The sequence below is a fragment of the Longimicrobiaceae bacterium genome, assembly GCA_036375715.1.
Taxonomy (GTDB): domain Bacteria; phylum Gemmatimonadota; class Gemmatimonadetes; order Longimicrobiales; family Longimicrobiaceae; genus DASVBS01.
Genome location: DASVBS010000046.1, coordinates 1 through 56,017 on the forward strand (window position 1 = coordinate 1; position 56,017 = coordinate 56,017).

At 66.9% G+C, this 56,017-nt stretch carries 47 protein-coding genes and 1 tRNA gene; 30 read left to right on the forward strand and 18 right to left on the reverse strand.

Features of this window, described 5'->3' with window-relative positions; genetic code table 11:
- From VF167_08845 to VF167_08885, 9 genes are all read left to right on the forward strand, one after another.
- A partial coding sequence (locus VF167_08845) for a signal recognition particle protein (protein HEX6925526.1) occupies positions 1–865 on the forward strand: 865 nt, incomplete at its 5' end.
- 225 nt (positions 866–1,090) lie between these two features.
- Positions 1,091–1,714, forward strand: coding sequence for a 30S ribosomal protein S16 (rpsP, locus tag VF167_08850; GenBank protein ID HEX6925527.1), 624 nt, complete (start codon positions 1,091–1,093; stop codon positions 1,712–1,714).
- 9 nt (positions 1,715–1,723) lie between these two features.
- Positions 1,724–2,281 carry a ribosome maturation factor RimM gene (rimM, locus tag VF167_08855; GenBank protein ID HEX6925528.1) on the forward strand — a complete coding sequence of 186 codons (558 nt, stop codon included), beginning with the start codon at positions 1,724–1,726 and terminating at the stop codon, positions 2,279–2,281.
- Between the two features lie 66 nt (positions 2,282–2,347).
- A complete protein-coding gene (gene trmD / locus VF167_08860; protein HEX6925529.1) occupies positions 2,348–3,046 on the forward strand; it encodes a tRNA (guanosine(37)-N1)-methyltransferase TrmD in 699 nt (232 codons plus the stop codon).
- 187 nt (positions 3,047–3,233) lie between these two features.
- Entirely contained in the window at positions 3,234–3,581 is a 348-nt protein-coding gene (rplS, locus tag VF167_08865; GenBank protein HEX6925530.1) for a 50S ribosomal protein L19, read from the forward strand.
- 6 nt (positions 3,582–3,587) lie between these two features.
- Entirely contained in the window at positions 3,588–4,271 is a 684-nt protein-coding gene (locus VF167_08870; GenBank protein ID HEX6925531.1) for a ribonuclease HII, read from the forward strand.
- Between the two features lies 1 nt (position 4,272).
- Positions 4,273–4,689 carry a hypothetical protein gene (locus VF167_08875; protein ID HEX6925532.1) on the forward strand — a complete coding sequence of 139 codons (417 nt, stop codon included), beginning with the start codon at positions 4,273–4,275 and terminating at the stop codon, positions 4,687–4,689.
- Positions 4,686–6,947: a Tex family protein gene (locus VF167_08880; GenBank protein ID HEX6925533.1), complete on the forward strand. Its 2,262-nt coding sequence runs from the start codon at positions 4,686–4,688 to the stop codon at positions 6,945–6,947. Before VF167_08875 ends, VF167_08880 begins: the two co-directional genes overlap by 4 nt.
- A gap of 131 nt (positions 6,948–7,078) precedes the next feature.
- Positions 7,079–7,151, forward strand: a tRNA-Lys gene (locus tag VF167_08885).
- Positions 7,152–7,363: 212 nt separating this feature from the next.
- On the opposite strand, the gene VF167_08890 is transcribed toward VF167_08885, so the two are convergent.
- A complete protein-coding gene (locus VF167_08890; protein ID HEX6925534.1) occupies positions 7,364–8,206 on the reverse strand; it encodes a CPBP family intramembrane glutamic endopeptidase in 843 nt (280 codons plus the stop codon).
- Positions 8,207–8,585: 379 nt separating this feature from the next.
- Here VF167_08890 and VF167_08895 point away from each other — a divergent pair, with 379 nt between their 5' ends.
- The 6 genes from VF167_08895 to VF167_08920 all read left to right on the forward strand — a co-directional run bounded on the left by VF167_08895 (position 8,586) and on the right by VF167_08920 (position 11,872).
- Positions 8,586–9,980: a cyclopropane-fatty-acyl-phospholipid synthase family protein gene (locus tag VF167_08895; protein HEX6925535.1), complete on the forward strand. Its 1,395-nt coding sequence runs from the start codon at positions 8,586–8,588 to the stop codon at positions 9,978–9,980.
- A gap of 13 nt (positions 9,981–9,993) precedes the next feature.
- A complete protein-coding gene (locus VF167_08900; GenBank protein HEX6925536.1) occupies positions 9,994–10,167 on the forward strand; it encodes a hypothetical protein in 174 nt (57 codons plus the stop codon).
- Positions 10,164–10,544: a hypothetical protein gene (locus VF167_08905; protein ID HEX6925537.1), complete on the forward strand. Its 381-nt coding sequence runs from the start codon at positions 10,164–10,166 to the stop codon at positions 10,542–10,544. Before VF167_08900 ends, VF167_08905 begins: the two co-directional genes overlap by 4 nt.
- A complete protein-coding gene (locus VF167_08910; GenBank protein ID HEX6925538.1) occupies positions 10,531–11,025 on the forward strand; it encodes a PH domain-containing protein in 495 nt (164 codons plus the stop codon). Before VF167_08905 ends, VF167_08910 begins: the two co-directional genes overlap by 14 nt.
- A gap of 69 nt (positions 11,026–11,094) precedes the next feature.
- The gene (locus VF167_08915) at positions 11,095–11,334 is read left to right on the forward strand and encodes a hypothetical protein (GenBank protein HEX6925539.1); all 240 of its coding nucleotides are present in this window, start codon (positions 11,095–11,097) and stop codon (positions 11,332–11,334) included.
- Between the two features lie 148 nt (positions 11,335–11,482).
- On the forward strand, positions 11,483–11,872 hold the full coding sequence (locus VF167_08920) for a hypothetical protein (protein HEX6925540.1): 390 nt from the start codon (positions 11,483–11,485) through the stop codon (positions 11,870–11,872).
- An 18-nt stretch (positions 11,873–11,890) separates the two neighbouring features.
- Here the strand turns inward: VF167_08920 and VF167_08925 are convergent, their stop codons facing one another.
- The 3 genes from VF167_08925 to VF167_08935 form a co-directional block, all read right to left on the reverse strand.
- The gene (locus tag VF167_08925) at positions 11,891–12,676 is read right to left on the reverse strand and encodes a gluconate 2-dehydrogenase subunit 3 family protein (GenBank protein HEX6925541.1); all 786 of its coding nucleotides are present in this window, start codon (positions 12,674–12,676) and stop codon (positions 11,891–11,893) included.
- Between the two features lie 75 nt (positions 12,677–12,751).
- Positions 12,752–14,431 carry a GMC family oxidoreductase gene (locus VF167_08930; GenBank protein HEX6925542.1) on the reverse strand — a complete coding sequence of 560 codons (1,680 nt, stop codon included), beginning with the start codon at positions 14,429–14,431 and terminating at the stop codon, positions 12,752–12,754.
- A 215-nt stretch (positions 14,432–14,646) separates the two neighbouring features.
- A complete protein-coding gene (locus VF167_08935; protein HEX6925543.1) occupies positions 14,647–14,838 on the reverse strand; it encodes a helix-turn-helix transcriptional regulator in 192 nt (63 codons plus the stop codon).
- Positions 14,839–15,167: 329 nt separating this feature from the next.
- On the opposite strand from VF167_08935, the gene VF167_08940 reads away from it, so the two are divergent.
- Positions 15,168–15,701, forward strand: a complete 534-nt coding sequence (locus tag VF167_08940) for a hypothetical protein (GenBank protein ID HEX6925544.1) — start codon at positions 15,168–15,170, stop codon at positions 15,699–15,701.
- 340 nt (positions 15,702–16,041) lie between these two features.
- Here the strand turns inward: VF167_08940 and VF167_08945 are convergent, their stop codons facing one another.
- From VF167_08945 to VF167_08960, 4 genes are all read right to left on the reverse strand, one after another.
- Positions 16,042–16,743 (reverse strand): hypothetical protein, encoded by a 702-nt coding sequence (locus VF167_08945; protein HEX6925545.1) that lies wholly within the window; start codon positions 16,741–16,743, stop codon positions 16,042–16,044.
- Positions 16,744–17,029: 286 nt separating this feature from the next.
- On the reverse strand, positions 17,030–17,527 hold the full coding sequence (locus tag VF167_08950) for a VOC family protein (protein ID HEX6925546.1): 498 nt from the start codon (positions 17,525–17,527) through the stop codon (positions 17,030–17,032).
- A 133-nt stretch (positions 17,528–17,660) separates the two neighbouring features.
- Positions 17,661–18,374 carry a hypothetical protein gene (locus VF167_08955; protein ID HEX6925547.1) on the reverse strand — a complete coding sequence of 238 codons (714 nt, stop codon included), beginning with the start codon at positions 18,372–18,374 and terminating at the stop codon, positions 17,661–17,663.
- Between the two features lie 21 nt (positions 18,375–18,395).
- Positions 18,396–18,629 carry a hypothetical protein gene (locus VF167_08960; GenBank protein HEX6925548.1) on the reverse strand — a complete coding sequence of 78 codons (234 nt, stop codon included), beginning with the start codon at positions 18,627–18,629 and terminating at the stop codon, positions 18,396–18,398.
- Positions 18,630–18,936: 307 nt separating this feature from the next.
- Here VF167_08960 and VF167_08965 point away from each other — a divergent pair, with 307 nt between their 5' ends.
- Positions 18,937–19,335 carry a hypothetical protein gene (locus VF167_08965; GenBank protein ID HEX6925549.1) on the forward strand — a complete coding sequence of 133 codons (399 nt, stop codon included), beginning with the start codon at positions 18,937–18,939 and terminating at the stop codon, positions 19,333–19,335.
- A gap of 24 nt (positions 19,336–19,359) precedes the next feature.
- On the opposite strand, the gene VF167_08970 is transcribed toward VF167_08965, so the two are convergent.
- Positions 19,360–20,397, reverse strand: a complete 1,038-nt coding sequence (locus VF167_08970) for an arabinan endo-1,5-alpha-L-arabinosidase (GenBank protein ID HEX6925550.1) — start codon at positions 20,395–20,397, stop codon at positions 19,360–19,362.
- Entirely contained in the window at positions 20,394–21,599 is a 1,206-nt protein-coding gene (locus tag VF167_08975; GenBank protein HEX6925551.1) for a mandelate racemase/muconate lactonizing enzyme family protein, read from the reverse strand. The genes VF167_08970 and VF167_08975 overlap by 4 nt, the downstream gene beginning before the upstream one ends.
- A 219-nt stretch (positions 21,600–21,818) precedes the next feature.
- Between VF167_08975 and VF167_08980 the strand changes: the two genes are divergently transcribed.
- Entirely contained in the window at positions 21,819–25,145 is a 3,327-nt protein-coding gene (locus VF167_08980) for a HEAT repeat domain-containing protein (protein ID HEX6925552.1), read from the forward strand.
- A 97-nt stretch (positions 25,146–25,242) separates the two neighbouring features.
- Here the strand turns inward: VF167_08980 and VF167_08985 are convergent, their stop codons facing one another.
- Complete coding sequence (locus VF167_08985) at positions 25,243–25,647, reverse strand: hypothetical protein (protein ID HEX6925553.1); 405 nt, start codon at positions 25,645–25,647, stop codon at positions 25,243–25,245.
- A 357-nt stretch (positions 25,648–26,004) separates the two neighbouring features.
- On the opposite strand from VF167_08985, the gene VF167_08990 reads away from it, so the two are divergent.
- The 7 genes from VF167_08990 to VF167_09020 all read left to right on the forward strand — a co-directional run bounded on the left by VF167_08990 (position 26,005) and on the right by VF167_09020 (position 36,495).
- Positions 26,005–26,751, forward strand: coding sequence for an SGNH/GDSL hydrolase family protein (locus tag VF167_08990; GenBank protein ID HEX6925554.1), 747 nt, complete (start codon positions 26,005–26,007; stop codon positions 26,749–26,751).
- A gap of 169 nt (positions 26,752–26,920) precedes the next feature.
- Positions 26,921–29,746 (forward strand): PQQ-dependent sugar dehydrogenase, encoded by a 2,826-nt coding sequence (locus VF167_08995; GenBank protein HEX6925555.1) that lies wholly within the window; start codon positions 26,921–26,923, stop codon positions 29,744–29,746.
- Positions 29,743–30,567 (forward strand): DUF1080 domain-containing protein, encoded by an 825-nt coding sequence (locus VF167_09000; protein ID HEX6925556.1) that lies wholly within the window; start codon positions 29,743–29,745, stop codon positions 30,565–30,567. Before VF167_08995 ends, VF167_09000 begins: the two co-directional genes overlap by 4 nt.
- Positions 30,564–31,400 carry a formylglycine-generating enzyme family protein gene (locus VF167_09005; protein ID HEX6925557.1) on the forward strand — a complete coding sequence of 279 codons (837 nt, stop codon included), beginning with the start codon at positions 30,564–30,566 and terminating at the stop codon, positions 31,398–31,400. The genes VF167_09000 and VF167_09005 overlap by 4 nt, the downstream gene beginning before the upstream one ends.
- Positions 31,401–31,540: 140 nt before the next feature.
- Positions 31,541–34,687, forward strand: coding sequence for a PQQ-dependent sugar dehydrogenase (locus tag VF167_09010; protein HEX6925558.1), 3,147 nt, complete (start codon positions 31,541–31,543; stop codon positions 34,685–34,687).
- Between the two features lie 129 nt (positions 34,688–34,816).
- Positions 34,817–35,653 (forward strand): pentapeptide repeat-containing protein, encoded by an 837-nt coding sequence (locus VF167_09015; protein HEX6925559.1) that lies wholly within the window; start codon positions 34,817–34,819, stop codon positions 35,651–35,653.
- Positions 35,654–35,814: 161 nt separating this feature from the next.
- Positions 35,815–36,495 (forward strand): YceI family protein, encoded by a 681-nt coding sequence (locus VF167_09020; GenBank protein HEX6925560.1) that lies wholly within the window; start codon positions 35,815–35,817, stop codon positions 36,493–36,495.
- A gap of 144 nt (positions 36,496–36,639) precedes the next feature.
- Here the strand turns inward: VF167_09020 and VF167_09025 are convergent, their stop codons facing one another.
- Positions 36,640–37,764 carry a hypothetical protein gene (locus VF167_09025; GenBank protein HEX6925561.1) on the reverse strand — a complete coding sequence of 375 codons (1,125 nt, stop codon included), beginning with the start codon at positions 37,762–37,764 and terminating at the stop codon, positions 36,640–36,642.
- An 11-nt stretch (positions 37,765–37,775) separates the two neighbouring features.
- On the reverse strand, positions 37,776–38,534 hold the full coding sequence (locus VF167_09030; GenBank protein ID HEX6925562.1) for a hypothetical protein: 759 nt from the start codon (positions 38,532–38,534) through the stop codon (positions 37,776–37,778).
- Positions 38,535–38,822: 288 nt separating this feature from the next.
- On the opposite strand from VF167_09030, the gene VF167_09035 reads away from it, so the two are divergent.
- The 4 genes from VF167_09035 (at position 38,823) to VF167_09050 (ending at position 42,572) form a co-directional block, all read left to right on the forward strand.
- Positions 38,823–39,293: a hypothetical protein gene (locus tag VF167_09035; protein ID HEX6925563.1), complete on the forward strand. Its 471-nt coding sequence runs from the start codon at positions 38,823–38,825 to the stop codon at positions 39,291–39,293.
- A 52-nt stretch (positions 39,294–39,345) separates the two neighbouring features.
- A complete protein-coding gene (locus tag VF167_09040; protein ID HEX6925564.1) occupies positions 39,346–39,882 on the forward strand; it encodes a hypothetical protein in 537 nt (178 codons plus the stop codon).
- Positions 39,883–39,903: 21 nt separating this feature from the next.
- Positions 39,904–40,926: a 2-dehydro-3-deoxygalactonokinase gene (locus VF167_09045; GenBank protein ID HEX6925565.1), complete on the forward strand. Its 1,023-nt coding sequence runs from the start codon at positions 39,904–39,906 to the stop codon at positions 40,924–40,926.
- Positions 40,927–41,123: 197 nt separating this feature from the next.
- On the forward strand, positions 41,124–42,572 hold the full coding sequence (locus tag VF167_09050; protein ID HEX6925566.1) for a Gfo/Idh/MocA family oxidoreductase: 1,449 nt from the start codon (positions 41,124–41,126) through the stop codon (positions 42,570–42,572).
- 309 nt (positions 42,573–42,881) lie between these two features.
- On the opposite strand, the gene VF167_09055 is transcribed toward VF167_09050, so the two are convergent.
- From VF167_09055 to VF167_09065, 3 genes are all read right to left on the reverse strand, one after another.
- Positions 42,882–43,172, reverse strand: a complete 291-nt coding sequence (locus VF167_09055) for a hypothetical protein (GenBank protein ID HEX6925567.1) — start codon at positions 43,170–43,172, stop codon at positions 42,882–42,884.
- A gap of 330 nt (positions 43,173–43,502) precedes the next feature.
- Positions 43,503–45,278, reverse strand: a complete 1,776-nt coding sequence (locus VF167_09060) for a RagB/SusD family nutrient uptake outer membrane protein (GenBank protein ID HEX6925568.1) — start codon at positions 45,276–45,278, stop codon at positions 43,503–43,505.
- 12 nt (positions 45,279–45,290) lie between these two features.
- A complete protein-coding gene (locus VF167_09065) occupies positions 45,291–48,380 on the reverse strand; it encodes a TonB-dependent receptor (protein HEX6925569.1) in 3,090 nt (1,029 codons plus the stop codon).
- A 493-nt stretch (positions 48,381–48,873) separates the two neighbouring features.
- On the opposite strand from VF167_09065, the gene VF167_09070 reads away from it, so the two are divergent.
- The gene (locus VF167_09070; GenBank protein ID HEX6925570.1) at positions 48,874–50,412 is read left to right on the forward strand and encodes a glycoside hydrolase; all 1,539 of its coding nucleotides are present in this window, start codon (positions 48,874–48,876) and stop codon (positions 50,410–50,412) included.
- A gap of 154 nt (positions 50,413–50,566) precedes the next feature.
- Here the strand turns inward: VF167_09070 and VF167_09075 are convergent, their stop codons facing one another.
- Positions 50,567–52,159 carry a RagB/SusD family nutrient uptake outer membrane protein gene (locus VF167_09075; protein ID HEX6925571.1) on the reverse strand — a complete coding sequence of 531 codons (1,593 nt, stop codon included), beginning with the start codon at positions 52,157–52,159 and terminating at the stop codon, positions 50,567–50,569.
- 67 nt (positions 52,160–52,226) lie between these two features.
- A complete protein-coding gene (locus VF167_09080) occupies positions 52,227–55,286 on the reverse strand; it encodes a TonB-dependent receptor (protein ID HEX6925572.1) in 3,060 nt (1,019 codons plus the stop codon).
- Positions 55,287–56,017: the final 731 nt, after the last annotated feature.

Consider the following 56,017-nt stretch of genomic DNA (forward strand, 5'->3'; position numbering starts at 1 on the left):
GGTGGGGATCGCCCGGCGGGCGCTGGAGACGGCGCAGCGGGAGCGCGACCGCGTGGTGATCGTCGACACTGCCGGACGCCTGCAGATCGACGAGGAGATGATGGACGAGCTGAAGCGCCTGAAGCAGGCACTCCAGCCGCACGAGATCCTCTACGTCGCCGACGGCATGACCGGTCAGGAGGCGGTGAAGATCGCCGAGGGTTTCGACCAGGCGCTCGACATCACGGGTGTCGTCCTGACCAAGATGGACGGCGACGCGCGTGGTGGCGCCGCGCTCTCCATCTACGGCGTCACCGGCAAGCCGATCAAGTTCATCGGTGTCGGCGAGAAGCTGGACGGATTGGAGGAGTTCCACCCCGAGCGGATGGCCGGGCGGATCCTCCAGATGGGCGACGTCCTCTCCCTGGTGGAGAAGGCGCAGAGCTCCTTCGACCAGGAACAGGCGGCGAAGCTCGAGAAGAAGATGCTCGGGGCCGGGCGGTTCGACCTCGACGACTTCCTGACCGCGATGCGGCAGCTCCAGAACCTGGGGCCATTGGAGAACCTCCTGAAGCTGCTCCCCGGGGTCAACAACAAGATGTTGAAGAACATCAAGGTCGACCCGCAGCGGATGAAGCACATCGAGGCGATCATCCTCTCGATGACGCCGCAGGAGCGGAAGAAGCCCGAACTGCTCAACGGCTCCCGCCGCGCCCGCATCGCGCGCGGTTCCGGCCGTCCGGTGCAGGAGATCAATCGTCTCCTCGAGCAGTTCAAGGAGATGCAGAAGTTCATGAAGCAGATGAAGAATCTGCAGGGCATGATGCCGCGCGGCCTGCCGCGGCTCGGCGGTGGAGCGGGGAGCGGGTTTCCGTTTGTGAGGTAGGGGATATCCGCTATCCGATATCCGTTGTCCGTTGGGCGCTTTCTAACGGGCGGGACATCTGGAGGTTGGTAGCCCGGTCCGGACGGATAACGGATAACCGACAACGGATAACCGGTTGCTCGGCCGCCTTCCGGCCGGGCAACCTTCGATCGTCCGCTTTCATCGTGCTGCGCACTTCGGCGCGGGCGAGGCCGGACGTCACCGTGGGATCGACCAGGAGAATCGATGGCACTGAGAATTCGTCTCCGCCGCATGGGGCGGAAGAAGGCGCCGAGCTACCGCATCGTGGTGGCCGAGAGCTCGATGCCGCGCGATGGGCGCTTCGTCGCCAGCATCGGGCATTACAACCCCCGGACGGAGCCGATCACGCTCAAGGTCGATCGCGAGCGGGCGCTCTACTGGCTGGATAAGGGCGCCAAGCCGACGGATACGGCCCGGTCGCTGCTGAAGCGCGCCGGTGTCTTCGGGCCGGCCCCCGCGGTGACGGAAGAGGCAGCTGAGACGGCGAAGCAGCCTACCCCCAAGACCTCGGGCCGGGCACGCGCCGCGGCGGAGAGCGCCGCTGCCGCGGCGGCCGCGGCCGCCAGCGAGGTGCGCGAGGCGGTGGCCGAGGCGGCGGAGGCCGTGCGCGACACGGTCGCGGGCGCCCCGGCGGAGCAGGAGGCAGCCCCGGCGAGCGAGCCGCAGGGAGAGGGTGCGGGGGAGGCTAGCGAGGCGCCCGCGGCCGAGGCCGCAGCTGCCGAGGAGCCTGCTGCAGAGGCGGCGCAAGCCGCGGAGCCGGTGGCCGAGAAGCCCGTGGCGGAGGAACCGGCCGCGGAAGAGGAGAAGCCGGCGACGCCGGCCGAGTAACGCGCGGCGATGGCCGGGCCCGCGGCCAGCGGCGCGGTGGGCGGCGGCGAATACCTTGTCGTCGCCACCATCCGCAAGCCGCACGGGGTGCGGGGTGAGCTCGCCCTCATGCTGGAGACCGATCGACCGGGCGCGGTGTTCCGGAAGGGGCGCAGACTGATCCTCGGCGACGCCCGCGGCAGGCCGCTGGGCACGGTGCTGACGGTGGAGCGGGCGCGATCGGTCCCGGACGGTCTGCTGCTGAAGGTCGCGGAGTTCTCGGCGCGCACGCCGGAGGTGGAAGCGCTGCGTGGCCAATCGCTCCTGATCCGCGCCGACGAGGCGGCCCCGACCGCGGCCGATGAGCTGCACTACCGCGACCTGCTCGGCGTGCGGATTGTCATCGAGGATCGGGAGATCGGGGTGGTGAGAGACATCACCGAGACCGCCGCGGGCGAGTTGCTGGTCGTGCAGCGGGAGGTCGGAGGAGAGCTGTTGATCCCCTTCGTCCGCGAGTGGATTCGTCAGGTCGACCTGACCGCGCGACGGCTGGCGCTGGAGCCTCCCGAGGGGCTGTTGGAGCTCTGAGGCCGACGACGACAGAGCGGCGTTCGGCGATTTCCGGTCTCGAACTGCCAATCTCGCGTCCGAACGATGCGCTTCAACATCGTCACCCTGTTTCCCGACTTCTTTCGGGAGCCGCTGGGGTTGAGTATCCCGGGGCGGGTAGCAGCGGCGGGATTGGCGGAGTACCGGGTCGTCGACCTGCGCGACTTCACCCACGACCGGCACCGAACGGTCGATGACTATCCGTATGGTGGCGGCGCGGGGATGGTGCTCAAGGCCGAGCCCTTCTTCGAGGCGGTGGAGTCGCTGGCGCCGGAAGGGGCGGATCGACCGCCCGGCCCGATTCTGGTGACCTCGGCCCGCGGAGAGGTCTTCACCCACGACCTGGCGGTGCGGCTGGCCCTCGAGTCGGAGGTGACGATCCTCTGCGGCCACTACAAGGACATCGACCAGCGAGTGGTCGACGGCCTTGGGGCCATGGAGGTCTCGCTGGGAGACTTCATCCTCTCCGGCGGCGAGGTGGCGGCGCTGGCGATCGTGGACGCGGTGGTCCGCTTGCTGCCGGGGGCCATCTCGGACCACGAGTCGGCCTCCAGCGACTCGCATTACGAGGGGCTCCTGAGCCCGCCCTCGTACACCCGCCCCGCGGAGGTGCGGGGCCTTCGGGTTCCCGAGGTCCTCCTGACGGGGGACCACGCGCGCATCGCTGCCTGGCGGCAGCAGGAAGCGGAACGGCTGACGCGAGAGCGGAGGCCGGATCTTTGGGAGAAGCTTGAGAAAGAGTGAGAAGCTAGAAGCTAGAAGTTAGAAGCTAGAAGTTGGCTGGTTGCGATTCTCGAGCGTACGAACCGTCGGGGCTGTGGTCATATACGGATTGGCGGACCGCCGCCCCCCAGGTAAAGCGGATTGAACACCCTAGCTCCTAGCTTCTAGCTTCTAACTTCTAGCTGGCAACTTTCAACGAAACACGACCATGCATCCGTTCATCGAGACTCAGCGGGAATTCCTGAAGGAGGACATTCCCAACTTCCGCCCCGGCGACACGGTCCGCGTCAACGTGCGCGTGCGTGAAGGCGAGAAGGAGCGTATTCAGGCCTTCGAGGGCGTGGTCATCGGGCGTAAGCACGGTGGCGTCAACGAGACTTTCACCGTGCGGAAGATCTCGAGCGGGGTGGGCGTGGAGCGCATCTTCCCGCTGCACTCGCCGTCCATCGAGTCGATCAAGCTCGTCCGCCAGGGACGGGTGCGTCGGGCCAAGCTGTACTACCTGCGGAACCTCCGCGGGAAAGCCGCGCGGATCAAGGAGCGCCGCACCCGCTAGGGAGCGGTGGGTCGGCCGCGGGCGAAAGCCCAGGCTCCGTCGCGTGCGCGACGGGAAATCCGGCTCCAGAGCCCTCTCGACTACGAACGGGAGTTCTGGAGCCGTGGCGTTCAGTGGGTGGCCGGCATCGACGAGGTCGGTCGCGGCCCGCTGGCGGGCCCGGTCGTGGCGGCGGCGGTTGTCCTGAAGCCGGGTAGCGATGGTTGCGGCGCGGACGACTCGAAGCGTCTCACCGCGCAGCAGCGGAACGAGATCGCTGCCGAGATTCTTCGCAGCGCCGCCGCCGTAGGGATCGGTGCGGCGTCGGCCGCTGAGATCGACCGGGTCAACATCCGACGCGCCACCGCGCTCGCGATGCGCCGAGCGCTGCGCCGCCTCTGTCCGGCTCCCGAGCACATCCTGGTCGACGGGCTGATCGTCCCCGAGCTCGGGCTGGAATGGCAGACCGCGATCGTCGACGGCGATCAGCACGTGCACTCGATCGCCTGCGCGAGCATCATCGCCAAGGTCTGCCGGGATCGGCTGATGGAGCGCCTGGCGAGGCGCTATCCCGTCTATGGGTGGGACCGCAACAAGGGATACGCCACCGAGGAGCACCGGGAGGCGCTGAACCGACACGGTCCGTCGCCTCATCATCGGCGTTCCTTCCAGACGGTCGACCAGCTCAGCCTGCTCGCTGAGCCCCTCTGACATGTTCGAATCCGTACGTAGCCTTCGCCCCGCTTGGATCGGTTTCGGCTGGTTCATCGCCGTGGCGCTTACGTCTCTGGTCGTTTTCGTGCTGACGGTGGTCGACTTCATTCAACCGGAAGCCCCCACCGAGGGGATGGGAGTGGCGGTAGCGTTGATGGTGGGCTTCCTCGTGGCAGGATTCTTCGTGGGGACGCGGGTGAACGCTGCCCCCATCCTGCACTCGCTGGCAATGGGGTTGCTGTCGGTGGTGGTCTGGCTCGGCCTGAATCTCTTCGTGGGAGAGGACGCCGGAGACGCGATGGACACCTTCAGCGGCGGCGTGGCGGGGTCGCTCCTGGCGTTGCAGATCGCGTCTACCATTGTGGGGGCTCGGGCTGGCGTTCGCTTCGCTCGGCGGGCGGGAGCGGCCGGATGAGCGCTACGCACGTGCACGCCGAGCGGATCGCTTCCGAGCTGGGGCTGCGATCTGCGCAGGTTCGAGCCGCCCTCGAGTTGCTGGCGGAGGGGAACACCATCCCCTTCGTCGCCCGCTATCGGAAGGAGGCCACCGGTGAGCTGGACGAGGTGCAGCTCCGGGACATCCGGGATCGCAACGAGTACCTCGTCGAGCTGGATGCGCGACGGGCGACGATCCTCTCCTCCATCGAGGAGCAGGGAAAGCTCGACGACGAGCTGCGCCGCCGCATCGAACAGGCGGAATCCAAGGCGGAGCTGGAAGACCTGTATCGCCCCTTCAAGCCGAAGCGTCGCACGCGCGCGACCATGGCGCAGGAGCGTGGGCTGGGTCCTCTGGCCGAGCTCATCTGGGAGGGGACCGCGTCCGACGCGGAGGTGCGCCGGCGGGCCGCGGAGTTCGTGGATGCGGAAAAAGGGGTTACCTCAGCCGAGGACGCGCTGGCCGGGGCACGCGACATCCTCGCGGAGCGGGTCGCCGACGACGCGAATGCCCGCTCCTTCGTCCGGGAGCTCACCCGTCAGAAGGGTCTGCTCGAAAGTAAGGCAGCGCGCGGCAAGGAGGGCGAGACCTCGAAGTTCCAGGACTACTACGACTTCTCCGAGCCGTTGCGAACGATCCCCAGCCATCGCGTGCTGGCGATCCGGCGCGGAGAGGCAGAGGAGTTCCTGGTGGCGCGCATTGTCGCTCCCGAGGAGGAGATCGTCGCCGGGCTGATCCGTCGCTTCGCCGAGCCCCGCGCCGCTCGCGAAGAGATGGAGCTGGTCGTCACCGACGCGTATCGGCGCCTGATCGCTCCCTCGGTCGAGGTGGAGCTACGCACCGAGCTGAAGGTGGCTGCCGACGACGAGGCGATCCGCATCTTCGGGCAGAACCTGGAGGGGCTCCTGCTGGCGCCGCCCGCAGGGATGCGGGTCACGCTGGGTATCGACCCCGGCTACCGGACCGGGTGCAAGCTCGCGGTCGTTGGCCGCACGGGCGCCCTGGTCGCCACCGGCGTCATCTACCTTCACCAGGAGGAGCGCGCGAAGCGCGAGATCGTCCAGCTGGTGGAGAAGTACGGTGTGGAGCTGGTGGGCATCGGCAACGGCACTGCGAGCCGGGAGACCGATCGGCTCACGCGCGAGGCGTTGAAGGAGGTGCCTGCTGAGCGCCGTCCCGCGGCGGTGTTGGTGAACGAGGCCGGCGCCTCGGTGTACTCGGCGTCTGACCTGGCTCGCGAGGAGCTCCCGGACCTCGATCTGACATTGCGCTCGGCGGTGTCCATCGCGCGGCGCCTGCAGGACCCGCTGGCCGAACTGGTGAAGATCGACCCCAAGTCGATCGGCGTGGGCCAGTACCAGCACGACGTCTCGCAGTCCAAGCTGAAGCGCCGACTGGACGAGACGGTGGAGAGCTGCGTGAACCGCGTGGGGGTCGAGGTCAACACCGCCTCTCCTTCGCTGCTCTCCTACGTGGCGGGGCTGGGGCGCACGACCGCCCAGCGGATCGTCGAATACCGGGACAGCCGCGGCCCGTTCCGCTCCCGGCGTGAGCTGCTGGAGGTGCCGGGCGTGGGGGCGCGGACCTTTGAGCAGGCGGCCGGCTTCCTGCGCATCCGGGATGGGGAGGATCCGCTCGACGCCTCCGCCGTGCACCCCGAGCGCTATCCGGTGGTGGCGCGAATGGCGGCCGATCTGGGCGTGCCGGTGAAGGAGCTGGTGGGGAACGAAGCGGTGGTGGAGCGGATCCAGCCCGAGCGCTACGTGGACGATTCCGTGGGCCTTCCCACCCTGCGCGACATCCTGGCCGAGCTACGCAAGCCCGGGAGGGACCCCCGCGAGGCCTTCGAGGCGCCCTCCTTCCGCGAGGACGTCGAGACCATCGAGGACCTGAAGGAGGGAATGGTCCTGCCTGGGACCGTCACCAACGTAGTGGCCTTCGGGGCCTTCGTGGACATCGGGGTCCACCAGGACGGGCTGGTGCACGTGTCGCAGCTGTCGGATCGGTTCGTTCAGGATCCGAATGACGTGGTGAAGGTCGGGGATCGCGTGACGGTGCGGGTGATCGGGGTGGATGTTCCGCGTAACCGCATCGCGCTGTCGATGAAGAGCGAGGCGGGGGGCGCGGCGAAGGAGGCAGCTGCGCCGCGGGCGCGGAAGGGGGTGAAGGTGGAGCCGCCGGTGCTCAGGGATGGGGTGGCGCCGAATGGGATGAGGATTCGGCGCGGAGGGAGGTGAGGGGGCGGGACGGACAAGGAGACAAGAAGTGACGGGGTGACAAGGTGAACGGGGGGGGCGGCCTTCGAGGGCTTGGGGACGTTGGCGGGAAGGAGTGCGGGGTCGGAAGTATTTTGGTGATATAGGGATAGGAGCCGGTAGCTCAGTTGGTAGAGCAGCGGACTTTTAATCCGTAGGTCGTGGGTTCGAGTCCCACCCGGCTCATTTTCTGTTTCGCGGCCCCATGGCCGATTATCGCTTGGGGCTGCGTGTCGTAGCCGCTAACGTCGGTCAGCGTGCGGCACCGAGACCGGGTGCGGAATGTGGACAGCTCAGCGGTTGTCACCTTGTCACCCCTTTTTCCCCTCGTCCCTCTGCGTCCTCCTCGACACCCTCCGCGTCCCTCCGCCTTCAAGCCGTCCCGCAGAGGTCGCACGTCAATACGACATCAGGAACAGCACCCACGAGGCCAGCGTGAACGCCACGTGCACCATGGCGTGCGCCACCATCGCGGACTCGAGGCTGTACCGCCAGAAGAGCCACCCGAATACCACTCCGCCGATGGAGTTCAGCGCGACGGTGCGGGCGACGATCAGCGGGGTCAGCGCGACCTCGGCGGCCACGGCGCCGAGGTGACCCGCGCCGAAGAGCACCGCCGCCACCACGATTCCGGACCAGGCGATCCACGGACGCGGGCGGTCCTGCCCGCGCTGCGCAACGCGCCAGAGGATCCACACGACCAGGGACATCAGCCCCCAACGGCTGATCAGCTCCTCGGTGATCCCGCCATAAAGGATTCCCGTCAGGGTCATCGACAAGGAGCGCGGTCGCGAGACGTCGAGCACGCTCGGGTCGTCTACCCCGCCGCCCATCATCGGGAGGGAAAGGGCGTCGAGGACCACCAGCGCGATCCCCGTCAGCGCGCCGGCGGCCATCGCGCGGGCGAGCTCCGTCGGGATTGGCCGCCCCCGGCGGCGCACGCCGCGAACCAGCTCCGCCAGGTGTGAGCGTAGGCCCACCCGCGGCGCCAGCGCGGTCCCGACCCCGACGCCCGCCAGCAGCAGCACGAGCGGGTTGATCAACAACACCGCCTGCAGCGCCGGGGTGGGCAGGTCCGGGCCCCCGGGCATGGCGCGGATCGACTCGGCCGTCGTGCGCATCATGGGGAGGAGCGACAGGATTCCCACGAGCCCGGGCGCGAACAGCGCGAGCGAGGCCCTCCAGTAGCTGCCAGCGCTCAGCTCGGCGGACTCAGTGGTGTGCGCAGGGGTCGTTGTCATCTGGTTCCGAGTTGTTACCGCTCCACTCGTCGTTCGAGTCCTGCCCGACCGACGTTCCAATGCTCGCGGGCCGGCGGCGACCCACGCGAGTAGCCGCGACGGGCCTCGACGGGTGAGCAACGATGCTCAGCCGCGGGAATGTAATAGGGCGGTCGTACGGCCCACCTGCATGGATGTTCCGGGCGGCACGCACAAACACGAACTCCAGGGTCATCGGCGGGGCGTTCTCACCGAGACCGCACATCCTCTCGCCGGACGCTCCTGGCAGCTGCTGCCGAAGGCCTGGTGACTCGCCATCGCGACTGCGACTGACATTGCCGATCGCCCGGCGCGTTCCCACCTTGCCTCATCGACCATCCACCCGTCGAGGAGGCGATCGATGTCCACGACTGTTCCGCGCGTGCCGACTGCCGCACCGTCGCCCGAAGTGGCCCGCGCGGTCGAGTTCATGCGCCGTCTCTTCCCGGAGCCGCGCGCGTTCGACATCCGGCTCTGGGAGGGAACCGTCATCCCCGGCAGCAGCGAGACGGAGCTCACAGTGGTCATCAACCGTCCCGGCTCGTTGCGGCGGATGCTGCGACCGCCTGTCGAGCTCTCGCTCGGCGAGGCGTACCTGCGAGGCGATTTCGATCTCGAGGGAGAGGTTTGGGCGGCGGGACCGGCGCTGGAAGCATCACGGGGTGCGGCCCGGTCGCTGCGCGAGATGGGTGCGCTCTTCCGTCTCTGGCGGGCGCTGCCCACGGACGACCTCCCTCGGGCCGGCGAGCGGGTCGGCGACGTGCGCGGGGGCGATCCATCGGCCTCCGGCGGCTATGGGTCGGCTCCCGCGCGCATCCGGGCGGCGGAACAGTCGCGCGAGTGGGATCGCGAGGGGATTCGCTACCATTACGACGCGGGGAACGATTTCTACGCCCTCTTCCTCGACCGGCGCATGGTGTACTCGTGCGCCTACTTCGCCACCGGGAGCGAGGACCTGGACACCGCGCAGGAACAGAAGCTGGATCTCATCTGCCGCAAGCTCCGACTGCGGGACGGGGAGCGATTCCTCGACGTGGGCTGCGGTTGGGGAGCACTGGTCCTGCACGCTGCGCAGCACTACGGCGTGCGCGCACTCGGTGTCACCCTCAGTGAACAGCAGTACCGGCTCGCCAGCCAGCGGATCGCCGACGCGGGACTCAGCGACCGGGTCGAGGTGCGCTGTATCGACTATCGAGATCTGGCAGATGGGCCCTTCGACAAGATGGCCAGCGTGGGGATGTTCGAACATGTCGGACGGGAGCGGCTACCCGAATACTTCGGTCACCTCTTCCGCCTCATCAAGCCCGGCGGCCTTTTCCTCAACCATGGGATCGGGGGGCATCCGGCACCTGACCGCGGATTGACCGGTAGGCTGGCGCGGCGACTGGAGCCGTACCTGGTCGGGGGATCGACCTTCCGCGAGCGATACATCTTCCCCAACGGCGGGCTGGTCGCGGTGAGCGAGGCGAACCTGATCGCGGAGAAGGTGGGGTGGGAGGTGCGGGACGTCGAGAATCTACGCGAGCACTACGCGATCACCCTCCGCCACTGGGCGAGCCGCCTCGAGGCGCGCGCGGACGAGGCGCGGCGCCTCGGCGGCGAGGGGATGTTCCGCCTCTGGCGACTGTACATGGGGATGGCCGCCTGGCAGTTTGCCTGCGGCGAATTCGGGGTCTTCCAGTCGCTGCTGCAGAAGCCCACGGGCGGCGAGAGCGGACTTCCGCTCAGCCGCGCCGACATCTACTCGCAATCGTGAAGGAGTGCGGCGCTTGTTCTCTTTGCGGACGATCGGGATCCTCTGGGTGGTTGCCGGATTTGCTTCCCTGTTCCTCGCCTACGGACGGGAGCCTCACAACAATGCCCTGCTGGTGGTGGGGATGATCATCGTGGCGGTGGGCGCAGCCATGATCCGGCGCTCGGTGCGCAGCAAGAGGCGCCGATGACCGAGACTCTTCAGGAAATTGCGGTGTCTTATGGTGTGGGCGCGATCCGTCGGCACATCTTCCTCTGCTCCGATCAGAGCAAACCCAAGTGCTGCGCGCTCGAGACCGGGCTGGAGGCCTGGGACTACCTGAAGCGTAGGCTCGACGAGCTGGGCCTCACGCGGAGCGGGGGGATCTACCGCACCAAAGCCAACTGCCTGCGGATCTGCCAACAGGGGCCGATCGCCGTGGTATATCCCGAGGGAGCATGGTATCACTCGTGTACCCCCGAGGTGCTGGAGAGAATCATCCAGGAGCACCTTATCGGGGGGCGCGTGGTCGAAGACTATCTCATTGTTCAGCAGCCGCTCGAACGAGGAGGAGATGATGCCGGGTAATACATCGGCAGAGATCGTGGCAGGGAGCGGGGCAGCGGATTTCTCCACGCGGGTGGACAACTGGCTCCTGGCCGTGCTGGTGTTCGCCCTGATCATGTCGACCGGCGCGGTGCTGGTGACCGCGACCCGGGATCCCCGCAGTGCGGCGGTAGCCGGAGCGGTCGAAATCGGGGCGATAGCGCTGGTCGTGGCGCTCTCCGTGCCCACCCGCTACACGATCGGAGACCGGGAGTTGGTGATCCGCTCCGGGATGCTGCGCTACCGGATCCCGCTCGAAGCAATCCGCCGGGTATACCCCACGCGCAATCCGCTCTCTGCCCCGGCCTGGTCGCTGGATCGCTTGGGGATCGAGTTCGAGCGCAAGCGAGGGCGCTCCCTGGCGCTCATCTCCCCTGACCGACGCGACGAGTTTCTCGACCTCCTCGCCGAGAGGGCGGGCCTGGAACGGCGCGGAAAGGAACTGCGCCGCGAGTGGCCTTGAGGCGCTTTGGCAGGAAAGGTGTTATCTTCCGCGGCTGGTTCCTCCATTCCACTTGACCGGGAGGTAGCATTGGTGCCGATCGATCTGGCCGCTGAGATGGCCGCGGCGCGCAAGCGCCGCGACGAGAAGACCGCCCGTCTGCTTCGCGAATCGCGAGTGCGGGCGATTCAGTCGGCGATCCGGCCGGGCTCCTCGCGCGCCGAGGTGGAGGAGTGCGCGCGTAGCTTCTATCCGCGCCTGCGCCCCGAGCTGCTTCAGGAGGCGATCGACATCGTCTGCGCCTCTCAGCGCGATGGCTCGGCACGGTGAGGTGACCTCGCGCGGGGTATTGCGGAGCGTGATAGCCTGGACGGGTCGCGCAACGACGGAGCGACCGTTCCGAAGAGCGGGACCCGGCCGAACCCTCTCACCGCATTGGCCGCTGGCAGGCGACCCACGCTCCCGCACGCCCACACCTATGAGCAGTAGAATCGGGCGGCCTCCGGGCTACCGGCAGCCATGGCTGCTGGCGCTGATCGTCAGCGCCTGCGTAAGCCCGTCCTCCTCCGGGCTCCCGGATGGCGAACCCCTGGTCCGCGGCCCGATCGAATCGATCGATCACCGCGCCACCGCCTCGGGAATCCTGGTGCGCGCCGCTCCGGGTTCGCGGGAGATGTGCGGCATCGCGGCCACGGCTGACGAAGAGACGCGCTACCTGCGACAGGAAGCCGACGGTCGGCGGGTCTCGCTCGACCGCTCGGAGCTGGAGGTGGGGGATACCGTGGAGGTCTACGTCACCGGGCCGATCGCCGAGTCCTGTCCTGTGCAGGGCAGGGCCTCGGCGATCGTGCCGGTGTCCAGGGGGTGAAGCCGACGCGAGCGAGCGCTAGGCGTGCGGCGCCCAGGCCTTCTCGCCCTCGGTATAGGGAAGGCACGGGTCGAAGCGCCCGGGTGCTTCCACGTAGCGCATCGCCTGGGTGTAGCCGATCTCTGAGGTGAAGTAGCCCAGCAGTGCCAACTCCTTCATCATCCGGAAGAAGTGCGGAGGAGCGTCGGCACTGATGGCGGCTGCTCCGCCGGCATCCGCGGTTCCCGCTTCCTCCTGGCGCTGATCGGGGAGATAGGCTTCCCCTTCGGCGGAGTCCTGGGCCGCGGCCGGGGCGGGCTCCGATGGTGGCGTGCCCGCACGCCGGTCCATCTCCGCCTTCTGTTCACGGTCGAGCTCCTCCAGGAGCGCAGTGCGCTGCTCGGGAGTCGCCTGCATGAAGCCCACCCCGTGCATCTCCTGGCAGCGCCTCTCGATCTCGCGCATCCCCTCCCGGAAGGCTTGCTGCTCCGGCGGGTAGTAGGTGTCGGTCACCATCAGGGCCATGAACGGTCCCACACCTGCGGCCTTGGCGCCGGGGGTGCTCGTCTCCGGGAGGATCGTTTCGGCGATCTCGTCCAGGAAGGCGATCTCCTCCTCGGTGAACGGCTCCATCTCCGTTGCCACCGCGGCCCCACCCTCGCGATCCTCCCGGCAGCCGGTCAACAGGGCGTTCCCGCCCACCAGTGCCACCCCGCCGAGCAGTGCGGTGACCCGGCGAACCGCTTCGCGGCGATCGATCAGGCTCGGTGTGCCCGGCTCCCTCGGCCGCTCCACGAGCGGCGCCATTCCAGCATCAGACGACATGGTCGGTCCTCGGTTGAGCGTGTTCAGGCTCCGTTCAGCGCTACGGCCGACGGACGGAGGCGAAAGGCAGCGAGGTCACAGGTTCCGGCGCTTCAGCTCGTTCACCGCGTGGTCCACCGCGCGCGCGGTGAGTGCCATGTAGGTGAGCGATGGGTTCTGGCAGGCGGAGGAGACCATGCACGAGCCGTCGGTGACGAAGACGTTCGGGGCATCCCACACCTGGTTGTAGGAGTTCAGCACGGAGGTGCGGGGGTCGCGCCCCATACGAGCCGTACCCATCTCGTGGATCCCCATTCCCGGGTAGTACTCGTTGTCGAACGTCGTCACGTTCTTCACCCCCGCCGCCTCCAGCGACTCAGCCATGTCATTCATCATGTCGCGACGCATCAGGCGCTCGTTCTCACCGATGCCGCAGTCGATGGCGAGGACGGGAAGGCCCCAGGCGTCGGTCTTGCTCTCGTCGATGAAGACCCGGTTGTCGTGGTTGGGGAGCATTTCGCCGAAGGCTGTCGCCCCGATCGTCCACTGTCCGGGCTCCGCCATGGCGTCCTTGAACGCCCCTCCGATCCCGAGCTCGGCCACCGCGCGCTGCCAGCCCTGCCGGCTCGCGCTGCCCTGATAGCCGAAGCCGCGCAGGTACTCACGCTTGTCGCCGTTCAGGTTGCGATAGCGGGGGATGTAGAAGCCGGTCGGGCGCCGGCCATAGTAGTAGCGATCTTCCAAGCCCTCGATCGTTCCCTGGGCGCCGCAGCGGAAGTGATGGTCCATGAGGTTGTGCCCCAGCTCTCCCGAGCTGCTCCCCAGCCCTCCGGGCCAGATGTCCGTGGCCGAGCGCATCAACAGCCAGGTGGAGTTCAGCGTGGAGGCGCAGAGGAAGATCACCGGGGCGCTGTACTCCGTGTACTCGCGATTGACGGCGTCGAGCACGCGCACGCCGGTCGCGCGCTTGCGATCGGGGTCGTAGACGATTTCGGTGACGATGGCGAACGGCCGCAGGGTGAGCCGGCCCGTGGCCATGGCGGCCGGGAGAGTGGACGACTGGGTGCTGAAGTAGGCACCGAAGGGGCAGCCCAGCCAGCACGCGTCGCGGTACTGGCACTGCGTCCGACCGGGGAGCGGCCGGGTGAGGTTGGCGGTCCGGCCCGGGATGATGCGCCGATGGCCGTCGAAGTGCTGGCTCAGGCGCTCCGCCACCAGCTCTTCGCCGCAGTTCAGCGGCATGGGTGGTTGGAACTGCCCGTCTGGGAGCTGCGGCAGGCCTTCGATCGAGCCGGAGATCCCCGCGTGGCGCTCGACGTAGTCGTACCAGGGCGCCAGGTCCGCATAGCGGATGGGCCAGTCGATGGCGATGCCGTCGCGCAGGTTCGCCTCGAAGTCGATGTCGCTCCAGCGATAGCTCTGGCGTCCCCACATCAACGAACGACCGCCTACCTGGTATCCTCGGAACCAGTCGAAGCGACGGATCTCCGTGTACGGGCTGTCCTGGTCGGACGCCCACCAGTCGAGATTCTTCTCGTTGAGCGGATAGTCGCGGCGGAGGACCGGATATGCCTCCTCCATGGCCACCGTGCGGCCGCCGCGATGCGGGTACTCCCAGGGGCCCTTGGTCGCGTTGACGTAGTCCTTGACGTGCTCGACGTTCTTGCCGCGTTCCAGGAGCAGCGTGCGGAGGCCCTTCTCGGTGAGCTCTTTGGCGGCCCAGCCGCCGGAGATACCCGATCCGACCACGATCGCATCGTAGCTCTGCGACTGCATCGATTCCTCCCAGTTGACAGGCGGGACAGCGGTGGGGATCGCGGGGTGTCGCTGGATAGAATCGGCCCGCAAGCTCTGCACCGCCAGGGGGGCCCTACAATGACCCACGGAGGATCACAGAGGTTCTCACGGAGGGCACGGAGGAGTAAATCGCTTGGAGTTGCGGCAGAGCGATCTTTCGTCCTCTGTGTCCCTCCGCGTATCCCCCGTGCCCGCTAATCGACGTCCGGAAGCAGGGTGGCGTGGAGCGCGGTGTAGAGCGCGCCCTCCTCCACCTCCAGCGTCCCGTCCGTCGTCTCGCGGATCCAGCGGGCCACCCCGTATCCGTGCTGCGGCCCGAAGATCAGCGCCATCAGCACCAGCACGTCGAGCGTGCCCTGCAGCAGATCCAGGCTGTCGTCACTCATGTGGAGACTCCCCCTCAAGTGTTGAGGGGAAGGATGAAGGGGCCAGGGTGGGAGTCAAGGATATTCTGGAACTGTGACCACCCGTGATCACGGGTGCCGAACGCGAAACCCGCCCCATCCGAATCCGTAATTGTCCGAGAACTATTCTCTGAGGCGTGGAACCGTGGTCCCCGCTCTCGGTAGGGCCTCTCCACCTCCTGTGCTGCAGACGATCACACATGCAGACCAAACGCGATCTCCCCCTTGAAAACCTTCAAAGCGGCAAGGTCTTAGGTCCGCGTCGACCGGAAGATACCTGGTTCCCGGGCCGATGGATCGGAGGATCGTCGTTGATCGTCGGCCCCCTACTGCTTCTCACCGGCATACTGCTTCGCCTCCGGTTCCATTTCTTCTTTCCCCAGCAGCTCGCGGCGGTGCAGGAGCACCCGACGCTCATGTTCGCGTCGTACTCGATGTTCCTAGCCGGCATCATCCTCCTCTGGCCGGCCGTCGCAACGCTTGCCTGGTTGATCGGGAGAAGCAGGCCTGGGTGGGCAATGTGGGGCGGGACTTTGGCGATGCTGGGTCTCTTCGCTCGCACCTTTCACGCGGGAGTGGACCATCTGGCATTCCAGTTGGTGCATGTGCAGGGATTGGAGGTCGCGACCCAGGCAGTCCGCGATTCCTACGGGGCTAACCACATCGTCAAGACGCTCAATCCTGCGATCATGTTGGGCTGGATCGTCCTGGCGATTGGGGCCTACCGCGCTGGCACGCTCGGGCTGGTTCGGTCTGTCGCCCTGGGGCTGATGGCGTGCCTCATGATGGGCGTCCTGAAGGGAAGTTCGATCGTCTCAGTGATCGCAGCGGGGGGCTCGGCGTAGCGCTCGTACCGCTTGGATTCCAGGTGCTCCGGGAAGGACCGCTCCCGAAACCTGGGACGCTTCTGGGTTGGACATTCCTCGTGGTCGCGGGCGTTGTCGTCATGTACTTCCTCGGCCAAGCGGGATGAAGCGCTCTGCCAGCGCTTGGTGAACCTCGGTTCTCGAGGTCGAGCTGGACGGGCGTACGGAAGGGAGCCAAAGAGTTCACGGAGGATTTCACAGAGGTCACGGAGGAGTTGTGTTTCCCCTGGCCTTTTTCCAGGCGCGAAATGCGGAATCCCGCGCCGACCAGGAGTCAGCGCGGGATTCCCCGCTGTTGTCGTGGATGACAAACTCCCGATCACCCCGCCCGCGGTCGCCCCCTTTCGCGGCGCTTCTCCACCACGCGCAGAGCGGTGCTCCGCGTCTCCCCGCCGCTCCAGGCGCGGCGAGCGAGGGCCGTGGGGGAGAGCCCGGCCGGGCGGCTCGGCGAGCTCCGCTGGTCGAGCACCATGAAGTAGACCAGCTCTTTCCAGCTGGGCGAGAGCCCCACCTGCTCGGCGTACAGCGCAACGGCGTCTGCGATGCTCCGATGGTGCTCGAGCAGGTCGGCGAACTCGTGCGCGTTCTCCACGTGCGCCCAGAAGATCGCGGTCTCGGTGCGCCCGGTGTGGAACTCGACCCACTTGCGCAGCTCCAGGTTCACCCGCCCGCGCAGCCGCCGCCGGATGTGGCGCAGGGTCGAGTCCGGATCCTCCCAGCGCACCTCCCGCTTGGAGTCCGCATCCTCGGTGACCTCGATCGGGCGCGGCAACAGGCGCCGGCCGAGGGCCACGAAGACCTCCTGGGAAAGGTTCGCGGCCTCCATCGAAGTGAGCTTGTGCAGCCGCGCGTAGATATCCAGCGCCCGGCGCGGCTCCATCTCCCCCTCGACGTGCTCCAGCAGCTCCATCGCCTGCTGAAAGTGAACCTCCATCAAGCGCTTGCGCGCGACGGCCGTGGTCAGGTCCAGCTGTCGGCGCAGCGGGACGGGAAGATTTGACGAATGGATGCTTCGGGCCATGCCTCTGGGGAGTGAATCGGGTGGGGAACCTCACCTCGGTTCCGGTCCGGTGCTCGCGCGCCGGCGGGGCGTGTCCACTGAGTATCGGAACCTCCCATCGGATACTTTCGCGGCGGCACCCGACCGAAACCGTCTCCCTGACAAGCGACGGCGCGGGCGGAAGCGAGCCTGGCGACTTTTCGCCCGCCGACCCGCCTCACCCGCGCCACCAGGCCACGCCGCGCCACCCGCCCGCTACGTGCTGATTACGCGCGTGATCGCGCTCCGCTGCTCGCCCGCTGCAGGCTCAACCCGCGTAGGCGCGCCGCAGCTCCCCGATGTCGATCTTCTTCATCTTCAACATTGCTTCCATCGCCCGTTCCGCCCCCGGAGACATGGGGTCTTTCAGCATCTCTCCCATCCCGGTGGGCACCACCTGCCAGGAGACTCCGAAGCGGTCCTTCAGCCAGCCGCACTGCTGGGCAGCGGGATCGCCGCCCGCGGTCAGCCGGTCCCAGTAGTAGTCGATCTCCTCCTGTGTCTCGCACAGGATCTGAAGCGAGATCGCCTCGTTGAAGGTGAAGCTGGGTCCGCCGTTGAGAGCCGTGAACTGCAGGCCATCCAGCTCGAAGTCGACGGTCATGACGCTGCCTGGCTCGCGCCCGTGGATCTCCTGCCCGGCCTTGCCGTAGCGGACGATCTCGCGGATGCGCGAGTTCGGGAAGATGTCGACGTAGTAGTTCGCGGCCTCCTCGGCCTGGTCGGAGAACCAGAGGCATGGTGCGATGCGGCTGGAAACGCTCATGGATGCCTTCCGCGTGAGGGTGGGTTGACGCAGCCGGCCGGCGCGCGCGGCTGTCGTTCATCCACGCGTCGAAGAAGGTGGAAGCATTTCGACATCCATCTGCAGGGAGGCGATGCGGATGGCTGTGCTCCGATCAGGGGCGGGTTTTCAGCGAGGTTTCAGGAAGGGGTGAGCGAGCGTGCAGCATTGCCTCGCTGCTGCGCTGGTCCAGAAGCTTCTCCAGGAACTCGACCTGTTGCTGGAGGCGCTCCACGTCCGCCTGCAACTGGTCGACGGCAGCCTCGAGCTGCTCGATCCTGCCGGGGGCGGGCGGTGCCGGTGGAGACAGCCGCGCCACCTTCGACACGATGCCGGAGAAGCCCGGCAGCGTGGCCACCGTGGTGAGCCCCGGGATCCAGGCGAGTGATTCGACCTCCGGCGGCAGGGGAGCGAGCGCATTCTGCGGCGCGAGCGGCGTCAGCGCGGCGCTGAACCGCACGGCATCCTTCTTCGGAATCCGAATCCGGACCCGTCGCCCGGCGCTCTCCACCAGGATCTGGTAGCTGCGAACGCGCGGTCCGTGCTCCAGACGCGAGATCTGATCGCGGCGCACCTCCACCTGCCGGCGCGCGTAGCGCTCCTGTAGGATACAGAGAAGGCGCTCATCCGTGGCGACCACCAGCCAGCGTCGTGCCGGGCGCAGGCGCGGACGGCGGGAGAGAAGCAGCTTGCCGAGCACGAGCCCGCGAATGCGCTCCTCCGCTTCGAGCACGTGGGGCAGCGTCCGGAACTCGCGCAGCTCCCACCAGTGTTCACCTTCGCCGATCTCTCTGAGCTGCGCGTCGATGGCGCCGCGGTCCACTGGCATCTCTGTCTCTGAAATGGGGCGTCAGACGTGATCTACCGCCGCCTCGACTCCCTCATGCCGGGCGCAGTGCGCGCAGCAGTAGAAGGTTCCGTTCGCCTCGATCCCGTGCCCGGTGATCTTGACGCCGCAGTGGTTGCAGACCGGGGCCAGCTTGTGAATCGCGCACTCGAAGCTGTCGAATACGTGGCGATTCCCGGCGGTGATCACCTCGAAGGAGAGGTAGTAGTCGTTGCCGCAGACCTCACAACTGGCCATGACGACCTCCTGGTAGGGGAGATAACGACGCCGGATCAGGAGTCTGCATTGATCGCACCATAGGGGGCGGCGGTACGGGGTTCGCCGAACCGCAAGATGAATTTCAGTGCGATGCGCGGCAAGCCGCCTCTCCCCAGTAGTCGCTCGACACCATCGCCACGTCACCACTCGACCTGCGCTCGCGCGCCGGCAGAGTTCTGGCGTGAGTCTTGACGCGAGCCGATGGGCGAAATCGAGCTGGATCCGCCGCAGCACGCCGGCTCCGCGGCCATCCGGCCCTCACTCGAAATCAGCGAGGAGGTGCATCGTGCGCTTTTCGCTCCTACTCACCGTGGCCGTGCTGCTGGTGGCGGCGTGCTCTCCTTTCCGCCGGTCCAACCCGAACGACGTGACGGTGTGTGTAATCAACAACACCGTGATGGGAACGCTACGAGTGTGGAGCGACGTCTTCGGTCGCACGCACAACGTGCCGAGCGGTGATCGCCAGTGCAGCCGCGTGGGAAGTGGCGGAGGCGAGGTCCGGCTCTATGCCGAGACGATCGGCGGGGGTATCGAGGGACCAGCCCGTGGAGTCGCAGTCGTGCCCAATCGCCCCGGTGAATGCTGGCTGTGGGACTTCCGGGGGTTCAACGACAACGGCAACCTGGTTCCCTGCGAGTTCGAGCGGAACCGGGATCGCGGCGGAGATCAGAACCAGGAAGGATAGCGCCGGGGTGGAGACGGGCCGCCCTCACTCGGGTGGAGAGAGCGGCTCCTCGGCCACCGGCCAGCCATCCTCCTTCCAGGTGAGCGGCCGGATCTGCAGCTTCGAGCGGCCCTCGTCCTCCGCATCGTAAAAGTGGTGGACGAGGTAGTACTGCTCGCCTTCCTGCAGGATCGAGTTGTGCCCCGGCCCCCGCACCCGTCCCATCGACGAAAGCAGCACCTCTCCCCCGCCGCTCAGCATCGGCTCGCCGCGCTCGTCCTCGTAGGGTCCGGTGATCTGCTTGGAGCGCCCGACCCGGATGTTGTAACTGCTGCGGATGCCGCGGCAACACATGTCGTACGAGGCGAAAAGGTAGTAGTACTCCCCGCGGCGCACGATGAACGGCGCCTCCAGCGCCTGCCGGTTGTTCGGCCCCTGTGTCACCGCCGGCCCCCGACGTGACGCGACCGAATAGAGAGTCGTGTCCGTCTCTGAGAGCAGGCCGGTCGTCGGGTCGACCCGGCGCATCTTGATCCCGCCCCAGAACGATCCCCAGCTCAGCCACGGTTGACCGTCCGCGTCGAGCGCAAGGTTGGGATCGATCGCGTTGAAGGTGCTCACGCCGGGCTCGGAGGTCACCACCGGGCCGTGGTTCTCCCAGCGATAACGCGGGTCCAGCGGATCGAGCGTCACGTTGGTCGCCAGACCGATCGCCGAGCGCTGGCTACCGAAGCTGGAGACCGAGTAGTAGAGATGGTAGCGATCGTTGAAGTAGGAGATGTCGGGCGCCCAGAGGCTGCCGCGTGACTCGGGAACGACCTCGCGGATCCACGCTGGCGCCTCCTGGAACACCCGACCGGCGTCCTCCCACGTCACGAGGTCCTCGGACCGCTTGATGGGAATGCCCCGCCCGGTCGAGAAGATGTAGTAGGTGTCGCCCGCCTTGATGATGGCGGGATCGTGCACCCGAATGTCGCCCCGCTGGGCCGCGAGGGGCGCCGCTCCGGCGGAGGAGAGCAGGACCAGCGCTGCCAGAATCGACCACACACTCGCGCGTGAGGCCGAACACAGGCGCGGCCTCATACGCCCTCCCGCCCCCTCGACCGCGGCGCGGGCGTCCCCGCCTCTGGAGCGCCGCCCTGGCGCCGGTGCCACTCCTCGCGAAAGAGATCGAAGTGATAGCTCTGCATGGGGTGTTCGCGGATGAAATCCTCGTTCAGCTCCACTCCCAACCCGGGCCCGCCGGGAATCGGGAAGTAGCCGTCCACCACTTCGGGGTAGCCCGGCCCGGTGGCCGCCTGCTTCACCCACGGATCGACGAAGTCGTTGAAGTGCTCCTGGATGCGGAAGTTGGTAGTACAGGCGGCAAGGTGCAGGCAGGCGGCGGTGCTCAGAGGTCCGCCCACGTTATGAGGCGCGAAGGTGACGTAGTGGGCCTCCGCCATCGCCGCGATCTTCTTCCCCTCCAGTAGCCCGCACGACTGGGTGATGTCAGTCTGCAAAACGTCCACGCAGCCCCGCTCGAGCAGGTCCCTGACCTCGTAGCGGGTGTGGACGCGCTCCCCCGTGGCGATAGGGATGCGGATCTTCCTCGCCGCCCTGGCGAGCGCGTCGGCGTTGTCGGGAGGCACGGGCTCCTCGATCCAGCTCGGCTCGAAGGGGGCGAGCTGGCGGGCAATGGAGGCGGCCGCCGCCGGGCTGAAGCGTCCGTGCATCTCGATCAGGATCTCCACGTCCGGCCCCACCGCATCCCGCACCGCCTCCACCAGCGAGGTCGCCAGCCGCGCCTCCCGGCGCTCCAGCTCGTAGAAGCCGGCGCCGAAGGGGTCGAGCTTCAGCGCGCGATAGCCCCGCTCCACCACGCGCTGGGCTGCCGCGTGGAACTCCTCCGGGGTCCTCTCGACCGTATACCAGCCGTTCGCGTAGGCCTTGATGCGGTCGCGGACGGCGCCTCCGAGGAGGCGATATACCGGCTGGCCGAGCGCTTTACCCATGAGATCCCAGCAGGCCATCTCCACCAGGGCGATCCCCATTCCGGCGATGTCGGCGACGCGGGCGAAATCCCCGTGAAACATGCGGTGAACGAGCCGCTCCACGTCAAAAGGATCGCTGCCGATCACGTAGCGTCCGCTCGCGGCCGCCAGGTAGGCGAGCACCGCTTCGGTGCGGTTCACGCTGCGCGCTTCGGAGACTCCCGTGAGGCCTTCGTCGGTCTCCAGCTTCAGGAACACGAGGTTTCGCCAGGGGGTGCCGAGCACCAGGGGAACCACGTTCGTGATGATCATGAGGCGACGGTTGGAGGTTGCGATCCCCGGGAAGGGCGGCGTGGACGACAACAGACTACGTCCGGAAGGTGACGATCGCGTGCCCATGAAAAGGAACCGCCGGACAAGCTGAACTTGCAGCGGCCACGCCGCCAGCGCTATCGTGCGGGCGCGGCGCCTCTCCCACACGGGCGCCTCGTTCGTCATCCACTCCGCTTACCCACCAGAATGAGGACCACCGTGCAGCAAGTCAGCCGCAAGGCACGGTTCGGCGTACGCGCCGGCGCCGGGCTCTTTCTGAGCTTTCTCCTGGGCACTGCCTGTACCGGCTCCGATGCGGAGCGGCAGGGAATGGCCCCGGTCGAGGAGGTCCCACCCTTCGAAGCCTCCGTGGTCACCCTCGATTCCCCCCAGGCCGCGCAGGCGGCCGCCGCAGCGGAACAGGCGGTGAACGCACAGGTGGCCGACGGACTGGAGCTGAGCCTCTGGGCGTCCGAGCAGCTCATTGCCGATCCGATCGCCATCTCCATCGATAGTCTGGGACGAGCCTTCGTGACCCGGACGAGCCGCACGGATCAGGCGGAGATCGATATCCGCGGGCACCAGGACTGGATGGTGGAGTCGATCACCTTCACCGATGTCGAGGACAAGCGCCGGTTCTACATGCGCGAGCTCGCGCCCGAGCGCAGCGCGGAGAACGAGTGGCTCGAGGACTACAACGGCGACGGGTCGCGGGATTGGCGCGATCTCACCGTCCACAAGGAGAGCGTCTACCGCCTCGAGGACCGCAACGGAGACGGCGTCGCCGACTTCTCCCAGAAGGTCATCGAGGGCTTCAACGACGTGATCTCCGACGTCGCGCATGGCATCCTCGCCTACGACGACCAGCTCATCCTCACCCTCTCGCCCGACATCTGGCGCCTGCGCGACGAGGACGGCGACGGGGTGATGGATACCCGACAATCCATCGCCCACGGTTCGGGTATTCACATCGGCTTCGGTGGCCACGGCCTCTCGAGCCCGGTGATCGGCCCGGACGGCAGGCTCTACTGGAAGATGGGCGACCTCGGCCTCAGCTACACCACTCCGGAGGGGGAACGCCTCGTCAACACCAACAGCGGCGCCATCATCCGGGCGGAGCCCGACGGCAGCAACATGGAGCTGTTTGCGACCGGGCTGCGCAACCCGCAGGAGTTCGCCTTCGACAAGTACGGCAACCTCATCTCGGTGGACAATGACGGCGATCACCCGGGTGAGTCGGAGCGGGTGGTCTACATCACCCAGGGCTCCGACGCCGGCTGGCGGATCAACTGGCAGTTCGGTAAGTACGTCGATCCGGACAACAACACCTACAAGGTCTGGATGGACGAGGGGCTGTACCGCCCGCGTTTCGAGGGCCAGGCGGCCTACATCACCCCGCCCATCGCCTCGTATCATCCGGGTCCGTCGGGCTTCGCCTACAACCCGGGTACGGCGCTGAGCGACGAGTGGGATGACCACTTCTTCGTCACCATCTTCCCGGGCTCGCCCAGCAACGCCCGCGTCAACGGCTTCACGCTGGAGCCGAAGGGGGCCGGCTTTGAGCTCGGCGAGGACAAAGAGGTGGTGCGCGGCGTCCTCTCTGTCGGCATCAATTTCGGGCCCGACGGCGCCCTCTATCTGACGGACTGGACCAACGGGTGGGCGCCGAATGACAGCGGCCGCGTCTGGAAGCTGGATACCCCGGCCACCGCGAATTCGGAGATTCGCCGGCAGACGCAGCAGCTCATCGCCGAGCCGTTCACCGACCGGCCAACCAACGAGCTGGTGCAGCTCCTCGAGCACGAGGATATGCGGGTGCGCCTGAAGGCCCAGTTCCACCTGGTGGACCGCGGCGCGGCGGAGGAGCTGCTCGCAGTGGCGAACGAGTCGGACAACCAGCTCGCCCGCATCCACGCCCTGTGGGGCATCGGACAGCTCTCCCGTCGCGATTTGTCGCACGCGCAGAAGCTCGTGCCTTTCCTGCAGGACGACGACGGGGAGATACGGGCCCAGGCGGCCAAGCTGTTGGGAGACGTCCGCTATGCGGAGGCCGCAGACCAGCTCGTCGCCCTGCTCGCCGACCCGGCACCGCGCGCCCGGTTCTTTGCCGCGGAGGCGCTGGGGCGCATCGGTTACCGCCCGGCGGTGCAGCCCATCGTGCAGATGCTCGCCGAGAATGACGGCGAGGACGTCTACCTCCGCCAGGCCGGCGCGACCGCCCTGGCGCGCATCGGTGACGCGAATGCGCTCGCGGCACTGGCGGACCATCCGTCGCGCGCGGTGAGGGTGGCGGCGGTCATCGCCCTGCGGCGGATGAAGGATCCTGCGATCGCCCGCTTCATGCAGGACGAGGATGAGTACGTGGTCACGGAGGCGGCGCGGGCGATCAACGACGACGGCGGCATCGAGGGGGCGCTCCCGGCGCTGGCCGCCGCGCTAGAGGAAACCCGGTTCACCAGCGAGCCGCTCCTGCGGCGGGCGATCAACGCCAACCTGCGGTTGGGCAGCGCCGAGGCCGCCCAGCGCGTCGCCGACTACGCCCTGCGGACAGACGCGCCGGACTCCCTCCGCGCCGAGGCGGTGGCGGTGCTCGGTGTCTGGCCCGCCCCGTCGATCCTCGACCGGGTAGACGGCTATCACATCGGTGCGGTGCAGCGGGACACCTCCATCGCGCGCGATGCCCTCACCCGCCTGATCGAGCCGCTCTTCGATTCCGGCAACGCCGTGATCGAGGTGGCGCTCGCCGAAGCGATCGGCCGCCTGGGGGTGATCGAGGCGGCCCCGCAGCTGCTGACCAAGGCGCAGTCCGGAGAGACACTCGAAGTCCGGATCGCCGCCATCGAGGCGCTGCAGCGGCTGGGAGATCCGCGGCTCGGCGACGCCGTTCGCACGGCGCTGACGGACGAGGAGACGCGCGTCCGGATGGCCGCGCTGACCGCTCTGACCGAGGCGAACCTCCCTGAGGATACCAAGGTGGAGCTGCTCACCTCGGTGGTACGCGAGGGGGGCGTTGCGGAGAAGCAGGCGGCGCTCGCGGCGCTCGGCGAGCTCGAGGGGGAGAGCGCCCGAGAGGCGCTCACACAGCTCGTCAACGATCTGATCGCGGGCCGGGTGGACCCGGGGATCCAGCTCGACGTGGCCGAGGCAGCTCGGGCGACCGGGCACCAGCCCTTGATCGCGCAGTTGGACCAGTACGACGCCGAGCGAAAGGCGAGCGGCGATCCGCTCGTCGAATACGGGGACGCGTTGCACGGCGGGGATGCCCGCGCGGGCCAGCGGGTCGTCTTCCAGAATCCCGCTGCGCAGTGTACCCGTTGCCACAGCATCACCGGCAACGCGGCGGGGGCTAACGTCGGACCCCCGTTGCGCGGGGTGGCCTCCAGGCTGAGCCGGCAGCAGCTGCTCGAGGCGCTCGTTGCTCCGAGTGCGAGGATCGCTCCCGGGTTCGGCACGGAGGGCTCGCCTTCCGCGATGCCTCCGATGGGCCAGATCCTCACCCGGCGCGAGATCCGCGACGTGGTGGAGTTCCTGAGCCAGCTTCAATAGCGCGGGGCAGCGTTGCTGGCACCAGGAGTAAATCGCGAAGCCCCGGCGGGCACCCGCCGGGGCTTCGAATCGCCAGTGCCGCTGGCGTTTGGACGGGTCAATCCCGTCGACGCCAACTCTCTTCTTCGCGCTCCGCCAGCAAGTCCTCCAGCGCGGCGATATCTTCCTGCCACAGGTATTTGAGACGGGGATGTAAGCGGGTGTATTCCTGCAGCCCGCGGAGGAGGCAATGAAGGTCCACCCCTTCGAAATCCTCCCGGAAAGCTTCGAGCAGAGCCTCCTGGCGACCTTTGATCCAGAGGATCTCGCCGTCGTGCATGCGCATGCCGATGGCTTCACCGTCGGTGATGTACTCGACGGCGTTTCGCCACGGCATGACGTCGCGCACTTTGAGTCCGTTCGGAAGTCTGCGGGGGAGGTAGAAGCGATCGGGGAGGCGGATCCTGCGAATCCGGCGGTTCCTCCCGACCTCGAGGGGGTTGGATACCGTGGGCGTGCTCATCGGCTCCTCCGTACGGCTTCCCGGATCGCCACGGCGACTCGGCATCGCCGATCGGCGTATCGGGGAAGGGGTGGATGGGTGGACGGTAAGCATCATCTCCTGGACACGGTTCTCGCGGGACGGCCCAAGTCTGCGACCGTCCTGAGCTTCCACAGCCTATGGCAAGTTGGGCGCCACTGGAGGTGAAGTGCTCGCCGACGGCGTCGCGCCATCGTATCCTATCGGCTATTCCGAGTGATCTGCGCCCGGGTGTCTCCGTCCGAAGGGCGAAGCCCCCAGCTTCAGCGGAGGCGCCCGCGTGATCTGCTCCCCATCTCCTTCCGGGAACGTCCTATGGCTCCAATCCAGCGAATCACGATGGTTCTGACTCTCCTCGCGGCGCTCTGCTCGGCGACCCCTCTGAGAGGTCAGGAGCCCGCCCGCGATCAGGACGCGGAAGCCCGCGCACGGCAGGAAAGGCTGCTGAACGACTGGGCGAACCTCGCGCGTTATCGAGAGGAGAACGCGGCTCTGGGGGATCCGAAGCCGGGAGAGCAGCGGGTGGTCTTCATCGGGAACTCGATCACCGAGGGGTGGGCCCGCTACTTCGACGAGCAGTTCCCCGGCAAGCCCTACATCGGACGGGGGATCGGCGGTCAGACCACGCCGCAGATGCTGGTGCGCTTCCGCCAGGACGTGATCGACCTGAAGCCCGCGGTGGTGGTCATTCTCGCGGGGACGAACGACATCGCGGGGAACACGGGCCCATCCACCCCGGAGATGATCCAGGGGAACCTGGCTTCCATGGCGGAGCTTGCCCGTGCCCACGGGATCGAGGTGGTCCTCTCCTCCATCCTGCCCGCCTCCGACTATCCCTGGCGTCCCGGCCTGAACCCCGGCCCGAAGATCGTGGCCATCAACGAGTGGCTGAAGCAGTACGCGGAGGAGAACGACTTCGTCTACCTGGACTACCATTCCGCCATGGTCAACGACGAGCTCGGCCTTTCCCCGGAGCTAGCGCGGGACGGGGTGCACCCGACCGAGGCCGGCTACCAGATCATGGCGCGGCTCGCTGAGGAAGCCATCGCCAAGGCACTCGCCAAGCGCGCAGGTCGGTCGCAGTAACGGTTGCGGTTCGGGAGCTACGCGGGCGCATGGGGCGTCTGCGGCTGTCTCATCGGCAGACGAGGGGGGCCGGGTACCGGATCATCGTCGCGTCCGGCCGGTATGTGGATGGGTAGAAAGAGGATGGGCCGGCCGAGGCGCCGGCCGTGGTGAACCGCAACGTCAGAGAATGATCGTGATCCCTTGTTTCCGGCAATCGATGCGAGCGCTGCGCCCTTTTTGTGCCGCTCTGCTGTTGCCAGCGGTGCTCATCGGCTGCCGGGATCGTTCGCGTGTGGCCCAAGCCGGCGGCGAAGCGCCGGAAGAGAGCCGCTTCACCCGCACCTTCGTGGCGGAGGGGCTCGACGAGCCGATGGCGATGGATTTCGATGCGGACGGCCGGGTCTACGTCATCGAGCGCACCGGGGGGTTGCGGCGGATCGACCCCGAGACGGGGGAGAACGTCACCCTCGGCAAGATTCCCGTCTTCACGGACGGTGAGGGCGGGTTGCTGGGAATCCTGCTCGACCGCGACTTCGAGCGGACCCGGCGGCTCTTCCTCTACTACACGGCGGCCGGCGACGAGCGCATCGCCCGCCTTTCCCGGTTCAATCTTGGCCCCGACGGAATGCTCGATCCGAGCTCGGAGAAGGTGTTGCTGAGCTGGGAGCACGATGTCGCCTCGCACATGGGCGGGGGGATGGCCTGGGAGCCGGGAACCGGGAATCTCCTGCTGGCAGTCGGCGAGAACTCCATCCCCACCCAGTACACACCCATCCACTGGACGGAGCCGGGCGGGCGCCGCGAGGACTCACAGCGCACCGCCGCCAACACCAACGACCTCAGAGGCAAGATCCTCCGCATCCACCCGGAGGAGGACGGCAGCTACACGATCCCGGAGGGCAACCTATTTCCGCCGGGCACGCCCGGAACTCGTCCGGAGATCTATACCATGGGGAACCGCAATCCGTGGCGGATCTCCTTCGACTCGGAGCGCGGGTCGCTTCACTGGGGCGAGATCGGACCCGACGCTGGGCGCGATTCGGCAGGAATTGGCCCGCGGGGCTACGACGAGTTCAACGTGGCCACCGGACCGGGCAATTTCGGGTGGCCGTACTTCATCGGGTACAACCTCGCCTACAACAGCTACGATCGAGAGACGGGCACCTACGGCCCCCCTTTCGATCCCGAGCATCCGCAGAACCTCTCGCCCAACAATACCGGGCTGCGAGACCTTCCGCCGGCGCAACCGGCGGTTCTCGCTTACCCGTACGCGGTCTCGGAGGAGTTTCCGCAACTCAGCAGCGGCGGACGGGCGGCCGTGGGCGGACCGGTGTTCCGCAAGGCGGACTTCGCCGATGCTCCGCGCCCGTTCCCCGACTACTACGAGGGCGGCTGGTTCGTAGTGGACTTCGTCCGCAACTGGATCATGGTCCTGCGGCTGAACGACGAGCTGACGCGGGTGGTCTCGATGGAGCGCTTCCTGCCCCGGGAGCGCTACAACATGCCCATCGACATGCGCTTCTCGCCGCTGGGCGACCTGTACGTGCTGGAGTACGGGGCGGCTCCGAGCGGTCGACTTTCCCGCATCTCCTACAATGCCGGGAATCGTCCACCGGTCGTGACGCTGGCGGCGGATCGCACGGCGGGCGCCGTTCCGCTGCGGGTGGCGTTGTCCACGGCGGGCACCGTTGACCCCGATGGCGACGAGCTCTCGTTTGACTGGGAGCTGACCGCTCCGGGTACGGCTTCCGGCGCTTCGCCCTCCCTGCGCGGCGAGCGTCCGGAGCTGACCCTCACGGAGCCCGGCGAGTACCGCGTGCGCCTCGTTGGCACGGACCCGGGGGGAGCGAGCGACACCGCCTCGCTGGTGATCCTGGCGGGCAACGAGCCGCCCTCGGTGGACCTGACGATCACCGCCGGGAACCGCAGCTTCTACTTCGTCGGCGATACGATCGCTTACACCGTCGACGTCGCGGACCAGGAGGATGGGTCCCTCAGCCAGGGCGGGATCGCGGCGGCGGCGGTCGACGTGACGCTGGAGTTCCTGCCCTCGGGGATCAGTGGCGAGGATCTCGAAGGGATCGACAGCGTGCCGGCCACGGTATCGATGCGGAAGGCGCGGGCCGAGGGGATCATGGCGGGGAGTGACTGCGCTGCCTGTCACAGCGTGGACGCGCCTCTGGTCGGCCCCGCGTTCGGCCAGGTGGCCGAGCGTTACCGCGAGGATCCCCAGGCGATTCCGTATCTGACGCAGAAGATCATCGCCGGAGGGAGCGGGGTCTGGGGGGATGTGCCCATGCCCGCCCACCCGGGGCTGAGCACGGCGCAGGCTCGAACGCTTGCGGAGTACGTGCTCTCCCTGGGCGACGAAGCCTCGGGGCCGCTGCCAATTCCGCCGAGGGGGTCGGTCGTGCTCGATCCGGGTGAGCCCGCCCGTCCGGGCTCGGCCTACCTCCTGCGCGCGAGCTATACCGATCAGGGTGCGCCCGGTGCGGCGCCGATCCGGGAGGCGCAGACGATCCTGCTCCGCTATCCGCGCTTCGCGCCGGAAGAAGCGGATTCGATATCCGAGGGGACCTCCTTCACACCGTCGACCAACGACCCTGGCTTCATCATCAATGCCGACGGGGCGCACCTTGGTTTCCGCGGGGTCGATCTGGAGGGGATCGGAGCGATCGAGGTCGGGGCGCTGACCCGCTTCTACACCTGGTCGCACTTCATTGGCGGGAGCATGGAGGTGCGGCTCGACGCCGTCGACGGATCGCTCATCGGTGGCCCGGTGGAGCTCGTGCCGCCGCCGCCGCCGGCACCGAGAGGGGATCCGGGGCAGGCTGCGCCGTCCGCGGGGATGGTGCTCGGCGCTGACCTGGAGCCGCCGACCCGCATCCCCATCCGGGCCACGACGGGATTGCACGACGTCTACATCGTCTTCCGCAATCCTGACGCACGGGAAACCGACGCCCTCATGCTGCTCCGTTCGATTGAGTTCCTCAGGGGAGAGCCGGGCCAGTGAGTGTTCTGCGCCGGTTCACCCGTTGCTTCCGTAGCGCCGGCGCGGGCGAACGCGCCACGCGGGCTGTTGGACGAGCGGTCCGGGGCTGTAGATGCGCCGCCCGGACGGGTGCGAGGGCAACCGCGATCGTTACCATCTGCTGGAGCGCCGGCCTCGCCGCGTGCGCTCCGTCGGTCCGCCCGCCTGCGTCGGCCCCGCCGGGATTCGTTTCGCTTTTCGACGGGCGCACCCTGAACGGCTGGCACGTCAGCCGGACCTCTCACCAGGGCACCACCCCCGACGTGCGGGTCGAGGACGGAGCGATTGTCCTGCGGCAGAACCCCTACGGCCAGGGGGGCGTGCTGCTGACGGACCGCGAGTACGGCGATTTCGAGCTGTACCTGGAGGTCCTCCCGGATCGGGGCACCAACGGCGGCATCTTCTTCCGCTCCACGGAGAGCGGCTCGGCGTACCAGATCGAGGTGGAGGGCGCCGGCCTCGGCGGAACCGGCAACCTGCTGGGGGAGATGCTGAGGGTGACCACCGACGCCCGGGCGGAACGGCTGAGGGAGGTGTGGAAGGAGGGGAGCTGGAACTCCTTCCGCCTGCGCGTCCAGGGCGAAGTCCCCAGGATCACCCTCTGGGTGAACGAGACGTTGATGTGGGACGTGGTGGCGGAGCGAAACGACCACGTCGTCGGGGCGCGTGAGGGGCACATCGGGCTGCAGGTGCACTGGAGCAGCACCTACTCGCCGGTGCCTGGTGGAAGCTGCTGCGAGCGCTCGTGGCGCCCGGGCGCGGCGCACCGCTACCGCAACGTCTGGATCCGCGAGCTGCCATGATCGGTCGGTCGCTTCTCGCTGCGCTCTTTTTGATTCTCCTGGTCGTCGCGAACGGAGCCGGCCAGGAGCGAGTGGTGACCAACCAGCTCGGCATGGAGTTCGTGCGGATCGAGCCGGGGAGCATGGTCGTTGGGCGCTTTCAACCCACCTGCGCGGAGCCGGACCCGCAGGCGGATGCGGATCCGCGCACCGCGTGGACCGAGCAGGACTATCGCCGTTGTCGGGAGATCGTGAACCGTCAGGCATCGCCAGGATTCACGGTAACGATCCAGGAGCCTTTCTACATCGGCCGCTATGAAGTGACGCAGGACGAGTGGCGGCAGGTGATGGGGTCGAATCCCTCCTTCTTCCAGGGCGATCGGATAGAGGGAGGCTCCGGCAGGCACCCGGTGGAGAGCGTGACCTGGGAGGAGGCGCTCGCCTTCGCCAAGCGCCTCAGCGAGCTCGATCCCGAGGCCGACTACCGGCTTCCCACCGAATTCGAGTGGGAATACGCGGCCCGCGCCGGGATGGATCGCGAGCCAAGCTGGGAGGAGATCCGGGCGAGTGCCTGGATCGGCCTGGTCGACAAGGGGACTACGCAACCGGTGGGCGGGAAGGCACCGAATGCCTGGGGGCTGTACGACATGCTCGGCAACGTCTGGGAATGGGTGGCGGACTTCTACAACGGTAGAGTCTTCCCCGACCCGGAGCCGCCAACGGAAGGTGCCACCCACGTGCTGCGGGGCGGCAGCTTCCTCTCCGACGTGAAGAACGCCACCTGGTTCACGCACGCCGGAGGTCCTGGTAACGGCTTCGACGTCGGTCTCCGCCTCGTCCGCGAGGCCCACTGACGCACCCGATCGCCACTGGCCTGCTCTGGATACGGCGTGTCCGCTCTGGACAACGACCGCCGCTCGTCCCAACCTAACGTGGCCTTCCGAACGCCTCATCGGAAGCTACTCCCCCTTTTCCTGAAGCCCGTCAGAAGCCGATGAGACTTCCGTCCCTATCTGCCGGCCGCTTTCTGCTGGCCGCGATTCTCGTTCTCCTGCTCGGCTGCGATCGCTCTCGGGCCGAGCCCCGTGTTCTCGTCTTCGGCTCCCCTGATGCGGGGACGCGTGAGATGGTTGGCGTGCTCGCGGAGGAGGCGAGTCGCAACGACGTGGAGCTGCGGATGAGCAGCGATCCGGCGGTGGTCACGGAAGACAGCCTGGCCCTCTATCGCGGCTTCGTCCTCCTGAACACCTCGGCCGACGAGCTGACCCATCGTGCGCAGGCTGACCTGCGCCGCTTCATCGAGGCTGGCGGCGGGTTCCTGTTCATCGGAGCGAAGCCGGCTCGCACCTGGCCGTGGCTGGACTCGATTGCCGCGGGCCCCGAGGGTCCGGTGGAAGCCGCGGAAAACGTGTATCTGATCCGTTCTGGTACGCAGCCAGAGGACTGGCAGGACCAGGGCTTCCTCGAGCGCCTGAGGGAGGGCTTCGCGCTGGCCGCCGGCGGCGAACCGCGCTATGGACGAATCGAGTCCGAGCGTGTGCCTGACGCCAGCCGCTTCGAGCAGCAGATTCTGGTGGAGGGAACGCTGAACGAGCCGACGGAGCTCGCCGTCGCCTCCGACGGACGGGTGTTCTTCACCGAGCGGCAGGGCGCGCTGAAGCTGTACGATCCGGCAACCGGCAGTGACCGGGTGATCCACCAGTTCGACGTCTTCACCGAGGAGGAGAACGGGCTGATCGGGATCACCCTGGATCCGAACTTCGACAGCAACGGTTGGATCTACATCACCCGCACGGTGGGCGATACGCTCGACGCCCGTCATCGGGTGGCGCGCTTTACCTTCGACGGCCAAGCCATCGGCGACGAGCGCGTGCTCCTCGAGGTGCCCATCGACCGCGGTTGCTGTCACACCGGCGGGTCGATGACCTTCGACGGTCACGGCAACCTGCTCGTCTCCTTCGGCGACAACTCGAACCCCTTCGCCACCTCCTACGCCCCTCTCGACGACCGGCCCGGTCGGGAGCTGTGGGACGCGCGCCGGTCCAGCGCGAACACGCAGGACCTTCGCGGTAAGATCATCCGCATTCGCCCGCAACCGGACGGGACGTACACGATCCCTGAGGGGAACCTCTTCACGGATCCGGAACAGGGGCGCCCCGAGATCTACACCATGGGGCACCGAAACCCGTACCGGATCAGCTACGACCCGGTGCGTGATTACCTCTTCTGGGGGGATGTGGGACCGGACGCGCGAGCCGACAGCACCACCGGCCCGATGGGTTACGACGAGGTGAATCGTGCGCGGGAGGCAGGGAACTTCGGCTGGCCTCTGTTCATCGCCGACAACAAGGCCTACCACGATCGTGATTTCGCTACGGGTACGGTGGGCGAGCCTTTCGATCCTGCGCGGCCGATCAACGACTCCCGCAACAACACGGGAGCGCGCGTGCTTCCCCCCGCGCAGCCGGCGATGATCTACTACCCTTACGAGCGGAGCGAGGAGTTTCCCCGCGTCGGGGAAGGGGGAAGGACCGCGATGGCCGGTCCCCTGTACCGGACGGCTCCGTTCGGCGATTCCGACGTGCGCCTGCCCGACTACTACGACGGCAAGTTCATCCACTACGACTGGATCCGTGGGTGGATGATGGCCACCACGCTGGACGAGAACGGCGACTACGTCTCCATGGAGCCGTTTCTCGAGCACCTGACCTTCGATCACCCCATGGATCTGGAGGTCGGTCCGGACGGCTCGCTGTACCTGCTCGAGTACGGGCCGCTCTGGTTCGCGCCGAATCCCGCGGCGCGGCTGAGCCGCATCGTCTACCACCGTGACAACCGGCCGCCGCGGGCGGTGATCTCCGCCAGTCCCGCGGAGGGCGCCGCTCCGCTCGAGGTGACCCTTTCCGCGGAGGGCTCCGCCGATCCGGACGAGGACGACCGGCTGGAGTACCGCTGGCTCTTCGCCGACGGTAGCTCTCTCACCGGGCAGTCGATCACGCGCACCTTCGAGCAGGCCGGCGAGCACGTCGTGCAGCTCGTCGTCTCCGACGGCTCCGGTGCCGCGGACACCGCGGCGACTACCGTGACGGTCGGCAACGACCCGCCGGTCCTGACGATCGACCTCGAGGGCAATCGGTCCTTCTTCTGGAATGCCGCCACGCGCAACTACCATGTCTCGGTTCGGGACACGGAAGATGGCACGCTGGGGGAGGGAGCGGACCCGACGCGCCTGCGGGTTGCTCTTGAGTTCCAGCCGGGAATCCCGCTCGCCGCCGAGCCTGTCGGCCATCAGACCGAGCAGACTCCGGCCGGATTGGCCTACATCCAGCAAAGTGACTGCAGCGGGTGCCACGGGATCAACGAGGCCTCCGTGGGCCCGAGCTTCCGTCGAGTCGCCGAGCGCTACGCTGGCGCGGACACTGCAGCAGAGCGCCTCGTCCGCAAGATCATCGAGGGAGGGAGCGGGGTCTGGGGAGACCAGGTGATGCCTGCCCACCCGGATATGAGCGAGGACGTGGCGGCCGAGATCGTCCGCTACATCTTCTCCCTGGTTGCTCCGGGAGAGACCCTGCCGACGGAAGGAATGCTGACGCTCAACCGGCACCAGCCGGGAGAGACCGGGGCCTACGTGCTCACGGCGACCTACGTCGATGGCGGGGCGAGTGGAGCGCCCCCGCTGGAGGCGCGGCAACAGGTGGTGCTTCATGCCCCCGTGATTCGCGCCACGGATGTGGCAGACCGGTGGGGGATGCTGGCTCCGGCGGATTCGGCCAACGCGGCCGAGGGAAGCCCGCTGGCCGTGGTGGCGGACGGAGCGTACCTCCACCTCGGCGCGCTCGACCTCACTGGCGTGGCCCAGTTGGTGGTGACGCTGGAGGAGGTGAGCGGCGAAATCACCCTCGAGCTCCGCGCCGGAGCTCCTGATGGCGAGAGGATTGCGACAGGATCGGTGACGGCACCGTCTATGGCGGCACCGGTCGAGGCGCCTCTGACGCTAGCCGCCGAAGGTGAGCACGACCTCTATCTCGTTGTACGCACGCAGGATCCGCTGGTTGGTCCCTGGTCACCTGCGGCGCGCATTCGATCGCTTCGCTTCGATCAGCGCGGGACCGGCGGGGCCGCGGGAACGGAGGCCGAATGAGGTTTTGAGCTCGAGCTCAGGCATCCGTACCCAAAACCCGATCCGTCAATAGAGCAGTAGACGCGTCCGAGTCTGTCATCGCCGGCTGAAGCCGAGCCGGTCGCCCGGTCATCAACAGCGGAGGTGCACATGCCGAGTGGACAGCTCAAGCAGGCTCTTGGACAGCTCTTCGGTAGAGGCGCCGCGGGGGTGGCGATGCCCACGCCGATGAATCGGGCGGAGGTGGAGGCGGCGGTCGGAGAGAAGCGGAGCCTCGCCGGTGTGGATCTGAGCGGCGTCGACCTCACCGGCCTCTCCCTGGCAGGTATGGATCTGCAGGGGACGAACCTCCAGGGAGCCAACCTGCGAGGGGTGGTCCTGAGCGGTGCGAACCTCAGCGACACGCGGCTCTCCGGGGTCGATCTGACGGGCGCCAACCTCGCCGGCGCGAACCTCACGGACGCTAACTGCCTCCGCACCGGGGCGAACCCGGATCAACCGGTGGTGTTACGTGAGGCCAATCTGGTTGGGGCGGTGATGCTCGGCTCCAACCTTGCGCACGCGGATCTCTCCGGGGCCAACCTGGAGGGCGCCGTCCTCAGGGAGGCGAACTTCAACGCCGCCGACTTCACGGGCGCCCGGCTGGTCAATGCGAACCTCGATGGGGTCAATCTACGCCGCGCGCGGCTCGAGGGCGCGGACCTGACCGGCGCCGATCTCTCCACCGCCGACCTGACCCGCGCTGCCTGCGCGCGCGCATCCTTCGCGGGGGCTACGCTGCGGCGCGCCAGTCTCGCCGAGGCCGACCTGCAGGACTGCGACTTCACCGGGGCAAACCTGACGGAGACCGACCTGGAGCGTAGCGATCTCCGCCGCGCGCGGGTTCGGGACGCGACCGTGCTGCGGGCCGACTTCGACGACGCGAAATTGGAGGATGCGGATCTATCCGGTCTCGATACGAGCACCGCATACAACCTGAACGGGTAGGCGGGTCAGACCGCGGTGAGGAAGTCGGGCGCTCAGCCCCGACCAACGTCGCACCGACCCCGCCTGTAGAAGACAGGGCCGCCCCTCCGGCGAGGGGCGGCCTTTTTAGGGAGGCGCAGTGCGTCCGCGCGTCCCGGCGTACACCCGCACTTCGATCTGGTATGTTGAAGAAACCGTCCTACGTCCTGCTGCTCCTCTCGGCGAGCCTGTCGCTCGCTGCCTTTGCCTGGTCCACGCCGCGCACGACCACGGCTGTGCCTCGAGCTGTGATCGAGTCTCACGCCGCGGCGGCACCCATACGGCTGACGGTGGCTCCCAGCGGCAACGTGGCTCGCTATCGCGTGCGGGAGCAGCTCGTGGGGCGAGATCTACCCAACGACGCCGTTGGCGAGACCAGCAAGGTGAGCGGCGCCATCGTAATCGACGAGTCCGGGAAGATCGTGCGCGAGGAGTCGCGGATCGTGGTGGACGTGACGGCGCTGAAGAGCGACTCGGATCGGCGGGACGGCTACGTGCAGCGCCGGCTGCTGGAGGGCGAGCAGCATCCGATGGTGACCTTCGTGCCCACCGAGGTGCACGGGCTCAGCGGAGCGCTCCCGACCAGCGGGACCGCGAATCTTCACCTGGTCGGCGACCTGACGGTGAAGGGCGTGACCCGGCCCACCGCCTGGCAGGTGACGGCTCGCTTCAACGGCCAGCAGATCACCGGCTCCGCCTCCACCGCCTTCACCTTCGATGACTTCAATCTGACCCAGCCGAGGGTACCGGTACTCCTCAGCGTGGCGGACACGATCCGGCTGGAATACGACTTTACGCTGGTGCGGGAGGGGGAGACGGAATAGCCGAGGATAATTACGAATTACGAGTTGCGAATTACTTTCTGGCAATTTTGGATTTTGAATTTTGGATTTCGAATTGGGGGTGGCGCCGAGAATCGAGCCCGGGCGCGGCCCCCAATTCGTAATTCGTAGTTCGTAATTTGCGCCTCAGTCCTTCGGCTTAGCAGTGCGCGTGCCTCGGCTCGATCCCCCGGAGCCGCCGGAGCGGGCGGAGGAGCCCTCGCTGCTGGGGCGGGAGGTGGGCTGGGTGGCGGCGCCGCCGCGATCACCCCGGCGATAGCCTTCACCCTTCACCGCCTTCCCTCCGTTGCTCCTCGATCCGTCCGGCTGCCGCACGATGATTACCCCGGGGTAGCCCCCGTACCATCCCCAGTAGCGCCGGCCATACGGGTAATACCCGTAACCCGGCCCCCACCAGGGATCCCAGACCGGTCCGCGCGGACCGCCGACGCGTGGGGGCACCTGGCGGGCGGAGTTGTCCACCGCGAAGACCTCGGGGTAGGCGAGTGCCACGAGCAGGTCGATCACCCGCGTCGGCACTCCGGCGTCCGCGAGGCGCGTCAGCGTGCGCGCATCGACCGTGAAGCTCTGGTCCCGCTCCACCAGCCACGCCTCCAGGGCCGTCGCGTCGAGGTTCCGGGACGCCTCGATCACGTCGTCCGGGCCGATCCGCGCGGCCGCGGCCATGCGCGCCGCATCCGCGGCGAGGGTTCGATTCTCCAGCGAGGCGCGGATCTCAGCCGGGAGATCAGCGGTGTTGGAGGCCGGTCGATAGCGGACCACCTGGACACCGCTGTTCCCGCCGACACTGACCGCCTGCACGTCGATCCACTCCTGGTCGGGGGCGAAGGCCATCACGCCTGATGAGATGCGCTCGAGTCCTCCCTCGCAATTGAACTGCGAACGGAGGTAGAGGCGCGTCCCGTTGGCGGACCAGGAGGCGCTCTCCCAACCCGTGCATCCCTCTCGCTCCGCCCGGTGCTGTTCGCCGTCCGCGCGGACGGTCGAGCGCGACTCGACCTCGCCGTCGGCGATGCTCACCATCTCCGCGGCGTCCGATTGCGCCGTGGGCACCACGCAGAGCTTGCGGTCGACGTCCGGCGCATCGCTAGGCGCCGCCGCGTCCGCGGTGGGTTCCCAGCACCCGATCCACGCCTGCCAGCGCGGACCCTCGGCCGTCTGCTGCGCCGGCGCCGGCGCAGCAGCCATGAGGAGCAAGCCCGCGACCAGCGCACCGCCGGTCAGTGCACGATTCCGGATCGTGATGTTCATCGGTTCACTCCTCATTGCCTGAAGCTGACGCCGACGGTGATGACGAAGCCCGCCAGGTCGATCGGATCGAATCCCTCGAACGCATCGGAGGGCTCCGCCTCCGCCCAGGTATAACGCCCCTCACCGGTTATGGCCATGCGAGGGGTGATGGTATATTCGAGGCCGGCAAAGGCTTCGGCGGTGGGCGCCCAGCCGTTGGAATCCAGCTCGTCCTCGAAGATGATGGGTGGGTCCGTGGACTCGTCCACGAACTCGCCAGTCTGCCTGAAGCGATACCACATGCCGCCCGCAGCGGCGCCAACGTAAGGCACCAACCGCGCCGGGATCCAGGCGTAACGGCCGACCGAGCGACCCGGCGCGAGCGGATAGAGCCGCACGCCCGCCGTCAAGGGGACGCGTCGGAACTCGGTGCGCTGGAGAATCGGAAGGTCGTCCTCGCCCTCCCAATCCCGGGACTCCGATCGGGCGGAGGAGCCCACATAGCCGACCGATGCCACGAGATCGAGCCGGGGCAGGACGCGGACGCCGACATCCCCGGAAGCCGAGAAGCCGTTGAAATCGCCGCGGCTCAGGGTCAGCTCCTGGCGCACGAAATCAAAGAGGTCGCTGCCTGCGCTGGCGACGCCGAATCCCCCGCGCGCTCCGAGGATCACGTTGGGCTCGTCGAAGAGGAAGCCGCGTCCCGTCTGAGCCTCGGAGGGTGAGGCCGAGGCGGCGAGGGCGAGAGCAAGGCCCACGGCGACGCCGCGGACAGGAAGGGAGAACTGCATGAGGAGACCTCCTGGAGCAACCGGCGGAATCCGAGCGCCACCGGCGCTGCGAAATGCTTCTCTCTGTACCGCTGGCAGTTCGATAGAGTTCCGTGGGACGGGGCCGGGAGCTTGCAGCCAACGTGCCCCAGGACCAGCTTGTATGCGTTGCGGCCGGTACATTACGGGGCCCGCCATGCGGCGCCGCGCAGCGGTGGCCGGCTCGCCGTGAAAGGGCAGCCGTCTCGAGACGTCAGGACGAGCTTGGAACGAGACCTTCGATATCAGAACGTTTTCTCAGGCCGACTCGTGACCACCCTGGACGTCCAACCGAGCTCCGCGGGCGATGTCGACGCGAGGGGCGAACCGATTCGTCAGCTGCTCCTCGCGCTCATCTTCCTGGGCGCCGCCGGGTTGGTGGCGGAACTCCTGCTGCTGGAGCACACCGAGAACGTGTACCAGTGGATGCCACTGGTCATGCTCGCCCTCGTTCTCGTCTTCAGTCTCCTGCTCGGCTTTCGTCCGTCGCCCCGCGTGCTCCGCCTCTTCCGGGGGCTGATGGTCCTCGTCATCCTGGTGGGGTTGGTGGGCATCTACCTGCACTACGACGGCAACCGCGAGTTCGAGCTGGAGATGGACCCTCAGGCGAGCGGCTTCGACTTGCTGTGGAAGGTGCTCCACGGGGCGACCCCCACGCTCGCCCCGGGAGCAATGGTCCAGCTCGGTTTGCTGGGGCTCGTCTTCGCCTATAGACATCCTCTCCTGCGCCTGCGGGCGTAGGTTCTTTCTCCACCCTGGAAGTCTCTCCGCCAGAAACCGATCGGAGGATCGAATGAAACGACTGCTCTCGAAGACGCTGGTCGCGATTTCCTTCGTGGGTCTCATTGCCTGCGGCGGAGAGGCCGCCGATGGTGGCGATGCGGCGGCCGGCGACACCGCCGTCGACTCTATGGCAACCACCGACGCCGACACGACCAGCACGGCACAAGACGCCGCCGGCGGGCTTCTCGACCCCGAGTCCGCCACCCGCGACCAGCTCACCGCCATCCCCGGGATCGATGCTGCCCTCGCCGACTCGCTGATCGCGGCGCGCCCTTTCACTGACATGACGGAGGTGGACTCGATCCTCGCGACCAGCCTGGACGAAGCGCAGCGGGAAGAGGTCTACCGTCGGCTCTGGAAGCGGATCGACCTGAACACTGCCTCGGACGAGGAGATCCTCCTGATCCCCGGTATCGGCGAGCGGATGCTCGGCGAGTTCAAGGAGTACCGTCCGTATCGGGCAATCGAGCAGTTCCGGCGCGAGATCGGCAAGTACGTGGACGAGGAGGAGGTCGCCCGTCTCGAACAGTACGTGGAGATTCGCTGAGCGCGGGGGAGGCAGGGAAGGATGAACGGCGGGGCGCGAGCCAGCTTCATCGGCGTCGACATGGGGACGACCAACACCCGTGTCTGGCGCATCGTCGACGGGCGCATCGTCCAGCGAGTGCAAGCTGGCGTGGGAATCCGCGACTCCGCCGTTGCGGGCAGGCCGGAGGTGCTGTGCGAGGTGCTGCGCAGGCTGCTCCAGCAACTGGACGCGGCGGCTGGGGCCGAGGCCGCACCACCACCCGTCGCCCTGGTCGCGGCCGGGATGATCACCTCCGATCACGGGCTACTGGAGGTCCCGCATCTGCCGGCGCCGGCGGGGCTCCTGGAGCTCTCAGCGGCGGTCCGAGTCTGCAACATGCCGGAACTGTGCGCCCTGACGGTGCATCTGGTCCCGGGGGTGCGGACTGGGGAACCGTTGGTGGCGCGGGAGCGCGTCGGACAGACCGACATCATGCGGGGGGAGGAGACTCTGTGCGTAGGGCTGCACGCCGCGGGTATTCTCCCGGCGGGCGGATCCCTGTTGAACCTCGGATCACACTGGAAAGTGATCCACCTGGACTCCGCCGGGCGGGTCGCACGCAGCGCCACCGCGCTGACCGGGGAGTTGCTACACGCAGCCCAGACCCAGACCCTCCTCGCCGGCTCCGTTCCTTCGGAGCGCCCCGAACGTCTGCATCCCGACTGGGTGGAGGGCGGGCTGCGCGAGGCTCGCGGCTCGGGGCTGGAGCGGGCGCTATTCTGCGTGCGCCTGCTCGAGCAGCGCGCCGAATCCACGCCGGAGCAGCGCCTCTCCTATCTGGTGGGGGCGTTCATAGGCTCCGCGTTGCCCTGGCTCGAGCGGGAGATTCCGCTGCGCGGATCGGTCGCGGTGGCGGGTGGCGGCCCGATCGCCGAGCGGGTCGGGCGCGTACTCGAGCGAATGGGCCGGAAGGCGCGTCTGGTGGACGCAGCGGAGGTGGAAGAGGGGATGGCTCGTGGGCTCGCCCTCATCGCGGCCGAACGGCTACGAGCCGAGCGGAGTAGTACCCCGACTTCGCCCTGATACCCGATATCGAGATCGTGGCCGGAACCTCTTTTCAAATCGTAACGAGCGGCCTATAGTGGTAGCTAATTCCCACAACCCGTGCTGTGCCTGGCCGCGTCCGGGCTGCGCGGGTTCGCGCCCCGTTCGACGCGGGACCCGCGAGATCCGCGGGGTCGATCCCCGTGTCCTCACTCCACGCCTCTCTGGAGACCACCATGTCTGATGGAAAGGGTATCTCCCGTCGGAGCTTCTTCAAGCACTCCACGACCGGGATCGCCGCCGCAGCCGCATTCCCCACCATCATTCCGAGTCGGGCGTTCGGCGCCAACGACCGCGTGAACCTCGCGGTGGTGGGCATTCGGGGGCAGGGAGGTGCACACCTGAGCGGCTTCAGCCGCATCGAGAACGTCCGCATCGCGGCGATCTGCGACGTCGACCAGAACCTCTTTCCCGACCGCGTGAGCGAGTTGCGGGAGCGGACGGGCGAGGAGCCGCGCACGTACACGGATATGCGCCGGCTGTTCGAGAACCGCGACATCGACGCGGTCACTTTCGCCATCCCGAACCACTGGCATGCGCTGGCGTCGATCTGGGCGGCGCAGGCGGGCAAGCACGTGTACGTGGAGAAGCCGTCTTGCCACAGCGTCTGGGAGGGGCGGCAGATGGTCAACGCGGCGCGCGCCAACAATGTGGTGATGCAGGTTGGCTTCCAGAACCGCTCACGCCCGAACGTCAACGCCGCGATCAAGTTCATGCGCGAGGGTGGGATCGGTAAGATCTACATGGCGCGCGGGCTCTGCCACAAAGCACGGCCGAATATCGGCCGCTATCCAGACGGCCCCATGCCCGATGGGTCGGCGCCCTTCTCCTTCACCGTCGGTGGGCGCGGCTCCGTGGGTCCGTACACCCGGGCCTACCTGGACAAGGTGGATTACGACATGTGGATCGGACCGGCTCCGGCGAAGCCGTTCAACCCCAACCGCTTCCACTACAACTGGCACTGGCAGTGGGAGTACGGCAACGGAGACACCGGAAACCAGGGTCCGCACCAGCTCGACGTGGGCCGCTGGGGCCTCGGGCGTGACGACTATCCGGTCAAGATCACCTCTCACGGTGGCACCTTCATCCACACCGATTCGGCCCAGACCACGCCGAACACGCAGACCACGATCTTCGAATACGCCGACGGCACGATCTTCGAGTTCAGCACCCGCGGCCTGCCGACCAACGCCGACGGTGAGATCATGATCGGCGACATCTTCTACGGCAGCGAGGGCCGCCTGGAGATCGACGACGGCGGCAACTGGAAGACCTACATGGGCTACAACAACGAGCCCGGACCGGATTCGTCCAACATCGAGACCGAGGCCTCCGACGCGCGGATCACGGTGGGCACGGGGTCCTCGGGCCACTACGGCAACTTTATCAACGCCGTGCGCTCCGGGAATCCGGCGGATCTGAACTGCGACATCGAGGAGGGCTACCGCTCGAGCGTGCTCGCCCACCTCGCCAACATCTCCTACCGGCTCGGTCGCGAGCTCAAGTTCGACGGCGCCACCGAGACCTTCGTCGGCGACGACGAGGCCAACGCCATGCTCAAGGACGTTTACCGGGAGCCGTTCGTGGTACCGGATCTCTCGGGCCCGAGGACGACGAGTCGGTGAGCTGGAAGCTAGGAGCCAGAATTCTTTGATTCCTGGCTTGGGCGAGAAGGAGCCGGCACCCACGTTGGTGCCGGCTCCTTTTTCGTGTTGGCCTTTTCGCGAGATCTGCGGTGTTTCCGATTTGGTTGGGCGTCCGGAGGGGCTGCAGCCTGTGATGACAGGATTGCTCACAATGAAGGCCAGCGGCCTATCGGCGCTGGCCTTTTTCGTCTGATCGTCCCCGGAGCTGGCCTCGAAGACAGACGCCCGCCTTCTCCCGAGCGCCAGGAATGAAGACAAGAATTCTAGCTTCTAGCTTCCAGCTCCTAGCTAATCTTCCCGCTTCGTAAACGAACACGGCACCAGCCGCGCTTCGCTCGCCGCGCTGTCGCGAAGGATCCAGTCCCAGCAGTCCACGTCGGAGGTGTTCAGGAAGCTGGCGTATTGAACGGGGCCACGGATTCCGCCGCCGAAGCTCTCGGCACGCAGCGTGGACCCGGCGGAGGTCTCCCGGATGGTGCGGCAGACGCGTTTGCCGGAACTCACCGTGTGCGTGCGGAAGTCGTCGACCCAGACGCGGATCGTGCCCACGGCTTCGCTCAGGTTCTCGACGCACAGCATTACGGACCCGTCACGTGGTCCATGCGAGTACGCCCTGTGCCGCGACGGAGCACATGCAGACAGTGCCAGCAGGACCAAGATGGGGAGGGAGAGGCGGCGGATCATGGGGGCTCCCGCGTGCGAGGAAGCAGATTGGAGGAGCGGCAATCAGGGTGAGGGTGGTCGCATGCGGAACAATAGAAATAGGAAGCAGGTTTCGCGCCGTGCGGTCAAGGCCGACGTTGCCTCGCGTCTGGGTCGAAACTGGCGTCCGCCTCCGCGCCAGATCGACAAAAAATCGGCCCCTCCCCGAACCTCCGGGGAGGGACCGTCCATCATGATCCGGTCGACTCAGTAACCGGGGTTCTGCACGATCATCGAGTTACGGTTCAACTCGTCGCGGTGGATCGGCATGAAGTACAGCTTGTCGTCCCACGCGCGCGGCTGAATGACCCGCGTCTCGTAGCGGTAGTCCGTCCAGGTTTCCCGATTGACGCGGTCCGCTCCCTTCAGGAAGATGTTAATGCCGCGAGCATCTTCGCTCAGCTCGTCCGGCGCGATCATCCAGCGACGGACATCGAAGAACCGCTGTTCCTCGAAGGCCATCTCGATGCGCCGTTCGCGACGATAGAGCTGGCGCAGCGAATCCTGGCTGATGCCGGCCGGGATCAGCGGCATGCCAGCCCGGGTGCGAAGCTGGTTCAGCACCCTGATCGCGTCATCCAGCTCGTTCAGCTCGATGGAAGCCTCGGCATAGTTCAGCAGGGTCTCCGCGTAGCGGAAGAAGATCCACGGGACCTCCTGCTTCACGAACTGGTGGTTCACCGACGGGTCGATGAACTTCTTGAGATAGTACCCCGAGTAGGCCCCATTCCAGTCCTCGATCGGACCGTCGCGGGTATCCAGCCCGCCAACGGTGGTGCCGTCAGGCAGCGTCAGCTCGCGGAAGGTCTGGATGATCCCGTAGGGGTCGAGCTCCTTCACATCGTCCGGACGCTCGCGCCAGGGCGCGCCGTCGTACAGGATCGTGGCATAGAACCGCGGATCGCGGTTCTCGTAGGGCGCCGCCGCGTGCTCCGGGTTGTTCCAGTCGAACTCGGTGCCATCCGCCATCAGGAAATCGTCTACCAGGTTCTGGATCGGCGTGTTGCCGCCCCAGTTGTGGTAGCCGTTGGGCCCATTGTGCAGACCCGGATGGTAGCCGTCTCCCCGGTTCACCAGGAAGAACCGGCTCATGATGGCCTCGGAGCTCGTCTTCTGCAGGAAGAGCTCGTGGAAGTTCTGAGCCGCTTCCTCCGGAGACGCGGGATTCGGGGCGAACAGCTCGTAGAGGCCGAGGTTCATCACGTCCTCGTTGGCCTGCTTCGCTGCCCGCCACATCGCCGCGCGATCCTGGGCCGTGGGATAGCCCGTCTCGGCCGTGGCGCCTGCACGATGGTAGAGATCGCTGGCGGCGTAGGTAAGCACCCTGGCTTTCAGCGCGAGCGCGGCGCCCTTGGTGGCGCGGCCCACGTCCGCTCCGCTGTAGCTGAGCGGAAGGAGGTCCGCGGCGGCCTGGGCGTCCGCGACGATGAAGTCCACCGTCTCCTGGAAGCTGTTCCGCGGCACCTCATACTCCTCATTGAGTCCGTAGACTTTGGTGATCAGCGGAACGCCGCCATACATCCGCATCAGGTTGTGGTAGAAGTAGGCCCGGAGGAAGAGCGCCTCTCCCTTCATCCGGTTCTTCAGTTCCTCGTCGAAATCGGTCTGTTCGATATTCTCGAGGAAGATGTTCGTCTGACGGATGCGGAAGTAGTTGTTCGACCAGTCGAAATGGTCGAAGCGGCCATCGTCGATGGCGCCGCGATCGCTCGAGGTGAGCGTCGCCTGGACCACGTCGCTGGTGCTGTAGTCGTGGATGAAGTGGGACTCATCGGTCATCGACGAGAGCATGATCTCGTACAGGCCGTGCCCCATCCCGATGTAGATGTCGTTCAGGAACGTCTCGGCCAGAGACGGATCGGCGAATACCGCCTCGTCCGAGATCTGATCTACTGGAGACAGGTCCAGGACGTCGTTGTCGCAACCCGTCAGGCCGAGCAGGACCAGCGTCGCTGCCGCGGCGGTGCGAATCTGTCGTCTCATTATTGTCAGTCCTCAGAACGTGGCGGATGCGCCGATGTTGAAGACGCGCTTCTGCGGGTAGTACTGACCCGAGCTGCTCCGCGCCTCCGGATCCATCAGCTTGAACTTGTCCCAGGTGACGAGGTTGAACCCGCTCACGTACAGCCGCAGGTTGCTCATCCCCAACTGGTCAAGCACGCTGTCCGGAACGCGGTAACCAAGCTCGAGCGTCTTCAGACGCACGTAGTCCGTCGAGCGCAGGAAGTACGTGTTGTTGTTGGAAACCCAGTACTCGTCCTGCCGGTTGTACGCCCGCGGATGCTTGTCGTTAGGCGCGTCGGGCCGCCAGCGCTTGTCCGCGTAGTCCTTCAGGTAGTTGCCGATGTCGCCCGACTCGGTCTCCAGGTACTGGACCGCTCCCCAGGCGCCCTGGAAGAAGGCGGTGACGTCGAAGTCCTTCACCTGCGCACCGAGCGTCAAGCCACCGGTCCAGGTGGGCTCGCCGTTCTTGTTGATCCGCACCCGGTCGTCGGAGGTGATCTCGTTGTCGCCGTTGACATCCTCGAAGATGATGTCCCCGGGCATGGCACCCGGCCAGTGCGGGTACGCCTCGAGGGCCGCCGAGTCCTCGAACACGCCGATCGCCCTGTAATAGAGACCGGTGTTCATCTTATGGCCGGTCGACTTCTGATAGTCCGGCGCGCCGGGCGGCTCGTCCCAGTACTTGATGCGGTTCTGGGCGTAGCCGAAGTTCAGTGTGATGTCGTAGGAGATCTCCGGCGCCACCGCCTCCCGCCACATCAGCGAGCCGTCGTAGCCCCAGCTCTCCACCTGGCCGATGTTCTCACGCGGCAGGCTGAGGCCGGTCGTCTGCGGAACCGACGCGTTGCGATAGTGCAGAATGTCGTCGCGCAGATAGCTGAAGTAGTCCAGCTCGAAGGCCAGACGACCGGAGAGCATCTGGCCGTCCAGACCGATGTCCAGCTGGTTGGCAACCTCCCAGGTTACATCCGGGTTGGGCGTGCGGGTCTGGTAGATGCTCTTGACCTCGTTGTTCACGCCGAAGACGTAACCCCCGCCGAAGCCATAGGTCGCCATGTACTGCCACTGGTCGATCCGGTCGTTACCGGTCTGACCCCAGGAGGCACGCAGCTTCAGGTCGTCAAAGACGGGCAGCGCATTCTGGAAGAACGGCTCTTCCGAGATTCGCCATCCCGCCGAGACCGCCGGGAAGAAGCCGAAGCGCTTGTCCTTGGGGAAGATGTACGACCCGTCGTAGCGGCCGATGAACTCGAGCAGGTACTTGTCGGCGAAGTCGTAGTTCAGTCGGGTGAAGTAGTTCTGCCGCGCTCCGTGGCCGGCGCTGCCCCAGTTGTCCATCTCCGCCTCACCGCCCGCGAACATCTGGTCGATCTCGGAGGAGATGAAGTACTTGCGGAAGGCACCGAGGTTGGAGTCCTTGGACGTCTGCCGCTCGACACCGCCCAGGATCGACACCGAGTGGTCGCCGAAGTCCCGCTGGTACTGCGCGACCAGGTTCAGGAGGACGTCGGTGTCGCGATAGTCCGTCTGACTCAGCTCGGGGTCGCTGAAGCCGCGCTGGGCCGGCGTGAGAACCGGCTCACCGTTCTCGTCCCGGGTGACGTAGTCCCAGGTGTACAGCGTCCAGGGCGTCCGCCACTGCTTCTGGTACCGGAACATCTCGTCGTAGGCGGCGTTCGCGCGGAAGGTCAGCCCGTCGACGCCCGGCACCGTGATGTCGAAGCCCAGGTTCCCCTGCAGGAAATACCGCTCGTCGTTGTCGTAGCCCGTCGCAGGGGTTCCGATCACGACCGGGTTGTCACCGTACTCGATGTCCGGCCCCGGCAGCCCGTTCGGCCAGTAGGCAGGCAGGTTGGGCTTACCGCGCATGATGGAGCGGAAGATCGCGCCCGCGCTGCGGTTCGGGAAGTTACGGTCCTCCAACCGGCCGCTGACGTCGAAGCGGAGGTTCAGCCAGTCGGTGACCTGACCGTCGATGTTGCTGCGGAAGCTGTACTGGTTGTAGCGAGTGGCGCTGTTCCGGTAGAAACCGTCCTCGGTGAGGCCGCCCAGGGAGAGATAGTAGCTCACCCGCTCGGCGCCTCCGCGCAGCGAGATGTCTCCTCGGGTCTGCGTCGACAGCGGCTTGATCACCTCGTCGAACCAGTCGGTGTTCGGGTACAGCCAGGGATCGGCGTTCGGATCCCGGTAGTTCGCGATCTCATCCTGGGAGTAGCGCGGCTGCCGGCCCCGGTAGATGTCGATCTCGTTGAGCATCTCCATGTAGGTGGCCGCGTCGGCCATCTCCGGGATGCGGGTGGGCTGGTTGAAGCCCTGGTTGATGTTCATCGACAGCTGCGGGGCGCCGGGCCTACCGCGCTTGGTGGTGATCAGGATCACGCCATTGGCCGCGCGCGATCCGTAGATCGCCGCCGACGCGTCCTTCAGCACCGAGATGCTCTCGATGTCCTGCGGGTTGAGGCGCTCGAGACCACCGGCGCGGTCCGGAACGCCGTCGATCACGATGAGCGGGCTGTTGTTGTTCAGGGTCTGGCTACCGCGGATGCGGATCGAGGAGCCGTCGTAACCAGGCTCGCCGCTCGAGTTGACGGTGACCACACCCGGCAGCCTGCCGCCGATCGTGTTGGAGACGTTGACCGCCGGCGTGTTCTCGATCGCGTCGCCGGAGATCGCGCTCACGGAGCCAGTCAGGGTCGCCTTTCGTTGCGTGCCGTAGCCGACCGCCACGATCCCCTCGAGCTGCACCGCCGATGCGGACAGCACCAGGTTAGCCGTGGCGCTCTGGCCCGCCGTGACCGTGACCGTGGTGGTCGCCTGCGTGTAGCCGATCATGCTTGCCTGGAGGGTCTGTTGGCCCGCCGGCACGCCCGTCAGGGTGTAGCGCCCGTCGGCGTCCGTGAGCCCAACGATCCCCGTTCCCTGCACGGTCACGCTCGCGCCGGAGAGGGGACTGCCGTCGTCCCCGGTCACTGTGCCCGTGACCTGACCCGTTGCCTGCGCCGAGAGTGACCCGTGCGAGGCAAGCAGGGCGGCTGCCACGATGGCCAGCAACCATCGCTTGCCGTACCTGAGTCCTTTCATCCGAAACCTCCAGAGGGGTTGGGAGGAATCCCATCAGCCATCACGAGCGGCGATCGAGATGGCCGATGGGTACAACGCCGGGTGCTTGGAACAGCCCCGGCCGAAATAGTTCAAAGCTCTGGAATTGTCGGTGACTGGCGACGCCGAGCTCGGTGTTTCTCCATGACCGGCTGCGGCGGTGCCCGGACGCACGAGCCTCCGGGCGGCGAACCATCTAGCGACGGTCGGCCACGCGACCCCTGATTCTTCGGAAATGCCGGACTCGCGCGATTCGGTGAGATAAGCGCGCGTCGAAATCGACGGTGTTCGTTTGGGGTTTCAAGTCGAGCGATACACCGATAATGTACCGCCGCCGGTTAGTCAACAGGTCCGCGCCACCTGGCTTTTTCTCCCCTACCCCCCGGTTCACCCGATGAATCGCGCCCCGAGTCAGCACAGGAATCTCCGTATCTTGCGTTTATCCAAGGACTTGTGGCGGATCGCGGCGACCTTTTTGGTCGCTTCCTGTACGGTCGTGGAGACGGGTGGAGCGCGAGTGGGGACGGCGGACGAAGAGGTGATCGAGGTCACCCTGCACCCCGACCGGGAGCGCCAGACGATCCACAACTTCGGCGCCTCCGACGCCTGGAGCATCCAGTTCGTGGGCGAACACTGGCCGGAGGTCAAGCGGGAGCGCATCGCGGACCTGCTCTTCAGCACCGACACGACCGCGGATGGATCCCCGATCGGGATCGGCTTGAGCGCCTGGCGCTTCAACCTCGGTGCGGGGAGCGTGGAGCAGGGCAGGGAGAGCGGGATCCGTGACCGCTGGCGCCGAGCCGAGTCCTTCCTGCGCGCCGACGGCTCGTTCGATGCCGCGGCGCAGCCAGGCCAGCGTGCCTTCCTCCGGGCGGCGCGCGCGCGAGGCGTCGAGCAGTTCTACGCCTTCACCAACAGCCCGCCGGTGGCAATCACCCGGAACGGTCGGGCCCACTCCAGCGGCGGAGACGCCGCCAACCTCGCTCCGGAGCGCTATGCCGACTACGCGCGCGTCCTGGTGCGCGCGCTCGACGAGATCCGCCGGACCGACGGCGTGACCTTCACCTATGTCAGCCCGGTGAACGAGCCCCAATGGGATTGGACGGGAGGGCAGGAGGGGGGCCCCTGGAGGAATGAGGAGATCGCGGCCTTCGCGCGCGAGCTCAGCGGCGCGCTGGTCGAAGCGGGACTCCCGACCCGGATCGAGCTGGCCGAGACCGCCCGGCTCAACTACCTCTACGAGACCGCCGACAAGCCCACCCGCGGAGCACAGGCGCGAGCCTTCTTCGATCCCGCATCACCCCACTTCGTGGGCGATCTCCCCCACGTCTCCCCGAGCCTCGCCGCGCACAGCTATTTCACCACCTATCCGGCCGACACTCTGCGCTCGGTGCGGCGGCGGGTGCGCGAGGAGCTGCGGGCCGTCGACCCCGAGCTCGAGCTGGTCATCAGCGAGTACTGCGTGCTGGAGGACAACCCGCTGATCGAGGGCAGCGGTCGTGACCTGGGGATGAACACTGCCCTGTATGTGACCGGGGTGATTCACTCCGACCTGGTGGACGCGGAGGCGAGCGCCTGGCAGTGGTGGCTCGCCGTGAGCCCCTACGACTACAAGGACGGCCTGATCTACATCGACCGCGATACGCTGGACGGCGCTGTCTACGAGTCGAAGCTGTTGTGGGCGTTGGGACATTACTCCCGCTTCGTCCGTCCGGGCATGCGGCGCATCGAGGTCACCGCCCGGGACACCGTGCTCGTAAACGGCACCGACGCTGAGCTGCTCACCTCCGCTTATCGGGATCCCGTCACCGGCCGGATGGTCGCCGTCCTCGTCAACCGAGGCGAGGAGGCTCGGCGGGTGAGGCTGATCGGGATGCGGGGGGGAGCGGTCTACCGCACTACGGAGGATCCGGATGTGAACCTGCGGCGCGACGGGAGCCTATCCGCGGAGGGGGAGCTGCTGGTACCGGGGAGGAGTCTGGTGACGGTGGCGGGGGAGGGAGTGACAGGGTGACAAGGTGACAAGGTGACAAGGTGACAAGGTGAACGGCACGCAGGGCATCCATCCGAGCCACACGCCATCCACGATTGCGTTGACCAGCACGGCAGCATCCGATTCCGCGCCGCCGTTCACCTTGTCACCTTGTCACTGTTCACCCACCGTGCCCTCAATACCCCGGGTTCTGCGAGATATTTGAATTCAGATCCACCTCCTTCTGCGGAATGGGCCAGAGCATGTCGCGCGCGGGATCGAACGAGCGGAAATCGGCCGGGATGGTCTGCAGGTTTCCGTTCTCGTCGATGTAGTCGATCCCGTAGTGCTGACCCGCCATCACCTGCTGGGCGATGCCCCAGCGCCGGATGTCGAACAGGCGTAGCCCTTCGAAGGCCAGCTCGATACGCCGCTCGTGCCGCACGATCTCACGCAGCTCATCCTGCGTGTGCGGCGGCGTGATCTCCGGCATGTCCGCCCGGGAACGCACCGCGTTGATGGCGTCGTAGACCGTCTGATCGATCTGGTTCAGCTCGATCTTGGCTTCGGCGTACATCAACAGGACGTCCGCATAGCGCATCAGGATGAAGTCCACGCCGCTGTTGCCGCGATCGTTCTTATCCTCCGGGTTTACGTACTTGATGAACTGGTACCCGGTGGCGGTGGCGTTGAAGTCGCTGCGCACCTGGTCGGGCGTGGTGCTGCTCGGCAGCGAGTTGTACACGACCCCGTCGAAGAGTGCGCCGGGATACAGCAGGGTCGAGTACATCCGCGGATCACGGTTCTCGTACGGGTTGTCCGGGTCGAAGAGCGGAGACTCGTCGATGGGCAGCCCGTCGATCATGTGGTAGTCGTCCACCAGCGAGCGGAGCGGGGTGAAGGTGCTCCCTCCCTGGAAGGAGCGCGGGCCGTAGTCCGCGAACGCCCCTTGCGGACGGATGGTCTGGGCACGGCGGTCGGCGAAGATGATCTCCCGACTCTCGTCGCCGGCGTAGCGGGTGAGATTATGGTAATCAGGCTCCAGGATGTACTCCCCGCTGGCCATGACCTCCTGCGCCGCGGCCACCACGGTGTTCCAGTCGTTCGCCCAGAGGGCCGCACGGGCCTTGTAGCCGAGTGCCGCACCACGGGTGGCGCGCCCGTACTGCTCCGGAGGGTACTCCGACCTCTCGGGGAGCACTGCTGCGGCCGCGTCCAGGTCGGCGTAGATCTGCTCCTGGATCTGGGCTCGCGGCGTGCGCGTCACGCTGGATGCGGCCGCGATGTCGTCCAGCGGCTCCAGCACCAGCGGTACGTCGCCGAAGAGGTTGATGAGGTACATGTAGTGGAAGGCGCGATGGAAGCGCGTCTCGGCGATGAGCCGCTCCTTGAGCCCCGCATCGATCGCCTCGATCTCGTCGATGTGCGCGAGGATCTCGTTGGCCCGGCGAATCGAGCGGTAGGAGTCCGCCCAGAAATCACCGAAGTTGCCGTTGAGCGGCGTGGCCGCGCCCTGCCCGATGGAGTACCAGTTGTCGAACGATTTCTGCGCCCAGGCGTTGTCGGTCAACGCGTCGAGCTGATACGCGATGCGGTTCGTCCGGTTGGTGCCTCCCGCCTGGTAGAGCTGGTAGAGGGCGTTCACCGCCAGCTCCGCATCCTTCTGCTGCGTCCAGAAGATCGCGTCGGATACCTCGTCGGGTGGCCGCGTCTCCAGGAAGCTGTCGTCGCACGCTGCCACCACGATGGCCCCTCCCAGTAGGAGGGCGAGTGCTCTATGTCGTTTCATGAGTATTCGCAATCACCAAGTCGTTGGATAACCCTGTCGCAGGCGCCACGCGCCCGCGAGCGCCGCCTCAGAATCCGATGCTCGTGCCGAACGAGATCGTGCGCGTCTGCGGATACACGGTTCCGCGGCCGCTCGGGAACTCCGGATCGAGCAGCAGGTCCTGGTCGGTGAACGTCAGGAGATTCTGACCGGAGATGTAGATCCTCATCCGGTCGATCCTCAGCCGCTCCGTGACCGACAGCGGCAGGGTGTAGCCGATCTGGGCGTTGCGCAGCTTGATGTACGAAGCGTCCTGCACCCAGAAGGAGTTCCGGTCACCGAAGTTGTGGTGCACCTGGAGCGCCGGCTTGGGCATGCGTGCATGCGGATCGGGGTTGTCCGGCGTCCAGCGGTCGAGCCACGCCTCGGTGGTGAAATTCTCCCACACGGGCCCCTCTACCAGCGCGCCCTCGAGGTACGCGTCCACCTTCAGCACGCCCTGAAAGAACGCGCTCACGTCGAAGCCTTTCCAGCTGGCGGCGAGGTTCGAGCCGACGGTGTAGCGAGGCAGATCGTTGCCGACCACCGTGCGATCGTCGGCGTTGATGATGCCGTCGTTGTTCTGATCGACGAACTTGATGTCGCCCGGCCCGGTGAGCGGGTTCTGCTGGGCGTGAGCATCCACCTCGGCCTGGTCCACGAAGAGACCATCCGCCTCGTACGCCCACATCGTCCCCAGCGGCAGGCCTTCCTGGATGATGAAGACGCCGTTGATGTAGGGTCCAGTGCCCTTGAGATCGAGGACCTTGTTCTTGTTGTCCGAGAGATTGAACCCCAGCGAGTAGCTACCGTCTCGGAAGGTGTCCTGCCAGTTGAGGGCCGCCTCCCAGCCGCGGTTCTCGATGGAGCCGGCGTTCTGGGTGGGCTCACCCAGGCCCATGATGTCCGGGATGGGGAGCTCGATGAGGTTGCCAGTCGTCACCTTCCGATAGATGTCTCCGATGAAGCTGAGGCGGCCATCGAACAGGGAGATGTCGATGCCGAAGTCCGTCATCTCCGTGGTCTCCCAGGAGATGTCGCGGTTGGCGAGATCTTCCTTGGCGGCGCCCGGAGTAAGGGTGCTGCCGAAGAGGTAATCCCGGCCGAATTCGATGCTACCGAAGTAGCGATAGAGGCCGATGTTCTGGTTCCCCATCTCACCCCAGGAGGCGCGCAGCTTCAGCTCGTTCACCCAGGGAACGTTGAAGAAGTGCTCCTGTGAGATGCGCCATGCGCCGGAGACGGAGGGGAAGAAGCCGAAGCGATTCCCCTCGGCGAAGCGGCTCGAACCGTCGTAGCGGGCACTCAGCTCGAGCAGGTAGCGGTCGTCGAAGCCATAAGACAGGCGTCCGAAACCCGAGCGGAGCCGCCAGGCCTCGGAGGTGCCCCAGTTGCCGTCGCGGCTCGCATCGCCGGCGTTGATCTCCTGCAGCTCGTTGCTGTAGAAGACGTCGCGGTCGGCGCGGATCTCGTCCCAGTCGAACTGTGTCTGGTCGTATCCGAGGGTGGCCGAGACGCTGTGGCGGTCGAAGGTGCGATCGAGGTCGAGTTGTCCCCGGAGGTAGTACTCACGGGTGGTCGACTTGCGGCGGTCGAGCCGGTTGGTGTCGATCGACCTGCGCACGATCGAGGGGTCGAAGAAGTCACGGAACTCCGCCTGGTTGCGCCAGTAGGCGTAGTCCCAGTTGTCCACGTCCGCCGAAGCCTGGGTGCGCACCGCCAGCCAGTCGAAGAGCTGGTAGTCCGCCTTGGTGTTCAGCGTCCCGTGATAGGTGGTGCGGTCGACCGTACCCCACGCCTCGGCGTAGGCCAGCGGGTTGTGGTTGTTGCGGCTCCAGCCATAGGTGCCGTCCGGGTACTTCGCCATCACCGTGGGAGGCGTGTCGTGGAAGGCCCGGAAGTACACCTCTCCCTGGTTGCTCGACTCCTCGTACCAGTTGCGCCGCAGGGCGAGGTCGGCGCCGGCGGTGAGCCGGCTGGTCAAGTTGAAGTCGGTGTTCAGCCGCAGCCCGTACCGATTGGCCGCGGTGTTCGGCAGCATCCCATCCTGGTCGAAGTAGTTCAGGGAGAGATTGAAGCGCGCGAGATCGTTGCCGCCGACCACGCCCAGGGTGTGGTCCATGATCGGGGCAGGGTCGTAGAGCACGTCGATCCAGTCGGTCCACGGATACTGCAGCGGGTCGACGCTCGGATCGCCGCGCAGCGCCTTCTCGGTATTGGAGATGTACTCCTCGCTGTAGAAGTTGGGCGGCTGCCCGGCATTGACGCGCGCCTCGTTGATGAGCGTGAGGTAGTCCCGCGGGCCGACCGCCTTCGGCATCGTGCCCACGCCCTGGATGCCGTAGTAGCCGTCATAGGTGACCTGAAGCCGCCCGGTGGCGGTGCCGCGCTTGGTGGTGATCAGGATCACCCCATTCGCGGCTCGCGAGCCGTAGATGGCGGCGGACGAAGCGTCCTTCAGCACCGAGATGCTGGCGATGTCGAGGGGGTTGATCTGGTTGATGTCGCCCTCGATGCCGTCGATCAGGACGAGCGGGGTGGTGCTGTTCTGGATCGATCCGCGGCCGCGGATGTTGAACTGGATCGACTGGGCGCCCGGCTGCGAGGAGCGCTGGATCACCGTCAGCCCGGGCGTGGTCCCGGCGAGCGCCTCGGTGATCCGGGCGATCGGCCGCGACTCGAGCTGTTCGGTGGAGACGCTGGCCACCGCTCCGGTGATGTCGGCGCGGCGTTGCGTGCCATATCCGACCGCCACCACGCCCTCCAGCTCCACTGCGGAAGAGGTGAGCTGGAAGTTCTGCTCCACTGCCTGCCCGGCCGCTATCGTGACCGTGGCCTCCTGCTCCGTGTAGCCGATGAGCACCGCGCGGATCGTGCGCTGGCCTGGCTGGACGCCGGAGATGGTGTAGCGACCATCCTGTCCCGAGAGCGCGCCCGCGGCCGTCCCGACTACCGAAATACTGGCCCCGGCCAGAGGCTGTCCGTTCTCGTCCGTCACCGTCCCGAACACCTGCCCCGTCACCTGCGCCGCCGTGGCCGATGGCACAGCGATCAACGCCGTAGCCGTCAGCGCGAGCAGCCTACCTCGCACGGACTGGAGTGGACTCATTCTGCACCTCCAGGGGAAGGAAAACGCCCCACCGCGCCTGGGCCGGATGGTCCGGGACGCCGGGGGCGTGGGTTCGGGCGCGTGCGAGCGCCCGGCGGGAGACGGAGGGATTAAACCAGCAGGACCGCGGAGGGGCTCCGACGGTGGCCGTGGTCATGGTTGCTGGAAGAGCGATCGCGTCGGCCCGCGGGGGCCGGCGTGTGGAGGCGCGGCACCGGAGCAGGAGCGCTCCGGCAGGTACACTGCACCGGACTTTCGGCTGCGGCCGACGGCGCGGCCGCCTGACACTTACCGAATACCGAGCTTATCGTGCACGCCGCGGCGTCTCGTCTCCACTTGGGGAAGGGGTGGCGGGAGCCGTGGTGGAAGTGCCGGTGGGCTTTGTTCCATCGATATCGTTGGAACCAGGGGAAGTCAAGGGGCAGGGGAGGTGGGGCAGGGGTGGGGGAGGTTGCGGGACAAGGAGACAAGGAGAAGAGGAGACAAGGAGGAACGGGCCAGCGGGTGCAGACGCAGCGAGGGTACAGACCGGCCACATAGGTAACAGTTTAAACCGGGCACATAGGTAACACACAGCGCAAACTAGAGCACCCCGAACTTGGAGGTGCTCGATGCCCTGGAGTGAGACCTGCCCGATGGAAGAGCGAGCGCGGTTTGTACTCGAGGCTCTCGAGGGCTGGACCTCGATGAGCGAGATCTGCCAGAAGTTCGGGATCAGTCGGCGGATTGGT

Coding starts and splice junctions, on each gene's coding strand:
- rpsP (HEX6925527.1), top strand. CDS start 1,091: ATGGCACTGAGAATTCGTCTCCGCCGCATGGGGCGGAAGAAGGCGCCG.
- rimM (HEX6925528.1), top strand. CDS start 1,724: ATGGCCGGGCCCGCGGCCAGCGGCGCGGTGGGCGGCGGCGAATACCTT.
- trmD (HEX6925529.1), top strand. CDS start 2,348: ATGCGCTTCAACATCGTCACCCTGTTTCCCGACTTCTTTCGGGAGCCG.
- rplS (HEX6925530.1), top strand. CDS start 3,234: ATGCATCCGTTCATCGAGACTCAGCGGGAATTCCTGAAGGAGGACATT.
- VF167_08875 (HEX6925532.1), top strand. CDS start 4,273: ATGTTCGAATCCGTACGTAGCCTTCGCCCCGCTTGGATCGGTTTCGGC.
- VF167_08880 (HEX6925533.1), top strand. CDS start 4,686: ATGAGCGCTACGCACGTGCACGCCGAGCGGATCGCTTCCGAGCTGGGG.
- VF167_08890 (HEX6925534.1), bottom strand. CDS start 8,206: ATGACAACGACCCCTGCGCACACCACTGAGTCCGCCGAGCTGAGCGCT.
- VF167_08895 (HEX6925535.1), top strand. CDS start 8,586: ATGTCCACGACTGTTCCGCGCGTGCCGACTGCCGCACCGTCGCCCGAA.
- VF167_08905 (HEX6925537.1), top strand. CDS start 10,164: ATGACCGAGACTCTTCAGGAAATTGCGGTGTCTTATGGTGTGGGCGCG.
- VF167_08910 (HEX6925538.1), top strand. CDS start 10,531: ATGATGCCGGGTAATACATCGGCAGAGATCGTGGCAGGGAGCGGGGCA.
- VF167_08920 (HEX6925540.1), top strand. CDS start 11,483: ATGAGCAGTAGAATCGGGCGGCCTCCGGGCTACCGGCAGCCATGGCTG.
- VF167_08925 (HEX6925541.1), bottom strand. CDS start 12,676: ATGTCGTCTGATGCTGGAATGGCGCCGCTCGTGGAGCGGCCGAGGGAG.
- VF167_08930 (HEX6925542.1), bottom strand. CDS start 14,431: ATGCAGTCGCAGAGCTACGATGCGATCGTGGTCGGATCGGGTATCTCC.
- VF167_08935 (HEX6925543.1), bottom strand. CDS start 14,838: ATGAGTGACGACAGCCTGGATCTGCTGCAGGGCACGCTCGACGTGCTG.
- VF167_08945 (HEX6925545.1), bottom strand. CDS start 16,743: ATGGCCCGAAGCATCCATTCGTCAAATCTTCCCGTCCCGCTGCGCCGA.
- VF167_08950 (HEX6925546.1), bottom strand. CDS start 17,527: ATGAGCGTTTCCAGCCGCATCGCACCATGCCTCTGGTTCTCCGACCAG.
- VF167_08955 (HEX6925547.1), bottom strand. CDS start 18,374: ATGCCAGTGGACCGCGGCGCCATCGACGCGCAGCTCAGAGAGATCGGC.
- VF167_08960 (HEX6925548.1), bottom strand. CDS start 18,629: ATGGCCAGTTGTGAGGTCTGCGGCAACGACTACTACCTCTCCTTCGAG.
- VF167_08970 (HEX6925550.1), bottom strand. CDS start 20,397: ATGAGGCCGCGCCTGTGTTCGGCCTCACGCGCGAGTGTGTGGTCGATT.
- VF167_08975 (HEX6925551.1), bottom strand. CDS start 21,599: ATGATCATCACGAACGTGGTTCCCCTGGTGCTCGGCACCCCCTGGCGA.
- VF167_08985 (HEX6925553.1), bottom strand. CDS start 25,647: ATGAGCACGCCCACGGTATCCAACCCCCTCGAGGTCGGGAGGAACCGC.
- VF167_08990 (HEX6925554.1), top strand. CDS start 26,005: ATGGTTCTGACTCTCCTCGCGGCGCTCTGCTCGGCGACCCCTCTGAGA.
- VF167_08995 (HEX6925555.1), top strand. CDS start 26,921: ATGATCGTGATCCCTTGTTTCCGGCAATCGATGCGAGCGCTGCGCCCT.
- VF167_09005 (HEX6925557.1), top strand. CDS start 30,564: ATGATCGGTCGGTCGCTTCTCGCTGCGCTCTTTTTGATTCTCCTGGTC.
- VF167_09010 (HEX6925558.1), top strand. CDS start 31,541: ATGAGACTTCCGTCCCTATCTGCCGGCCGCTTTCTGCTGGCCGCGATT.
- VF167_09015 (HEX6925559.1), top strand. CDS start 34,817: ATGCCGAGTGGACAGCTCAAGCAGGCTCTTGGACAGCTCTTCGGTAGA.
- VF167_09020 (HEX6925560.1), top strand. CDS start 35,815: ATGTTGAAGAAACCGTCCTACGTCCTGCTGCTCCTCTCGGCGAGCCTG.
- VF167_09025 (HEX6925561.1), bottom strand. CDS start 37,764: ATGAACATCACGATCCGGAATCGTGCACTGACCGGCGGTGCGCTGGTC.
- VF167_09030 (HEX6925562.1), bottom strand. CDS start 38,534: ATGCAGTTCTCCCTTCCTGTCCGCGGCGTCGCCGTGGGCCTTGCTCTC.
- VF167_09040 (HEX6925564.1), top strand. CDS start 39,346: ATGAAACGACTGCTCTCGAAGACGCTGGTCGCGATTTCCTTCGTGGGT.
- VF167_09045 (HEX6925565.1), top strand. CDS start 39,904: ATGAACGGCGGGGCGCGAGCCAGCTTCATCGGCGTCGACATGGGGACG.
- VF167_09050 (HEX6925566.1), top strand. CDS start 41,124: ATGTCTGATGGAAAGGGTATCTCCCGTCGGAGCTTCTTCAAGCACTCC.
- VF167_09055 (HEX6925567.1), bottom strand. CDS start 43,172: ATGCTGTGCGTCGAGAACCTGAGCGAAGCCGTGGGCACGATCCGCGTC.
- VF167_09060 (HEX6925568.1), bottom strand. CDS start 45,278: ATGAGACGACAGATTCGCACCGCCGCGGCAGCGACGCTGGTCCTGCTC.
- VF167_09065 (HEX6925569.1), bottom strand. CDS start 48,380: ATGAAAGGACTCAGGTACGGCAAGCGATGGTTGCTGGCCATCGTGGCA.
- VF167_09075 (HEX6925571.1), bottom strand. CDS start 52,159: ATGAAACGACATAGAGCACTCGCCCTCCTACTGGGAGGGGCCATCGTG.
- VF167_09080 (HEX6925572.1), bottom strand. CDS start 55,286: ATGAGTCCACTCCAGTCCGTGCGAGGTAGGCTGCTCGCGCTGACGGCT.